This window comes from Microvirga aerophila (assembly GCF_003332305.1).
Lineage (GTDB): Bacteria > Pseudomonadota > Alphaproteobacteria > Rhizobiales > Beijerinckiaceae > Microvirga > Microvirga aerophila.
This window is the reverse complement of sequence record NZ_QOIO01000011.1, coordinates 1-56,026: the sequence shown is the minus strand read 5'-3', so window position 1 is coordinate 56,026 and position 56,026 is coordinate 1. Positions and strand designations below refer to the sequence as shown.

The following is a 56,026-nucleotide window of genomic DNA, read 5'->3' as shown; positions in this document are numbered from 1 at the left end:
TTGAGCTGCGAGCGGCGCTCGTGTCCGTCTCGGAAATCCGGTCGCAGGGGCACGATGTTCGCGTGGCGCGGTTCGCACCCTCGCCGGATGTCGCCTATGCGATGTTCTCGGGCGGCGGATTGGCCCATGCTGAGCGGCAGATGAAAGCGGGCGCCTATGGTGTCCCGCCGGCGGCGCCGGGAACCATTCCCAACCTGCTGGGGCTGTCCTGCCGCTTCGACGAGATCAAATCGCAGCGGGGCGTCATCCTATCGCTGATCGTTCTTCCCGCTGCGAAAGCCGATGCCTCAGCCTTCGATGCACTCATCGCCAGGGTCCTGGCTGCTGCGGAAGGCCAATCGGAGCGCCCCGTCCCGGCCGGAGGACCGGTCCTGAGCTCGCCTTTCAGAGGTGTGGTGCTTGAGGCCAAAGGGTTCGGACGCCCCCGCCTGCGCTCCTCTCTGAAGCTTGTCGCCCAGCGCCTGGGAGCCTTCCTGCTCTTCCGGCTGGGGCGACCCGTCGGAGGGTTCGACCCTGCACGGTATCTGGATCAGCTTGTCCGCAACACCGATTTTCGCAAGTTCGATGATGGCCTGCGGATGACACTCGACTGTACGCCGGCTTTGGTAGACAGCCTTGGCCATATGCTGGCTCAGGCCGAGATGGAGGGCATCGCCCGATACGGCATGCACCGGCAGGATTCGGCCCTCATGACCTGCTTCGTCCCCTCACCCACCCGCAGCGACCACATCCACTTCGTGGACGGGGCCATGGGCGGCTACGCCATGGCCGCAAGAGCGTTGAAGCTGACGGCCTTGATGCACCTTGTCGGCTACCCGATCATCGACCGCGTCTGATCCGTGGCAAGCATCGATCGGGCCTCGTCGGAATCCCGATCCATCCGCTCGATCAGCGCCTCGATCCCATCGAAGCGCTCCTCTCCGCGGATCCAACCGACGAATTCCACGTCAAGAACCTGCCCATAGAGGTCGCCTGTGAAATCGAAGAGGTGGACCTCCAGGAGCGGCGCGCCGTTGTCGAAGGTCGGCCGGCGACCGAAACTGGCGACCCCGTCCACGGGCTTCCCCTGGACTGAAGCACGGACCGCGTAGACCCCATGACGAAGGCGGGAATCCTCCGGAAGGCGGATATTGGCCGTGGGGTAGCCGAGCACGCGTCCCCGCTTGTCACCATGCAGCACCTCGCCGCGCCCAAACCAGCGATAGCCGAGGAGGCGATTGGCGAGCGCGATGTCGCCCGCCTCCAGCGCAGCCCGGATGGCGCTGGAGGAGACCGGTTCGGACGCCTCCGTGACGGCGGGCGCCACGAGACAGTGGAGCCCCCGCGCGGCGCAGAGTTCCTTCATTCTGGCCGGATTTCCCTCGCGGCCGCGCCCGAAATGGAAATCATAGCCGATCACCACGCCGGAGATCTGGAGGTCGCGCTCGAGGATGTCCACGAATTCCTCGGCGGTTTGGGCGGCGAGTTCCCGACCGAAGCGCCTCACGAACACGCCGGCGAGGCCGAGGCGAGCCAGTACGGCGAGCTTGACCGGCTCCGGCGTGAGACGGAACAGGGGTCGATCTGGCTGGAAGAAAGCCCGGGGATGGGGCTCGAAGGTGATCACCGCGCCCGGCCTGCCCGAATCCGCCGCCAGCCGGATGAGATGCTGGTGACCGCGATGCACGCCATCGAAGTTGCCTATAGCCGCCATGGCGCCCTTCAGGCTGTCCGGAACGGGATCGCCGTCGCGGCAGACCACGAAGGAAGGCGAGGCTGACTGAGGAGCTTTATCGGAGGGCATCTGATCAGGGTGGGCTGGCACAAGGCCCGCGACCGTGTCGAAATCCGGTCCTGGGGTCAAGGCGAGAGCATGGCCCCGATGGGCGCACGCCAAAGAAGATGGACGATATCAGGCCGCCCAGGACAGGACGTCCGCGATGGCCTGCGGCCGAACCGGCTGGAGATCGATCCAGTCCTGGACATGCTGCGACACCAGAGGACCCCGATGGACCCCCAGCTCCTCCGCGTGGATGCCGCGGGCGATCAAAAGGGAATCGATGCCGAACCCGGCCGCGCCCGCGATATCGGTGCGGATCGCATCGCCGATGGCGAGCACCCGATCCTTGGGGATCTCGCGCCCATTCAACCCCGCCGCGACGGCAATCGCCTTCTCGTAGATCGGCTCATGGGGCTTTCCGGCGTAATAGACGTCGCCGCCCATCTCCTCATAGGCGAGCGCAATGGCGCCCGCGCAGGGCACGATCACGTTGCCGCGCTCCACCACCAGGTCGGGATTGGCGCAAACCATCAGCAGGCCGCGCTTGAGCATCGCCTCGAGCCGCAGCCGGTAATCCTCCGCCGTCTCCCGCTCGTCGTCCTCGAAACCGGAGCAGACCACATAATCCGCCTCTTCGATCGAGCCGAAACGGACGTCGAGTCCTTCATAGACGGGCATGTCGCGGGGCGGGCCGATATGGTGCACGACCTTGTCGAGGCGCTCCTCGATGGCGAGGCGCGTCAGGTCCCCAGAGGTCACGATGGCGTCGTAGGCCGAGCGCAGAACCCTGAAGCCGTCGAGTTGAACTCCCACCGCAGATCCCGGACGCGGCGCGTTAGATACGAGAACGACGCGGCCTCCCCGGTTGCGGAACTCCGTCAGCGCCTCGCCGGCGGCGTCATAGGCTTTCACCCCATTGTGCAGGACGCCCCAGACGTCGCACAAAACAAGGTCGTACCGGTCGGCGAGAGGTTGAAGGCCCTCGACGAGAGCGGGGCGGGACGAAAGGGTCATGAGGGCTCGCTGGCTGTGGACGTCGGGCGGGTAGGCCCTCGTGTCGCGTAAGTCAACCAGCCCGCCGCAGGTCGGATCCATCGTCTCTCTGGGAGAACGCCGTGTTCCGGGCCGGCGAGACCAGCACCTCGGATCTCACCGCGCGTGGGGCCGCGAAGACGAAGCCCTGGGCCAACGGCATGCCGAGATTGATCAGGGCAGGCACCATTTCCTCGCGCTCGACCCGGTCGGCTACGAGCTTGATGCCCTCGCGCCGCAGCACCGAGGCGAAATCCCGCACTCCCGTGTCGTGGATGTATGTCGGGCCCTCGGCCCGATCGGCGGCGATCATCAGCTCGGCCGGGAGCTTGAGGAAGCGTACGCCGAGATCGGCGAGGGTGCGGGCATTAAAGTCAAGATCGACGGCGCGGTCGAGGGACAGAGGCACGCCCTTGTCCCGCAGCAGGGCAAGCGCCTCCTTCTGCTCCGCGTCGAGGCTGCGCCAAGCCGCCTGGGGCAATTCCAGCACGACCTTGCCCAAGACCTCGGGGGCGGAATCCATCAGACCCACGAGGGAAAACAGGAAGTCGGGCTCCCGGATCGAGCGCGGCGACAGGTTAACGCCGACGATCGCCTCCCTGCCGCGGGCCAGCAGGTGACGCGCGACCGAGAGTGCCCTGATGACGATGCGCCGGTCGAATTCGGGTGCGCGGCCGAGGCGCTCTAGCGCGGGCAGGAACTCGGCCGGTCCGAGAAGGGTGCCGTCCAACAGCCGCAGGCGTGCCAACGCCTCGTAGAACCGGACCTTGCGCTGGGGAAGCGCGACCACGGGCTGGAGGTGGAGCTCGACCTGATCGGTCTCGAAGGCTTGCGTGACCAGCCGCATGCGGCGGATCTCGTCCTCGGTTTCCCTGCGCGGCAGGAGCGACGGCTCGGGCTGCGGGCTCGGCTGCGAAGCACCTGCGTCGCGGGACTGGCCAAGCTCCGGCACGACCCTGAGGGTGGACTTGTCGTCTCCCCTGACGGCCTCGCTCAGTGTGTCCTTCAGCTGGGCGACGTCCCGGTTCTGGGCCGCCACGTTCCGGGCGAGTTCCCGCACCACGCCGCCCAGCATGCCGCCGTGCCGGTGACCTCGGCCATGGTCGAGCGTAAGGCCGGAGTTGAGGCGGCCGGAGCACGCTGCTGATCGAGCCTGATCCGGTGCGCAAGATGAAGGAGATCGGCAGAGGCCCGCTCGGCGGCGTTCGTAGCCGCATCGGCCCGGAGCCACGCCCCCGCAAAGGCCATCACGTGAAGCGCCGCGAACGTCGCCACCACGATCCCGGCCTCCAGCGCGACCGCAACGGCGACCGCCGCGGCCGTCAGCACCAGACCGGAAGCGACGAGCGTCGCTTCCTTCCGTTTGAGGAAAAACAGCCTTTTGGCCGTTATGACCATGGGTGCCCCCGCTCCCCGTGGTTTCACGTCAAAACCAGCGAATCAAATGATGTAACGATCTTGTCCTAGAGGCACCACAACAGCAAGTGCACCAATATTTCAAGCATCGAGTTCTCGATAGGGAAATTATCGTCTGGACCTTGCCTGGACCTGTCGTGAGGCCGAGATCGCACCATTGAACGCGAAAGGATGTACCGATGGAAGAACCCCGCAAGGACCTGCTAATGCAGGTGGAGGGAATGACCTGTGAGGGTTGCGTCAAGGCCGTGACGAAGGCCGTGCAGCGCCTCGACCCAAGCGCCACGGTCGACGTGGATCTCGACCACGGGCGGGCGCACATCGTCACCAACGCCCAAGCCCTCGAGGTCGCGCAGGCGCTGAACGCGGCCGGCTACGAGGCCCGGGCCATGACCTTGTGACGGCGCTAGCCTGAAGGGCTTTTGCGGATCTCCCATGCAAAAGTCCTTTTGCCGCCCCCGAAAACGGCTGCTAGGTTGCCCGGAAGAATTCACGTCCGGGGATTGCCATGACCGCCCAAAGCTCCAGAGCCGACAACGACCTGTCCGCGCCCAACGACCTCGAGGCCTGGTGGCTTCCGTTCACGGCCAATCGTTCCTTCAAGGCGCGGCCCCGCATGATCGCCCGCGCCAAGGACATGCACTACTACACGCCGGAAGGCCGGGCCGTGCTCGATGGCGCGGCGGGCCTCTGGTGCTGCAACGCCGGCCACAACCGGGACGAGATCACGGCGGCGATCCAGGCCCAAGCGGCGGAACTCGATTATTCTCCCGCTTTCCAGTTCGGCCATGCGGCCGGCTTCGCAATCGCCTCACGCATCGCTCAGCTCGCGCCGGGCGACCTCGACCATGTGTTCTTCTGCAATTCCGGTTCCGAGGCGGTGGACACGGCGCTCAAGATCGCCCTGGCCTACTGGAACGTCCAGGGTCAGGGCAGCCGCACGCGTCTGATTGGCCGCGAACGCGGCTATCACGGCGTCGGCTTCGGGGGCATCTCGGTCGGCGGCATCGTCAAGAACCGCCAGTTTTTCGGCTCCCTGCTCGCCGGCGTCGATCATCTGCCGCATACCTATAACCGGGCCGAGCAGGCCTTCTCGCGCGGCGAGCCGGAATGGGGCGCGCATCTGGCGGACGAACTGGAGCGCATCGTGGCGCTGCACGACGCCTCCACCATCGCGGCCGTGATCGTCGAGCCCATGGCGGGCTCCACCGGCGTGATCCCGGCCCCGAAGGGCTACCTGCAGCGTCTGCGCCAGATCTGCGACAAGTACGGCATCCTGCTCATCTTCGACGAGGTCATCACAGGGTTCGGTCGCCTCGGCACGGCGTTCGCGGCCGAGCGCTACGGCGTCATCCCAGACATGATCACCTTCGCCAAGGGGGTGAATTCCGGCACCGTTCCCATGGGAGGCGTCCTGGTCCGCAAGGGCATCCACGATGCCTTCATGAAGGGGCCGGACAACATGATCGAGCTGTTCCACGGCTACACCTATTCGGGCCACCCTCTCGCCTGCGCGTCCGCGCTCGCCGCCCAGGACATCTACCGGGACGAGAAGCTGTTCGAGCGGGCGAAGGCCCTGGAGCCGGTCTGGGCTGACGCGATCCACGGCCTCAAGGACCTGCCGAACGTGCTCGACATCCGCACGGTCGGGCTTGTAGGCGCCATTGACCTCGCATCCCGCCCCGACGCCTTCGGCGCCCGCGCCTTCGAGGCCATGGACCGCGGCTTCCACGATCACGACCTGATGATCCGCATCACCGGCGACACCATCGCAATCTCGCCTCCGCTCATCATCACCGAGGTCCAGATCGGAGAACTCGCCGACAAGCTCGGCAAGGTGATCCGCGCGGTGGCGTAGGCCCCGAACATCCAAATACTGCGTCATGGCCGGGACAAGCCCGGCCATCCACGTCTTGGAGCCTCATCGCCGCAAAGGCCGGGCATGACGGTGAGGTGAGGCCTGAACCCTTGCCCCTTATGGCTGCACAGGTTACGACGCAGCACTTCTTTCAAGAAACGGCTGTCCCAAAACCATGTCCAAGGCCGACAAACTCAAGGCTCGCGCGCCGCGCGGCTTTGCCGATCGCGGGCCCGCCGATCTCTCGGCGACCGAACGCATGCTCGCGGCGATCCGCGAAACCTACGAACTCTATGGGTTCGAGGGTGTGGAGACGCCCTTCGTCGAATACACCGACGCGCTCGGCAAGTTCCTGCCCGACCAGGATCGGCCCAACGAGGGCGTGTTCTCGTTCCAGGACGACGACGAGCAGTGGCTGTCGCTCCGTTATGACCTGACGGCGCCCCTCGCCCGCTATGTGGCCGAGAACTTCGACGCTCTGCCCAAGCCCTATCGCAGCTACCGGGCCGGATGGGTGTTTCGCAACGAGAAGCCGGGACCAGGCCGCTTCCGCCAGTTCATGCAGTTCGACGCTGATACGGTGGGCGCAGCCTCCGTGGCAGCCGATGCGGAAATCTGCATGATGGCCGCCGACACCCTTGAGAAGGTCGGCATTCAGCGCGGCGACTTCATCGTCAAAGTCAACAACCGTAAGGTTCTCGATGGCGTGCTCGAGGCCATCGGCCTCGGTGGTGACGACAAGGCAGGCCAGCGGCTCACGGTTCTTCGCGCCATCGACAAGCTCGACCGTTTGGGGCGCGACGGCGTGCAGCAGCTTCTCGGCAAGGGACGGAAGGACGAAAGCGGCGACTTCACGAAAGGCGCAGAGCTTGCTGATGCGCAGATCACTAAGCTTTTGCTATTTTTGTTCAGCCCTTTCGGCCATACCGCCAGCCCCCAACCAACCCCAACCGATCATAGTGCCGAGACGATTGAAGGCACCACGATCTTCAAATCGACCAAGAACGCTTTGGCGATCCAGCAGCTGCGTAAGTTGGACTTCGAGAGCGCGACCTACCGTGCTGGCGTCGATGAGTTAGCTCAGATTGCAGAACTCGTTGATGCTGCCGGCTATGAGGATCGGGTCATCATCGACCCGTCCGTGGTGCGCGGCCTCGAATACTATACCGGGCCTGTTTATGAGGCCGAACTGACCTTCCAGGTGCAGGACGAGGACGGACGCCCCGTGCGCTTCGGCTCAGTCGGCGGCGGCGGGCGCTATGACGGGCTCGTGGGCCGCTTCCGGCCCGAGCCGGTTCCGGCGACGGGCTTCTCCATCGGCGTGTCGCGCCTGTTCTCGGCGCTGCGGATGGTCAATAGCCCCATCGTGTCGGGGCAGGACAAGCCGGGCCCCGTGGTGGTTCTCGTGATGGACCGGGACCAGGTGGCCGCCTACCAGCGCATGGTCTCGAGCCTGCGCCAGGCTGGCATCCGGGCTGAGCTCTATCTTGGATCGTCCGGCATGAAGGCGCAGATGAAATATGCCGACAAGCGCCAGAGCCCCTGCGTGATCATCCAGGGTTCCAACGAGCGCGAGCGCGGCGAGGTCGAGATCAAGGACCTGATCGAGGGGGCAAAGGCCGCCGAGGCGATTGCGTCCAACGAGGAGTGGAAGGCCGCCCGGCCGGCCCAGTTCTCCATCCCGGAAGACAGGCTCGTCGAGGCAGTCCGCGAAGTGCTGGGGCGTCATTTCAGTTAGCGCCCCTGCGCCTTCCGGGCGCGGCCGTCTCTTCGCGATACGTCGTATCAAGTGCTCTGGAACTCCCAAGCTGAGAAGCGGGTTGTTCCCCAAGCTTGACCATCAGGAGGCAACAATGGCGAAGGCGAAAGACAAGGCTAAGGACAAGAAGAACACCGGCAAGAGCAAGAAGGCGACCGGCGCGAAGCTGCCGAAAGCTGTCCGCAAGTCCGGTCTCATGGAACTCGTCAATTCCAATCTCGGCCGCGAGATCCTGGCCGATGCGCTGATTGCGGCAGCAGGTGCTGCTGCGGCCGCTCTCACCAGAACCCGCACGGCCAAGAAGGCAGGCTCCGCGGCGGTGGATGCCGGTTCCGATGCCGCCGATATCACGAAAGACGCCATGCAGACGGCCGCCGGAGCCGTGGCCGGCGTCGTCACCGAGGCGGCCCGCCAGTTTCTCCCTGCCTCTCTCGTGGGCGATCAGGGGAACGAGGGCGACGAGGGCGGCAAGCCCGCCCGCAAGCGCGTGCAATACGCCCACCTTTCCAGCGACCACACCAGACGCAAGACGTCGCCGAAGGCCAAGGACGACAAGGCCGGAAAGCACTGAGCATCGTTGCTCACTGTCATCCCGGGGCCGCGAAGCGGAACCCGGGATCGCCGGCAAAACAAGACGCAACTCTCGTCTGCCGATCCCGGATCGCCTTCGACGTCCCGGATGACTGCCTGACGTTGATCAGCCCATTCACCCTTTCGGTCAAAAACGGTCGCCATCCCGGCCAAGCATTGCTAGAGAGCATGCGGATCAAGGGATTGCGGGACCGTGACGGAGACGGAAGCCATTTTTGCGCTGATCGCGCTCTTCGAGCGCGAGGGCTATGCGCGCACTGAGCCGCCGGTGCTTCAGCCGGCGGACGTGTTCATCGACCTGTCGGGCGAGGACATCCGCAGGCGGATGTTCGTCACGCAAGACGCGGCCGGCGCAGAGCTGTGTCTCAGGCCCGAATACACGATCCCCGTCTGCCTTCAGCATCTCGGCGACCGCGGCCATGAGCCCTCTGGCTACAGCTATGGCGGGCCCGTGTTCCGCATGCGGCCCAACGAGAGCGGGGAGTTCCTGCAGGCCGGCCTCGAATCCATCGGCCGGACCGATATTCCGGCCGCCGATGCGGAGATCCTGGGCCTTGCCCTGGAAGGCCTTGAGAGCCTTGGGGGCCTATCGTACCGTGTGAAGCTCGGGGACATGGGCCTTCTCAACGGGTTGATCGATGCCCTCGGGATCGCACCTGCCGCGAAGCGCCGCGTGATCCGGGCCATCGTGTCGGGCCAGGGGATCGCCGGTCTGAGCGAGCCGGACGGGGCTTCCCAGCAGGAACATGCGGGATTGCTGGCCGCCATCGAAGGTCAGGCTCCCCAGGCCGCCAAGGCTTTCGTGGAGGACATCCTGTCGATTGCGGGCATCGCCCGGGTCGGAGGACGCAGCGCCGGTGAGATCGCAGAGCGCTTCCTCGCGCGCGCCGCCAACCGGACCGGATTGCCCGACAGGGCCCGAGACGTCCTGGAGCGCTATCTCGCCATTTCGGGAAATCCCGATCAGGCCGCCGAGGCGGTCAAGGCGCTTGCGCGGGATGCGGGGCTCGACCTCACGGCAGCCGTCACCGTCTTCGAGGAGCGCACCGGCTTCATGGCGGCGCGGGGCCTCGATGTGAGCGCCTTCTCATTCGCCGCCACCTTCGCGCGCAATCTCGACTACTACACGGGCTTCATCTTCGAGGTGCAGAATTCAAGCCGCGACGACGGCAAGCCCATCGTAGGCGGCGGGCGCTATGACGGGCTGCTCGAACACCTTGGAGCCAGGGCTCCGATTCCAGCAGTCGGCTGCTCGTTCTGGCTCGACCGCATCCTGGGGAGGCCCTGATGACCGATTCTCCCCTCATCCTGGCGGTGCCATCCAAGGGTCGGCTTCAGGAGAACGCAGCCGCGTTCTTCGCCCGTGCCGGGCTCGTCTTCACCCAGTCCCGCGGCGCGCGGGACTATCGCGGAACGCTGGCCGGGGTGCCGAACGTGGAGGTGGCGTTCCTGTCCGCCTCCGAGATCGTGAACCAACTCGCCACCGGCGCGGCGCATCTCGGCATTACCGGCGAAGACTTGGTGCGCGAGCAGGTGCCGGATGCGGATGACGCCATGGAATTGCTGACGCCCCTGGGCTTCGGCCATGCCAATGTGGTGGTCGCGGTGCCCCAGGCCTGGATCGACGTGCGCACCATGGCGGACCTCGACGAGGTGGCGGCGGACCTTCGCGCCCGCCACGGCTACAAGATGCGGGTCGCGACCAAATACCTGAACCTCACCCGCCGCTTCTTCGCGGAGAAGGGCGTCGCCGATTACCGGATCGTCGAGAGCCTGGGAGCCACCGAGGGTGCGCCGGGAGCAGGCTCTGCGGAGCTGATCGTCGACATCACCACGACTGGCGCGACACTCGCGGCCAATGCTCTCAAGATCCTCGAGGACGGCGTTATGCTGCGCTCGGAGGCCAATCTTGTGGCCTCCACCCGCGCGCCCTGGACCGCCAGGGCCAAGGAGGCCGCAAACGTCGTTCTCACCCGCATCGCGGCGGAAGAGGAAGCGCGCATGAGCCGGGAGGTGAGAGCAGCCCTCGATCCATCCGTTGCGTCTGCCCTCGCGCCCCTCGTCCAGGCTTTCGACGCATCCCTGCCCTATGGGCCGCCGCAAGGCCGCGAGCTTGTTCTCCATTGCCGGGCCGCGATCGTGTTCGAAATCGTGGCGGCGCTCCAGAACATTGGGGCGCATGACGTTACGGTACGGACATTCGACTATCTGTTCCGACCCACCAACGCCCTCACCGAGCGGTTGCGGAGGCGGCTCGGCTGAACCGCCGCCTTCACGAAAGCTTCAGATTTGGCGTGTTGAATCACGAGTTGCTTGGACAAGATCATCGAGGGCGTTGCCTCCCAGGCCAAGGCCCCCTATGGTCCGGCGTTTTTCGATCAAGAGGTTACCGATGAACGCGCTTCGATTGGCGGTGCTGTTTGCAACCCTCGCCACTGTGTCGGCAGCCCATGCACAGTCCGCGGCAACGACCCTGGGTCGCCCGGTGGGACCGACCCGTCAGGTCGACACCAAGGTTCCGCAGCCTGGCCAGGGTGGCAAGGTCTTCCCCTTGGGTTCGTCCTGGGTAGCGGTGAGCCTGAACGGTAAGCCTTTCGGCGGCGAACGTCCAAGCTTCAGGCTCGACGACCAGCTCCGCGCGAGCGGCTTCGGCGGCTGCAATACCTACACGGCAACCGCCTATCCCCTGCGCGAGCAAGGCATGGCGGTCGGCCCCTTCGCTCTCACCAAGCGCTCCTGCGACAAGTCCGCCATGGCGATCGAGCAGGCCTTCCTGGTGGCTTTGCGCACCTCGGCCAAATGGGACATTCAGGGCCCGACCCTGATCATCCGCACGCAGAACGGCGAGTTGCGGTTCGAGCGCTCGCTCTAAGCGAACAGCATTCGACTTCGTGTCATGGCCGGGCTTGTCCCGGCCATCTCTTTTGGAAGAGGCCCTATGGAAGCGGGATCACCGGCACAAGGCCGATGATGACAACGACCTGTCGATCAGGCCGCAGGCTCCGGCTGGCGCTTCTCGACCGGGGCATAGAGCCCGTCGTCCATCTTCTTCATGTCGATGCGTCGGTCGTGGAACGCCGCAAGCGTGGACCGGTGGCCGATGGACACGACGGTGGCTTCCGGCAGCTTGTCCCTGATCACCTCGTAGATCTCTGCCTCCGTCGGCTCGTCCAGGGCCGCCGTGGCTTCGTCCAGGAAGAGCCAATCGGGCTTCGCCAGCAGGGCGCGGGCGATGGCGAGGCGCTGCTGCTCGCCGAGCGACAGGGTCTGCGACCAAGCGCGCTCCTCGTCCAGCCTGTCGGCCAAGGCGGGCAGCTTGGCGGCCCGCAGCGCCTCCGCGATCTTGACGTCGTCGTATTCCCCATGGGTGCCCGGGTAGGTCACAGCCTCGCGCAGGCTCCCTTGCGGGATGTAGGGCCGTTGCGGCAGCAGCATCATGGTCTGGCTCTCAGGCACCTGGATCTGACCTGCGCCGAATGGCCAGATGCCCGAGATCGCCCGGAACAGGGTGGATTTGCCTGAGCCCGAGGGACCGGTGAGCAGGGTCGTCTCGCCTTGGCGGAATGCGACGCCATCCGCCCGCATGAGGACGCGTCCGTCCGGCAGCGCCACCTGAAGGCCCGAGACGTTGAGATCCGCATTGGACGAGGGAGCAAGCTGGACCCGGTTTGCCGCATCGCTGCGATGCACGGTCTCGACCGCCGCCTCGAAGGTCGTGAGGCGGTCCACCACCGCCTTGTAATTGGCGATGGTCGAATAGGACGTGATGAAGAAATCCAGGGCTCCCTGCACGCTCGAGAAGGCGCCGACCGTCTGCTGCATCTGCCCGAGAGTGATCTTGCCGATGAAGTAGTAAGGCGCGGTGAGGATGTAGGGCACCACCACGTTGGCCTGGAAATAGGTGGACTGGAAGATCTGCAGGCGCATGACCCGGCGTACGATCTGCATGAAGTTCTGCACGATTCGGGCAAACCGGTTGTTGAGGGCCTCCTCCTCGGCGGCCTCGCCGCCCAGGAGCGCCACCTGCTCGGTATATTCGCGCAGTCGCGCCAGGGAAAAGCGGTAATCGGCCTCCACCCTTTCCTGCTGGAAGTAGAGGGCGATCAGCGGCCGGCCGATCACATGGGTCAGCCAGGTGCCCAACAGCGCGTAGGCGATACAGACCCAGACCAGGAGGCCCGGAACCGGGACATCGGAGCCCGGCAGCGTGAATCCGGCCGACAGGGACCACAGGATCGCGATGAACGACACCAGGGTGGCGGACTGGTTCATGAGACCCATGGACAGGGTATAGGTCTGGTCGATGTAGCTGCGCAGGTCCTCGGCGATACGCTGGTCCGGGTTGTCCGCCTCGCGGCCGATGAGCTGCATGCGGTAATGGGTGCCGTCGCTCAGCCATTCATGGACATAGAGCCGGTTGAGGAATTCGCGCCAGCGGATGCGCAGCACGTATTGCGATACGATCTCCACCATGGCCACGGTGACGAACACGGCGGCCAGCGGCACGAAGACGCCGAAGAGCTGATACCAGAACGCGCCCGCATCCTTGTCCTGCAAGGCATTGAACATATCGCGCCCGAAGAAGTTGAGACGCACGTTGAGGGCGACCTGCCCGAGGTTGATCAGGATCAGGAAGACGAGCAGCGCCGTGCCGATCGCGCCCTCCGAGGCGCGCACGGTTCCGATCAGCGGGATTTTGATCTCGGCCGGCGCGTTCGAGGTGAAGTACCGGTCGGCAATCCGCATGATGGTGCGGATCACGGGAATCCGGGACACGCAGTAGATCACGAAGGCGAAGATCGTCGCCCCGACCGGCATGGAGGCGGGCGGCACGTAAGCCGTCAGGAATTCCGGTACCGTTCCGGCGGCGTCGGCCAAGCTCAAGGCGACCAGGATCGCCTCGACGGCGGTCAGGACCCCGATGAACACCTTGAGGAATTTCGGGATGTCCCGGGACAGGTACAAAGCCAGGCTTAAGCCCAGCACTGCGAGAGGCAACAGGAGCGACAGGTTGCCCTCAACGAAGTGCAGCGCGAGAAGAGCAAGACCAATCAGTCCCGCCCCGATGCTGGCCTTGACCATGAACATATCCTCAAAAACTCGACTCTGCCTGTTTAGTCAGGCGCGCAGGGGGCGATCAACCGCGCTCATGGCAAAAGAAAGGAGAAAGTTCCAACATAACGAGCCTGTGACCAGATATCCCAGGCATCGACATCACGACTGAGCGCCCCTATAGAGCGTTCTTCACAACGTACAGTCCGTTATAAAGAACGAAAAGGTTGACTTGGAGAACAAAGGCATCATATGTCACCCGTATCACCCATCAAGACCGAGCCTGATCGACCCATGAACGCCCCTCTCGGATATCTCGGCGACCAGCCGCTCCAACGCCTTGTCCCGGCGGAGCCGATCGTGCGCCTGGAGAAGATCACGAAGGTGTTCGCCGGCCGCGACGGCTTGCCGGTGAGTGCGCTTGAGGGCGTCGACCTCGCGGTGCCGCAGGGCTCGGTTCTCGGGATCATTGGCCGCTCGGGCGCGGGTAAATCGACTCTGATCCGCCTCGTCAACGGACTGGAGAAGCCCTCCTCCGGCCGGGTGATCGTCGACGGGGCCGACATTTCGGCCCTGCCCGAGGCGGCGCTCCGTCATGCGCGGCGCTCGATCGGCATGATTTTCCAGCACTTCAATCTCCTGTCCTCCCGCACGGCGGCCCAGAACGTGGCCCTGCCGCTCGAAGTGGCCGGCTACGACAAGGCGGCAATCAGAACCCGGGTCGAGGAACTGCTTGCCCTGGTCGGGCTTTCGGACAAGCGCAACCGCTATCCGTCCGAGTTGTCAGGCGGCCAGAAGCAGCGCGTCGGCATTGCCCGTGCGCTCGCCACCAACCCGAAGGTGCTCCTGTCCGACGAGGCAACCTCCGCCCTCGACCCGGAAACCACCCGCTCGATCCTCGACCTTCTGGCCCGCATCAACGCCGAACTCGGGCTGACCATCGTGCTCATCACCCACGAGATGGCCGTGATCCGCTCCATCGCCCGCGACGTGGCGGTGATCGAGGGCGGCCGCATCGTCGAACAGGGCGACGTGTTCGATGTCTTCACCCGCCCGCAGCATGAGGTGACGCGCTCCTTCCTGGGAGACGAGACCGGCCGCGCCCTTCCGCCTTACGTGGCAAACCGCCTGCAGCCCGAGCCGAAGCCTGGCAGCCAGGCCGTGATCCGCATCGGCTTCCGCGGCCCGCACGCCACCGACCCGGTGCTGGCGCGTCTCGCCCGCGACCTTGGCATCGAGGCCAATATTCTGGCCGGCTCCGTGGACGAGATCGCAGGCCGCCCCTGCGGCACCCTGGTCATCGGCGTGCCGGAACAATCCCTCAAGACGACCATCGATTTCCTGAAGCAATACGGTCTCGACACGGAGGTTCTCGGCCATGTCGCCTGAGATGATCCGCCTGATCGCCAGCGCCACCGGCGAAACTCTCTACATGGTGGCGGTCTCCGCCGGCATCGCCACGCTGCTCGGCCTGCCGCTCGGCATCTTTCTCGCCACCAGCGGCAAGGGCGAGCTTTATGCAGCCCCGTGGGTCAATCGGGGTCTTGGCGTGATCGTCAACGCGGCCCGCTCCACGCCCTTCATCATCCTGGTGGTGGCGATCATTCCGTTCACCCGCCTGATCGCCGGCACCTCCATCGGCACCAGCGCCGCCATCGTTCCGCTGACCGTCGCCGCGACGCCGTTCATCGCGCGGCTCATCGAAGGCGCGATCCGAGAGGTCGACCAAGGCCTCATCGAAGCGGCCCGCGCTTTTGGGGCAAGCCCCTTGCAGATCGTCCTGAAGGTTCTGATCCCCGAAGCCCTGCCGGGGATCGCGCTGGGCCTGACCCTCGCGGTGGTGTCGCTCATCGGCTACTCGGCCATGGTTGGGGCGGTGGGCGGCGGAGGCTTGGGCGACCTCGGCATCCGCTACGGCTATCAGCGCTTCATGCCGGAGACGATGCTCGCCGTCGTGGTCGTTCTCATCGTGCTGGTCCAAGTTGTCCAGAGCATCGGCGACCGCCTGTCACGCCATCTCAACAAACGTGTTCGTCACAGCTGATCTTTTCCAACGAGTAACAAGGAGTCTTCCATGTCGTTCAAGAAACTGGGCCTGGCCGCCCTCCTGTCCCTGGCCGCCCTGCCGGCCCTGGCGCAGACGCAAACCATTCGCATCGCCGCGACCCCGGGCCCCCACGCCCAGATCCTCGAAGCCGTGAAGCCGATCGCCGCCAAGAAGGGCCTCGATCTCAAGATCGTGGAATTCTCCGACTACGTGGTGCCGAACGCCGCGCTCGCTTCCGGCGAGATCGAGGCCAACTCGTTCCAGCACCAGCCCTATCTCGACAACCAGAAGACCGATCGCGGCTACAAGATCGAAACCGTCGCCCAGACCGTGAATTTCCCGATCGGCATCTATTCGAAGAAGCACAAGGCCTTCGACGCCGTGCCGAGCGGCGCGACCATCGCGATCCCGAACGATCCCACGAATGGTGGCCGCGCGCTCCTGCTCCTGCAGGACAAGGGGCTTCTGAAGCTTAAAGAGGGCGTTGGCTTCAAGCCGACCATCCTCGATATCACGGCCAACACCAAGAACTTCAAGTTCGTCGAAATCGACGCTGCTCAGGCGCCCCGTGTGCTGGACGACGTGGATGCCGCCGTGATCAACACCAACTACGCCACCCAGGCTGGACTCGATCCGGTGAAGGATGCGCTCACGCGCGAGAACCCGAAGGGTCCGTACGTCAACATCATTGCCGTGCGCGCCGAGGACAAGGACAAGCCCTGGGTCAAGGCGCTGGTCGAATCGTACCGCACCCCGGAAGTGAAGCAGTTCGTCGAGGAGAAGTTCAAAGGCGCGGTTCTCACGAGCTGGTAAGGCTCCTGTCGAACCTCGCTACCGAAGGCCGGACATCGAATCCGGCCTTTTTCTTATCGCACCCTGTCATGCGCCATTGAAAGAATGGCCCTGTTCCGACGGGCCTATTGCTATGTGGTCAGCATGTCGATCACCCGCATGATCGCAACCGTGCTGCCGGTATTTTTGCTGCGCTCGGGCATGCCTTTGGCGCACGACCACACGTCGCCCTTTTTGTACAAGGTGTCACCAGAGCCCGTGTCGACCGTCAGTTCGCCCTCCAGGATGTGACAGACCATATCATTGGCCATGGTTGAGCCGCTGGTGCTGGCGCCCGGCTGGTAGATGTTGTCCCGCATGGACACCGTTTTGTAATTCGGGATCATCGTTTCCCGCTTCGTATAATCCACGCGACGAACGCCAGGAGCGATTTCCCGACCCTCTGTCGGACCAGACCCTTGAGCGGCGGCTTGTTCGGCTGAAAGAAGCGTGGGCGCGATCGCAAGACTGATCAGCGCATGGCGACGGTTAAGGCGTTCCATGGTTTCCTCCCGTCCAAGAGGCCACCCCAGCGCACCAGATTCCACGCCTGACCGACAGGCATGTCAACATACAGTTATGCGTCTCCCCGGCCTGTAGACATGCCCATAGGGCTGTCCTGCCTGGGGCCCCGCTACAGGGGCAGGATGGCGGCGATCCGACTCTGGGGGACGAAAGCGCCGGCGTGCGGCGCGCCTACGGTGACCTTACCGCCCCTCGCCTGCGTAAGAGACGCGATCATGCGCATGCCCAGGCCCTTGCCGTCCTTTGCCGGGTCGAAGCCGTACGGAAAGCCCTGGCCCTCATCCTCGATGGTGAGGGTCAGGCTGCCGTCGTTCTTGGTCAGGCAGATCCGGATCTCGCCCTCGCCGTGCTTGATGGAGTTCGTGACCGCCTCGGCGGCGATCAACCCCAAGGCGACAAGGAGATCCGCCTTGAGCGTCAATGGAGGCTCTTCCGCTGCATCCAGGATGATGGGCCGCTTGTAGCTCTCACCCAACGACATGCGAAGATCCGCGATCACGCCCTCGAGATAGGCGGTCACCTCCCCTTCCACGGCGGAGTTGTCCTTCTGCAAGCGGCTGTGCAGGATGCCGATCGTACTGATCCGCGCCGAGGCTGCGCGGAGCTGGATCTGCACCTCCTCGCATGTGGCGCCGCGGGCCTGCAGATTGAGAAGTCCCCGCACCACCTGCAGACTGTTGGCGACCCGGTGATGAACCTCCCGCATGAGAAGCTCCTTCTCGGCCAGCAAGGTTTCGCGTTCGGCCTCCAGCCGGCGGCGCTCCGTCACGTCGCGGACGATGACCATTGCGGCTGTCGGCCCAACCCAAGGCATCGGCGCGACCGCGACTTCGACTTCAACCTCGGTTCCATCGACTCGGCTCCACGTCTCGTTGATGAGGCGCGCCGGATCGGCGCGATGCATGTGCTGGATGCGCTCCGCTACAACGGCCTGCGAAGAAGGAGCCACGAAATCCAGAATGGCGCGCCCGACAATCCCGACGGCGGACGGCACCGCGACCAGGCGCGCCATGGCCGGATTGGCCAGAAGGATGGTCCGGCCGTCGTGAACGATCAGAGCGTCAGGGCAAAGCTCGATCAGCGTCCGGTAGTTCTGCTCGCTGAGCTTCGGCATGGTATATCCGGCCTCTTGCTGGACGGATTCCCAGCTCCCCCATCCCGGCATGTGCCCCCCAAATCGACACGTCAGTCTTTCAGGCACTCAAAAACGGAAAGGCACCGAGCTGACGTGTTTACTATATTATAATATATTGCATGAAGAGCCGCCAGCCCCCGATCCGGGACCCCGCCTCCTTTCGTCTGGACTCGGGCGGGCCTTCGCCAGCCACGACGTAGGCTTCCGACCACCCTGCGACGACCTCCGCCCCTGCAAAACGCAAGGCGGCTCTGCGTTCCGCGGCTTTGTCCTGGGGGGAACCCGCCCTAGCTGTTCCGGCTCATGCTTCCAACCCAGAGACGAGGAATGCCGATGTCCCATCCCAGTGTCACGCTCAACGACGGCAGGATCATGCCTCAGCTCGGCTTCGGCGTCTGGCAAGTCCCAAACGACGAGGCCGCGGCGGCCGTCCGGGAGGCCATCGACGCCGGGTACCGCTCCATCGATACGGCTGCGATCTACCGCAACGAAGAAGGCGTCGGGGCGGCGATCGGCGCGACGGATGTGGGGCGGGAGGATCTCTTCATCACCACCAAGCTCTGGAACGACGACCAGGGCTACGACACCACGCTGAAAGCTTTCGACGCGAGCCTGAAGCGCCTGGGGCTGGATTATGTCGACCTCTACCTCATCCACTGGCCGGTCTGGAAGCGCGAGGCCTATGCGGATACCTGGCGGGCCTTCATCAAGCTGAAGCAGGAAGGACGCGCGAAATCCATCGGCGTGTCCAACTTCAAGATCGCACATCTGCAGCGGCTGTTCGACGAGACCGGCGTCGTGCCGGTTCTCAACCAGATCGAGCTTCACCCTGGCTTCCAGCAGAGGGAACTGCGCGCCTTCCACGCGAAGCATGGGATCGCGACAGAAGCCTGGAGTCCCCTCGGACAGGGCACACTGATCCAAGACGAGCGCATTGCCGCCATCGGGCGAAAGCACGGCAAGAGTCCGGCCCAGGTCATCCTGCGCTGGCATCTCGACAACGGCCTGATCGTGATACCGAAATCAGTGACGCCGTCGCGCATCCATCAAAACATCGACGTGTTCGACTTCCATCTGGACGCGGACGATATGAGCGTGATCGACCAGCTTGATAATCCGGGCGGCCGCATCGGCCCCGACCCGGAGCTTTTCACCTAAAAGGCCTCGCCTCACCGGCCTACGGAATTGAAGCTGACGTCGCCGCTCAGGGGCTCGCGCAGCTCGATCCTGTGGCGGCCGTTGTCGCGGATCTGAGCGGTGCGGTACTCGCCTTCCAGATCGTCTCCGGGCTCTTCGAGGATTTCGACGCCCTCCTGGCGTAGACGTCGGATCTCACGGTCCACATCCGGCACAAGAAGATAGACCAAGGGAGCGCGGGTGGCCGCCGTCGTCTGAGGATCGGATGACGAGCCGGGCGGCATCGGATGGTCAACCTCGTGAATCTCAAGCAGGAAGCCGCTGCGTTCCAGAGTAGCCATCCGCTCCTGGACGAAGTTGCGCGTTGCCAGGAGGCGGAAGCCAAGCTTGTCCTGATACCAGCGGACGGATTCGTCGAGATCCGGCGTCCGGATCGCGGTCGAACCAGGCCGCGCCGCCGGGGCGCTCATCGTCGGTGCGGCGGCAATCATCGGAACGATGAGGACCAGTGATCGAAGAATCGCAAGCGCCCAAGAGCCCCGACGCCACCTGCTCAACATATGCTGTTGTCCCGCACTCACGTCCCGATCCTCGTTAGCCGTATAAGGGTATGAACGCGGTGACGGGGTGATCGTTCTTCGATCCTGGTTTTCCGATCGGTTTGCGGATCATTCATCCGGGCCCATGAGCTTCTGGAGAAGGCTGGCGAGCTGCCTGGCCTCCCCTTCGCCGAACCGGCAGCCCAGATAGCGGCTGATCGCCGGACCGTAGACCGACCACATGTGCCGCTGCAGGGCCCGCCCCTCCCCGGTGATCTCGATGAGCTGACGGCGTTTGTCTCCCGGAAACGGAATGCGCTTCACAAGGCCCTCCGCCTCCATGCGGTCGAGGAGCCGGGAGAGGTTGTATTGCTCGAACAGCAACTCGTGCTCGATCTCCCGGGGCGTGCGCCGCCCGTCCGGCGCCTTCTTGAGGGACAGGAGGACGTCGTACCAGGCAAGGGACGGGAAGCCTGCCCCTTTCAGGTCGGCCTCGATCTTCCCCGCCACCTCGCGCCCGGCCCGGATCAGGCGAACCCAGGCGTCGGTGACAGCTTCGGGTGGTTCTTGCATAACGGCAAAGCTCCCCTGTTTTCTATGCAATTGCATCATGTTTGACATTTCGATGCAAGTGCATTCATATATCTATGCATCTGCATGGAGGTTCCAATGACCCGCACCACTCCTACTCCCGAAGCCTATGGCGCTCTTCTGCTCCGCGTCTCCCTCGGCATCATGTTCATCGCCCACAGCGTCGTCCTGAAGTGGATGACCTTCACCCTGGCTGGCACGGCCCAGTACTTCGAGTCCCTCGGCCTGCCCGCATTCCTCGCCTACGCGACCTTCTGGGCTGAATTTATCGGCGGCGCGCTTCTCGTCCTCGGCGTTCAGAGCCGCTGGGTGTCACTTGCCCTCCTGCCGGTCCTGTTCGGCGCGGCCTGGGTCCATCTCGGCAACGGCTGGGTCTTCTCGAGCACGGGCGGCGGCTGGGAATACCCGCTATACCTGATCGTGCTGTCGGTTGCGCAGGCCTTTCTCGGCGACGGCGCCCATGCCCTCAGCCCCTCGCGCTCCCTGCCCTTCGGCCGTCCGGCCCCGACCCTCGGACGCGCTGCCGCCTGAGCCACCTCAACCGCCAAACAAGGAAAACCTGACATGAAGCTCTATTATGCTCCCGGTGCCTGCTCCCTGGCCATTCACATCGCCGCCCGCGAGGCTGGCCTGCCCCTCAGCTTGGAGAAGGTTGATCTGGCGGCCCGCAAGACCGAAACCGGCGCGGATTTTCTTAGCATCAACCCGAAGGGCTACGTGCCGGCCCTTGCCTTGGCCGAAGGCGATGTCCTGACCGAAGCGGCGGCCCTCCTGCAATTCGTGGCCGACCGCCAGCCGCAAGCTGGTCTTGCGCCCGCCCACGGCACCATGGAGCGCCACCGCCTGAACGAGTGGCTCGCCTTTATCGCGTCGGAGATCCACAAGGGCTTCGGCCCCCTGTGGAACCCCACCACGCCGGACGCCGTGAAACAGGCCACGAAGGACAAGCTCGCCCAACGCTTCGCCTATCTGGACCAGGCGCTGGCCACCCGGCCATACCTGACTGGCCAACACTTCACCATTGCCGACGCCTACCTGTTCACGGTGACGAGCTGGGCGAACTACCACGCCGTGGACCTGACTCCATATGGCCACCTGCGCGCCTTCCTCGACCGGGTGGCCGCGCGCCCGAAGGTCCGGGAGGCCCTTGCGGCGGAAGGGTTGCTGAAGCAGGCGGCGTGACACGCACGACAAACAGGAAAAGCCCCGGAGCGATCCGGGGCTTTTTACTATGGGCAGGGTTGATGAGGGCGGAGGATACTTACCCGAAGCCACCCTGACGACCACGGCTCAGGACTGATTGGGGATTGTCGCCATCTTTGCCGACACGTCATTCGCAGACCTGCTTGATTGGCTTTATTATCGACGCCGTCTTCCTCTTGCCTTGCCTGCGCAATGGGCTTTACCTGTTCGTGTTACCATATGTCGGCAAGTCGCTCGATGTACCGCAGCGCACCAGCAAGGGCCCGCGCGATGGATGAGGCGAACTCACGCAAGCCTAGGCTTCTGGCTGGTGGCAACCCACAGATTCCGAAGGGGTCCGGCCATACGCCCGTGCGGGCCTATATCGAAGCCATGCCCGGCTGGAAAAGAGCCGTCGGACACCGCCTCAATGAGCTCATCACCGAGGCCGTCCCTAACCTGAAGAAGTCCGTTAAATGGAACTCGCCCCTCTATGGCATCGAGGATCAAGGCTGGTTCCTCGGAATTCACTGTTTCACCAAATATGTGAAAGTCGCTTTCTTTCGCGGAGCTGCTCTTTGTCCGCTTCCTCCCGGCAAGTCGAAACAGCAGGACGTGCGCTACCTCGACATCCATGAGGATCACCCCTTCGATGAGGCGCAGTTCACCGACTGGGTGAAACAGGCGAGCCGTCTGCCTGGCAAGAGCATGTAAATCAAATGCGTGTGGCGTTGAGGGAAAGCCGCGATCCTCCATCCGGACACTGCGGCGGCTTTGGGCCCGAAGCGGCCGTGCTGCCTCGCCGGATCAACGGATCCTGAACCTCGTGTAAGCGGTCCGCTCAACTTCGATGCTCTGCGAATACAAAAGCCCCGGAGTTTCCTCCGGGGCTTCTTTTGTTCAGCGCAGTGCGTATGGACTTAGAAGTCCATGCCGCCCATGCCGCCGCCGCCTGGCATCGCCGGAGCGGATTCCTTGCGGGGCAGCTCGGCAACCATGGCTTCGGTGGTCACCAGCAGGCCGGCGACCGAGGCCGCGTCCTGCAGAGCGGTGCGCACGACCTTGGCCGGGTCGACGATGCCGGCCTGGAGCATGTCCACGTATTCTTCGGTCTGGGCGTTGAAGCCGAAGGTCTCGGACTTGTTCTCGATGATCTTGCCGACCACGATCGAGCCTTCGACACCGGCGTTCTCGACGATCTGACGGATCGGAGCCTCGAGAGCGCGCAGCACGATGTTGATGCCAGCCTTCACGTCCGGGTTGTCGGTCTTCAGCTTGGCAACCGCAGCCTTGGCGCGGAGCAGAGCCGTGCCGCCGCCGGGAACGATGCCTTCCTCGACCGCCGCGCGGGTGGCGTTCAGAGCATCATCCACGCGATCCTTCTTCTCCTTCACCTCGACCTCGGTCGCGCCGCCGACGCGGATCACCGCGACACCGCCTGCGAGCTTGGCCAGACGCTCCTGGAGCTTCTCACGGTCGTAGTCCGAGGTGGTCTCCTCGATCTGCGCCTTGATCTGACCCACGCGAGCCTCGATGTCGGCCTTCTGGCCGGCGCCGTCGATGATCGTGGTGTTTTCCTTCTCGATGCGGACGCGCTTGGCGCGGCCCAGCATGTTGAGGGTCACGTTCTCGAGCTTGATGCCGAGGTCTTCCGAGATCGTCTGACCAGCCGTGAGGACGGCGATGTCCTCGAGCATGGCCTTGCGGCGGTCGCCGAAGCCAGGAGCCTTGACGGCGGCGATCTTCAGACCGCCACGCAGCTTGTTGACCACGAGAGTGGCCAGAGCCTCGCCTTCCACGTCCTCGGCGATGATGAGGAGCGGCTTGCCGGTCTGAACGACGGCCTCGAGGATCGGCAGCATGGTCTGGAGCGACGAGAGCTTCTTCTCGTGGATGAGGATGTAGGGGTCCTCGAGCTCGGCCACCATCTTCTCGGCATTGGTGATGAAGTAAGGCGAGAGGTAGCCGCGGTCGAACTGCATGCCTTCGACGACATCGAGCTCGGTCTCGGCGGTCTTGGCTTCCTCGACGGTGATCACGCCCTCGTTGCCGACCTTCTGCATCGCATGGGCGATCATCTCGCCGATGTCGGTGTCGCCGTTGGCCGAAATCGTGCCGACCTGAGCAACCTCTTCGGACGAAGCGACCTTCTTGGCGCGGGCCTGGATGTCCTTGACAGCCTCGGCAGCAGCCATGTCGATGCCACGCTTGAGGTCCATGGGGTTCATGCCGGCAGCCACCGACTTGGCGCCTTCGCGCACGATGGCCTGGGCCAGAACCGTCGCCGTGGTGGTACCGTCACCGGCGATGTCGTTGGTCTTCGAAGCGACCTCGCGGACCATCTGAGCGCCCATGTTCTCGAACTTGTCGGAGAGCTCGATTTCCTTGGCGACGGTCACGCCGTCCTTGGTGATGCGCGGAGCGCCGAAGCTCTTCTCGATCACCACGTTGCGGCCCTTGGGACCCAGCGTCACCTTCACGGCGTCGGCCAGAATATCGACGCCCTTGAGCATCTTGTCGCGAGCGTCGGAGGAGAATTTTACGTCTTTGGCAGCCATGGGCTATGCCTCCAGTTGACTTGTAAAATGGGTTTCGAAGCGGGACGCCAGGTGTTACGCGATCACGCCCATGATGTCGGACTCCTTCATGATGAGGAGATCTTCGCCATCGATGCGGACTTCAGTGCCGGACCACTTGCCGAACAGCACGCGATCGCCAGCCTTCACGTCGAGAGCAGCGACCTTGCCGTTCTCGTCACGGGCGCCAGGGCCGACGGCGACGATCTCGCCCTCTTGCGGCTTCTCCTTGGCGGTGTCTGGGATGATGATGCCGCCCTTCGTCTTCTCTTCCGCATCAATACGGCGGACGACGACGCGGTCGTGCAGCGGACGGAACTTCATGGAACTTCCTCTTATGCCTGTTGGCGCAGCCCCCAATGGCCGCGTCTTGATCTGCTGTTAGCACTGTCTTTGAATGAGTGCCAACGCTAGTCGCGACATAATCGCGGCGCTGGGGCGAGTCAAGACGCCCGGGGGTGGATCGACCCGAAACCTTTTCGGATTTTGGTTACGACCGGGACGGCTCCGCTGTGTAAAGCCTTACCTTTTTGACGCTAGCATGGCGGCCCCGACAATAAGGAGTCCTCCCCCGAGGGTCGCCCAAGTGGGAATCTCGCTGAAGACGCCGTAGCCGATGGCCGCCGCCCAGATCAGGGCCGTGTATTCCAGGGGTGCGAGCCGGGCCGCCGGAGCCTTGGCGTAGGCCGTCGCCATGAAGACATGGCCGGCGACCCCGAGGACACCCATGACCATGAACCAAGCGAGATGGGACAGGTCGAGGGGCTGCCAGTAATAGACGCCGAACGGCATGACCAGAATGGCCGGCCCGATGTTCTGGAAGAACACGATGTGCATGAACTTGTCGCGCTGAGCTCTCTGGCGCAGCAGGACGAGGCTTAAGGCATAGGTGACAGCCGACAAAAGCGCCGCCGCGACGCCCGAGAGGGAACGCACCGCCCCAGCCTCCTCGGTCTGGCCCAATACCACCACGAGGGTGCCGGAAAAGCCCACGGCGATCGCCCCGATGACTCGCAGATCGACGCGCTCCTTGAGCAGGAGAAGCCCAAACAGAGCTACGAACATGGGGGACAGGAAGGACAGAACGAGGGTTTCGGCCAGAGGCAGCTGGCCCAGGGCATAGAAAAAGCTGACCGCCGTCGTGACGGCCACCACGGACCGAAGCAGGTTGGCCTGGATCGTTTCCCGGCTCGGCCATCCGGGCCGCATCGCCAGAACCACGCCAGTCGCGATGATCGTCCCGCAGACGAACCGCAGCAAGGCGACCTGGAAAATCGGGTAATGCGCGGCCATACCCTTGATGACCGCATCCATGATGGACAAAACCGCGATGCCCGCGGCAGCCCGCAGGGCGGGTCCGAAATGCATGATGACTCGACGATGAAGGCGGCTCTCGAGACGAAAGGCCGGCATGGGCTGAGGTGGTGACGCCTCTTACAGCACTTTGCCTAATCGATCACCACCCGTTTCAGGGCTGTGGAAGGACCGGAGGGATTTTTTCCCTGAAACGCCCAATTTCAGTCACCTTGGCGGAAACAATCGCCACGCTTGTCGTTAACCAGAATATTCACATCACAGGATGCGGTTCGATGCGTGCATGGCTTCCTTGCTCTGTCTTTCTCCTGGCAGCCTCGCTCCCGGCCACGGGCTTTGCCCAAGGTTATCCGTACGGGGCTCCCCGGGATGCCTATGGCAACGTGCTGGTGGTTCCCGGACATGATTATCCCTATGCCCAGACCCGGGATGGATATGACCCGGGCTACCCGCTCGTCACGCGGCCCTCGTCTAGAGCCTATTACCGGGCCGAGCCCGTCGATCCCATGACGGGCTATCGTTACGAGGCGCGTCCCAGCCGTCGCTCCGGCACAGCGGTCGCGGCGCTTCCGGGCGGGTACGAGAGCGATAACGGCTACGACAACAGTATTGACTATGCGATCGCGCCCCAATTCCAGCGGCAGATCGTGGCCTATCGGGGCAACGAGAGGCCCGGCACGGTCATCGTCGATACGCCCAACAAGTACCTCTATCTCGTCCAGGCTGGCGGGCGGGCCATCCGCTACGGCATCGGCGTCGGGCGTCCAGGGTTCGAATGGGCCGGGCGCAAGACGGTGAGCATGAAGAAGGAGTGGCCCAGCTGGCGTCCGCCGGCCGAGATGCTGCGTCGCCGCCCGGACCTGCCGAAGTTCATGGAAGGCGGGCCCGACAATCCGCTCGGGGCGCGTGCCCTTTATCTCGGCTCGTCGCTCTACCGCATCCACGGCACCAACGAACCGCACACCATCGGGCAGGCCGTATCGTCGGGCTGCATCCGCATGCTCAACAAGGACGTGATCGATCTCTATGCCCGCGTTCCGGTCGGCGCGCCGGTGATCGTGATCTAGCATAAACCGGAGGGGCAGCACCGTTTCATGGGCTGCCCCTTTCGCTCGTCAGCCGGGAGCCGCTCCCTGCGTGTTGACATAGACCGCATAGAGCGACTGGCTCGCGGCCATGAACAGGCGATTGCGCTTGGGGCCGCCAAAGCAGATATTGCCGCAGACTTCGGGCAGGCGGATGCGCCCGATGAGCTTGGCGTCCGGCGTCCACACCGTGACGCCGCTATAGCCCACAGCCCTTCCGGCATTGCTTGAGCACCACAGGTTCCCGTCCACGTCGCAGCGCAAACCGTCCGGAGCGCATTTCACGCCGTCGACCATGCAGTCGGTGAATAGCCTGCCGTTCGACAGCTTGTTGTCCGTGCCCACATCGAACACATGTACGTCGCCCTTGCCGCCGGGGCCCGTATCGCCGGGGCCTTTTCCAGTGCTGGCCACGTAGAGCCGCCTATAGTCGGGCGAGAAGCACAGGCCGTTGGGATCCGGAACCTGATTTTCGGTCACGACGAGATCGACGCGGCGGCTCGGGTCGATACGGTAGCAATTGGTCGGCAATTCCCGCCTCGCGTTGCCAATCCCGACGGCCTGACCGAGTCGGGGATTGAGACGCCCGCCCGCATTGCTGGGGCCGCCCTGCACGTCGGGCGCGCCCTCGTATAGCTGGCCGCCATAGGGTGGGTCGGTGAACCAGTAACTGCCGTCCGGATGGGGCACGACATCGTTGGGGGAATTGAGCCGCTTGCCGTCGAACGAATCGGCCAGCACCGTGACCGCCCCGTCGTTCTCGTAGCGAACGACGCGCCGGGTGAGGTGCTCGCAGGAGAGTTGGCGTCCCTGAAAATCGAAGCTGTTGCCGTTGCTGTTGTTGGACGGCATGCGGAACGTGCTCACGTGGCCGTCGTCCTCGATCCAGCGCATCTGGCGGTTGTTGGGAATGTCGCTCCAAACGAGGTAGCGTCCCTGCCCGTTCCAGGCAGGGCCTTCCGCCCACAACGCTCCGGTCCACAGCCGCACGATCGCGCTGTTGGGCTGGGCGTATTGGTTGAAAAGCGGATCGACCGAGAGAATGTCCGGATCGGTGAAATAGGTGGTGGGCGCGCCGCCGGGTCCGAAATCCCGCGGCGGATTCGTCACCGTGCTGGGCGGCCCGGCCGGGGAAGGAGCCTGCGCCCAAGCGGCACCCGATCCGGCAGCCACCGCGCCCGCCCCCATGGCAGTGATGAACAGTCGCCGCGATAGCGTGTTGTCGTCCTCGCCTTCGCGGGCTTCTTGCTTCGTCATGGGCGTCTCTCCGAGTGTGGGGCTGGAGAGCATCGATTGCGGGTCAATGGAGGCTGATCAGCCCTGTGCAGCCTCGGCGCTGGTCGCGCGTCTCAGGGCGGGACTACAATCCCATACTCGGAGCGAGGCGAAATAACTCTTCGGCTCAGTCGGGCGTGCTCTTTGGAAGAGCCTCGGCACATTCGGTGGCAACTCCTTGGAATCCAGCGAAAGCAGGACCGGCTCGCACTGCGCTCGTCCTTGGCCGCGCGATCGAGCGTCTCCTAAGGACCGACTAAGGGAGTCCTCGATGTAACTTTGTTCTGGATAAGTTCTCGATAAGCTAGAATTTTCGAATATTATAACAAAATCGCCAGATCGAAATCAGAACAAATCAGCAATAAAGCAACAACTCAGACAAAACTTAATAAAATTTTGGCGGACAATACTATTGTTTAAAGCAGCTATACATTCGAAGGGGCATGCATTCATTGCGCTCAGATCCCTATATGTACATACAGGCTATCTTCTCTACAGGAAGCGAACCTTTCTGGAGAAAAGGATCTTGAACGGACACGGCGCGCCATGAACTACGCTTATTTGCTTGCCGCCATTGTGTGCGAGGTCGTCGCGACATCGGCTCTGAAGGCCGCGGAAGGGTTTACGCGCTTCTGGCCTTCGGTCGTTGTCATCGTCGGCTATGCCCTTGCGTTCTACTGCCTGTCCTTGACCCTGCGAACGATCCCGGTCGGGATCGCCTACACGGTCTGGTCCGGCATCGGCATCGTTCTCATCGCCGTGGTCGGCTGGCTCGCCTACCGCCAGCCGCTGGACTGGCCGGCGATCATCGGCATGGGGTTCATCCTGGCTGGCGTCGTCATCATCAACCTGTTCTCGAAGACGGCCGGCCACTGAATGAAAACGCCCGCCGACAGGCGGGCGCTTGCAGCCTGCGGGGCGGGAATCCGATCAGGTCCAATCACCCCCGTCGCCGCCATCGCCGCCGAAATCCGAAAAGTCGTCGTGGCCGCCCTGGTCGTTTCCATAGAGCGCATCGGTGATGCCCGCGTTGCCCGCATCGGCGCCCTGATCGCCGCCGGCATTGTTGGCGGTATCGGCCAGGGCCGTCTTTTCACCGCCAGCCTCAGCCTCTCCGCCGCCGAACGCGTGGGACAGGGCATTGGCAATCATCACGCCGCCCGCGACACCGGCTGCCGTCGACAAGGCCCCTTGAAGGAAGCCGCCGCCACCGCGCGGCTGCATCATGCCGCCACCGCCCCAGGGACCGCCCCCCATCATGCCGCCCTGCGGCTGGCCGTAGGGCTGCTGATAAGGCGACTGGCCGCCACCCCATGGGGAGGCCTGCCGAGGAGGCTGCCTGTAATCGTGCTGCTGCGGACGCGAACCGCCGCCGAAGATGCTCGACAGGAAGCCACCGCCCTGCTGCGGCTGGCGCTGAGCCTGCTCCAACTCGGCCCGCAACTGCTCGTTCTCCGCCTGAAGGTTTCCGAGCGCCTGCTCTTGGATGAAGATCGTCTGCGCCATGGCGTAAGGCGCATAGGGTTGCTGGCGCAGCTTGTCGGCGATCAATCGCTCGGCCTCCGGATCGCGCGGCTGGTTCGCCACCTGCTCGAGACGTCGAAAGATGTCGCTGATGACCTGGCGTTCCTGATCGTTCATGGCGTGCCTCCTTCGGACACATGGACGTTGCCAACTCCATGTAGGCATGGCGCAGCCTTTTGTTAGAGGCGACGGCCAAGCTCGCGGCCCGCCAAATCCCTACTGGGGCTCTGCCGCCATGAACCGCGCGAAGGCATCCTTATGGTCCGGGTGCCAGCGGGAGAGCGGCGGACGGTTTTGAACGATGTCCTCGGCAGCCCAGCGGATGCGCTTCTGGTCCATGTCCCGCGTCGTTTCGTTGTCCGGGCAGAGGACGTAAAATTCGCCGCGCTCCAGGGCCGGCAACAGGAAGTCGATGACCTGCTCCGGCGCCCATGCGCCCGCGGGCTTCTCGGTGACGCCCCGGGCTTTCGTGAACCCCGTATAGACGAAGCCCGGGATGAGCAGGTGCGCCGTCACCTTGCACTCGGGCCTGTTGCGCAGTTCATGGGCCAGCGCCTCCGTGACGACCTTCACGCCAGCCTTGGACACATTGTACGCCGTATCGCCCGGAGGCGTGGTGATGCCCTGCTTCGATCCCGTATTGATAATGGCGCAAGCCGTTCCCTGGTCGATCATGGCCGGAGCAAAGATTTGCACGCCGTTGATCACGCCCCAGAGATTGGTGTCGAGGATGGCGCGCCAGCGTTCCGGATCGCCGAGGATCTGCCCTCCGCCCTCAGTTCCGGCGTTGTTCATCAGCACGGCCACTTCACCGAAGGTGGCATAAACCTTGTCCTTGAGCTGCTCGACGTCCTCGCGCCGGCTGACATCCGTCGCCACCGCCAGTACGTTCTCGGGATGACCGGAAACTGCCGCGACCTCCGCCGCGCTGCGCTGGAGAGCATCGCCCGCGAGATCCGCAAGACACACCTTCATGCCGAGTTCGGCAAAACGCTTGGCGGCCGCAAGCCCGATGCCGCTTGCGGCTCCCGTGACGACGGCAACGCGGTTCCGGGCAATCGCAGGATGATGGGCCATCACTCGTATCCTTCTCATGGGTGGGCTGACGCTCGATTTGTGTAACCCGAGACCGTCACTCTGGCTCCAAGGGAATGATGCGGGCGAAAAATTGCAAGCCAAGACCGGGCTCCTAGCAGAAGAGCCGTGCCGCTCGCTCTAAGCAAAAGCCCCGCAGCGGGTGCGGGGCTTTTGGTCATTCGGCGTCGGTGGATTTCAGAGGCCGGACATTGGTCTCGATCTCTTCCTCGTCGAAGAGGGTCGGATCGTCCTCCGGCACGTCGAGGCGGGTCTTCTTGCGCAGCGAGATGTACTTCTTCTGGATCTTGATGCGGCTCTCGCGGGCGATCTCCAGGGCGCCCTGCACGAGAGAGCGCTCGGCCTTCTCGTTCTGCAGCTCCTCGGTGAGGCGGCGATTGGCCGATTCCAGGGTGTTCCGCTCCTGCTCGAACCGCTTGGTGAGCTGGTCGATGCGCTCGGACAGGCTTGCGACCTTGTTATCGGAGCTTTCAATCTGGAAGTCCTTGGCGGCGATGGCCTTGTTGAGCATCTCCACCCGCTCTTGCAGCTCGATCCGCGAGCGCTGCAGCTCGTTGACCATGGCCACCTGGCGCTCGACCTCCTGCTGGGTCGCCTCCAGGCGACGGTCGAGGGTGTTCTTCTCGATCAGGGTTTCCTTGAGGTTGCGCTCGACGCCGCGAAGCGCCTCGTTCTTGTCGCGCAGCTGGTCTCGGGTATGCGCCAGGATCTTGTCGGTTGCACCCAGGCGCGAGTTCAGGCCCTCGATCTTCATGTCGAGCGCCGACAGGTCGGTCTGGTGGGCCGACCGCTCGGAGTCGATCTGCGTCTCGAGGCGCTGGCGCAGCACCTGCTCGGACATGAGCTTGGTCTCAAGCTCCGAGGCGCGCTGGCGGGTGGCCTCGAGCTGCGTCTCCAGCTCGCCATAGCGGTTCGTGAGGCTTGAAAGACGGTAGTTCTGCTCCTCGGCCACCTTCTGAAGGCGCTTTGTCTCGTGATCGAGGAGGCCGTTCCTTTCGCGGGTCTCGATCAGCTCGCGCTCGGCGCGGGCGACCGTCTGGTCCGCTTCCTGGGCCTCAAGGCGCAGGGCCTGGTTTTCTTCAGTAATGTTTCGGGCGCGCTCGGTCTCGATGGAGAGCTGGTTCTCCAGGTCAGCGACGATCGCTTCCTTGTCCTTCACGTTCAGGCGCAGGTCCTCAATGAAGGATTCCTGCTCGCGGACCTTGCTCTCCGCCTTGCGCAGCTGGGAGACGGCAGCAGACAGGTCGTCCGTCATGCGGGCCTGGCTGCCGGTGAGGTCGGCCAACTCCCGGCGCAGAGCCACCGTGGTCTCCGTCTCCTGCTTGAGCACGGCTTCCGTCTCGAGCAGCCGCGACTGGAGCTGCGGGTAGCCGCGGATGAGGTCGTAGACCGGCTCGCTGAGCAGGGTGAAATCGTCCTTGAGGCTGCGGATTTCCTCAAGCCGGTCGATCAGGTTCGCGAAGCGGACGCGGATCAGCTCGTTCTTCTGCCCTACTGAGTCGAGGGCCCCGTCGGGCCGGACCAGGACCGGCTCCGGCCTCGGCTGTGGAGCCGGCACGGCATTGGAGGACATGGCCTGTTCAATCTGCTCGGGCAGGAAATCCTGCGCCTCGTCCTGAGGCTTCTTGCCAAAGCGGTTCCTGAAAGGCGACCAACCCGTTGCCATGACGCCATTCCCTTACGGTACGAAATACACACGTAAGGTTCTTTTACCTGACAGCATGCCCTCTGGTAAACAAAATTTCGTTGCGCATCACTGTGACATTCTTTACTCGGCCGCTTCGGGCAGGGGCTGCTCAAGGCGCTTCTGGAACCCGGCCTGCTCCAGGGTCTCGGGCATGGGGCCTCCAGTCGCCCAATCGAGAAGCTCGACCGTATGGACGATGGGAACGGGTGTTCCTTTCCCGATCTGGGTCATGCAGCCGATATTTCCGGTCGCGATGAGGTCAGGCTTCGTGCGCTCGATGTTGGCCACCTTTCGGGCTCTGAGCTGGGCCGCGATCTCCGGCTGGAGCAGGTTGTAGGTTCCGGCCGAACCGCAGCAGATATGGCCTTCCGGCACGTCTTTCACGGTAAAGCCCGCCTGCTTGAGGAGCGTCTTCGGTTCCGTACGGATCTGCTGGCCATGCTGCATGGAGCAGGCGGAGTGATACGCGACCACGAAATCGAGGTCCCGCACCGGGTCCATCAGCTTGAGGCTCGACACGTACTCCGTGATGTCCTTGGCAATCTCGGACACCCGAGCGGCCTTCCCGGCGTATGCCGGGTCCTCGCGGAACATGAAGCCGTAATCCTTGATGGTGGTGCCGCAGCCCGATGCGGTGATGACGATGGCGTCCAGGCCCTCGCCGTCCATCTCGGCGATCCAGGCGTCGATGTTGCGCTTGGCGAAGCCGTGGCTTTCCTCGTCCCGGCCCATATGGTGGACGAGCGCACCGCAGCATCCCTCGCCTTTCGGCTGCACCACGTCGATGCCATGGCGGTTGAGAAGACGGATGGCCGCCTCGTTGAAGCCGGGCTTCAGAACCGGCTGGGCGCAACCGGACAGGATCGCGACCCGCCCCCGCCGCACGCCCTCGGTCTTGAAAACGCCCGGGCTGTCGAAGGGCGACCGGGCCGGAATGCGGACCGGCGCCAGCTCGATCATGGCCTGCAGCCGCCGGCCGAGCAGCGGCATCGCGCCGATCAGACCCCCGAGAGGTCTTGCCAGCATGGCGGCTCCGATCGCCAGCCTGAAGCGTTTCGGATAGGGCAATACCCGGGCGAGCAGCGATCGCAGGAGCCTGTCGTGCCAAGGCCTCGTATAGGTCTCCTCGATATAGGCGCGCGCATGATCGACCAGATGCATGTAGTGCACCCCTGACGGACAGGTGGTCATGCAGGACAGGCAGGAGAGACAGCGGTCGATGTGCTTCACCACCTCCGGCGTGGCGGGCTTTCCGCCCTCCAGCATGTCCTTCATGAGATAGATGCGCCCGCGCGGGGAATCGAGCTCGTCCCCGAGAAGCAGGTAGGTTGGGCAGGTGGCGGTGCAGAAGCCGCAATGGACGCAGGTTCGGAGGATCTGCTCCGAGCTGGCCATGGCCGGGTCCTTCAGCTGATCGGGAGTGAAGTTGGTTTGCATGGCTTTGACTTTAGCTCCCCGTTTGCCACTGATTGATGGCCTCGAAGGGATGGATCAGCATGATGATGTTGAGGATGAGGTTGTCGCGGATCCAGAAGCCCACGATGGCTTCCATCAGCACGGCGACGAGGACCGTCAACCAGACGGGCCAGACCTTAGCGAGCCAGAAACCCGCGGCCATGGCGAGTATGTCCGAGACGGAGTTGACGACACTGTCGCCATAATAGTCCAGAGCGATATTCGTCGCACGGTACCGCTCGATCACCGTATCGGTGTTTTCCAGGAACTCCCAGGCGCATTCGATTCCGAGCGCCAGAAGGAATGCGGCGCCGACAGGCAACGGCTTTCCCCTCATGCAGCCGATGAGCCAGGCCGCTCCATAGAACAGGAAGCCATGGATGATGTGCGAGGGAGTGTACCAATCCGTCAGGTGCTGGGAATTGCCGGAGTCCCGGACGGTTCCGTGCCAGAATTCGACCACGCCGCATTCGCAGATAGGCGTCCGCCCCATGGCCAGCAGGATCGCGGCCGTGATCGCCACGAGAAAGACCGAAAGGCTCATGTAAAACGGGAAGCTCGTGCTCCCTGACTTGCCGGCTTTGCCTGAGAAGGCTGCGGTTCCAGTCATCCTAGATTCCCGCATACATCCGGCCCGGGTTGAGGATGCCGGACGGATCGAAGGACGCCTTGATGCCGCGTGTGAGAGCCATCACGGGGTCGGCTTGGGGCTCGAACACGTCCAAGCTCGATCGAAGCGCCTCGGGCGCGCGCACCAGGGTCGCGTGGCCGCCCAGGGCCCTGGTGGCCTCTCGAATAGCGGCGGCTCCGGCGTCTCCCTCGGCGGGCGTTGAGATCCACACAAGACCGCCGCCCCAATCATAGAACCATTGGGCTTCGACCCCCTGCGCGATGCGGGCGACCAGATCGGGCCCCTTCATGGGCGCGGTCGAGATGCGCCAGATCGCCCGGTCGCTCAGACCCGAGAACACCGTTGCGTCGCGCACCGACTGCCAGAGGGCGTCTGCTCCCCGTCCCTCGAGAATATCCGTCGATCCCAGCTTCTTCACGAGACGTCGCACCTCGGCGAGGCGGTAATCCACCGAGACTGAAAAACCCTCCAGCCGAATGATAGTGTGGGCGCCCTGCCGATCCGGGCCCGGAAGATGCGCTGCGCCCGTTATGTCGTAGGGAGACCCAAGGGCCTGGGACAGCGCCTCGATGGCGCGCTTGTCGTCGAGGCCCCGGATCAGGAGGGTCGACCTCCGCTCCTGCTTTGGGAGCACCTTGAAAGTCACCTCGGTAAGAAAGCCGAGCGTGCCCCAGGACCCGGCCATGAGCTTCACGAGGTCGAGCCCGGTGACGTTCTTCATCACCCGGCCGCCCGACTTCACAACCTCGCCCCTGCCGTTGACGAAGCGAACCCCGATGAGACTGTCCCGCGCGGCTCCGGCCATGATCCGGCGGGGGCCTGAGATGTTCATGGCAGCAACGGCTCCAATGGTCGGCTCGCCCTGGGAGCCGAGGACAGAACGGTAGTCCATCGGCTCGAAGGGCAGTTCCTGCCCCTTGTCGGCAAGCGTTCGAACCACCTCGGACACGGGCGTGCCGCTGCGGGCCGCAATGACAAGCTCCGCAGGCTCATAGAGCGTTACGCCCTTCAACTCGGCCGAGGACAGCCCCGCGTCCGCCGAGGCCGGCCGTCCGAGGGCAGCCTTGGTGTTGTGTCCGAAGATTTGGAGCTTGGTTCCTTTTTGGGCTGCTTCACCGATGATCCGGGATGCTTCCTGCTCGTCGCCGGGAGTATAGACAGTCACGCGGCGAGCCTCCCTTCCAGGGGGAACACCTTGGCGGGGTTGAGGAGCCAGAGGGGGTCGAACACGCTTCGGACCCGCATCTGCTGGGCCAGGTCTGTGGCGGAGAATTGATGGGTCATGAGATCTCGCTTCTCGATGCCGACACCGTGCTCTCCCGTGAGGCAGCCGCCCACCTCCACGCAGAGCTTGAGAATTTCCTCGCCCACCGCCTCGGCCTTTTCCATCTCGCCGGGCTTGTTGATGTTGAACATGACCAGCGGGTGGAGATTGCCGTCGCCCGCATGAAAGACGTTCGCGACGCCAAGCCCGTAGGATTTCGTGATCTCGTCGATGCGCCGGAGCACGTAGGGCAGCTGCCCGGTTGGGATCGTGCCGTCCATGCAGATGTAGTCGGCCACGCGCCCTGTCGCTCCGAAGGCGGATTTGCGTCCTTTCCAGATCGCCGCGCTCTCGGCCTCCGATTGCGAGACCTTGATGGTCTTTGGCCGGAACGGCTCGGCGATGGCGACGATCCTCCGGAGCATGTCGTCGATCTCCTGGTCCGAGCCCTCCACCTCGACGATCAGCATGGCCTCTACGTCGAGCGGGTAGCCCGCATGGGCGAAGGCCTCGCAGATTTGGATCGCGGGTTTGTCCATGTATTCGAGAGCGACCGGGATGATGCCCGCCGCGATGATGGCCGCCGTGCAGGCGCCCGCATCCTCCACCCGCTCGAACCCGAAGAGCGCCGGCCGCGCCCCTTCGGCGGCGCGCAGGATCCGCACGACGGCCTCCGTGACCACGCCGAGCTGGCCTTCCGAGCCGGTGATCAGGCCCAGGAGATCATAGCCTGCGCTGTCCAAGTGCTCGCCCCCGATCTGCACCACGGTGCCGTCAATCTGCACCAGGGTAACGCCGAGCAGATTGTTGGTGGTCACCCCGTATTTCAGGCAATGGGCGCCGCCGGAATTCATCGCGATGTTGCCGGCGATCGTGCAGGCGAGCTGGCTCGATGGATCGGGAGCATAGAAGAACCCTTCATGGGCGACCGCCTGGCTGATGCCGAGATTGGTAATGCCGGTCTCGACGCGGGCGATGCGGTTCTGGAAGTCCACATCCAGGACCCGATTCATCTTTGAGACGCCCAGCACGATGGCGTCGGCCTGCGGAATCGCGCCGCCGCAGAGTGAAGTGCCGGCCCCGCGGGGCACCACCTTGACGCCGTTCTCCTGGCAGAAGCGCATGATCGCCGAGATCTCCTCGGTGGAGGACGGCAGCACCACCGCGAGCGGCATCTGGCGATAAGCCGTCAGGCCATCGGTCTCGAAAGCCCGGCGCTCATCCTCGGACACGATCAGGGCCTCCGGCGCAACGATTCGCCCCAATCCTCCGATAATGTCCTTCCGGCGCGACAGAATGGCCTCGTCGGGCTTCGGAAATGCGATCGACATGACGTCTCTCCCTGGCGGATCATGGGCTTCTTAGCCGCAACCCGTCTTAACAGAGAAGGTAGCTGCTCTTCGGGGATTTTTCCAATAATGTGGAATCCCTCTAAGTTGACGTGTGCACCCACAGGAGATTCTTTGATGCGTATGCTCGTTCTCTCTGCCGCTCTGCTGCTTTCCGGGCTCGGCTCCGCCCAGGCTCAGGACGCGGCCGCCGGCGAGAAGGTATTTACCCAATGCAGGGCCTGCCATCAGGTCGGCGAGAACGCGAAGAACGCCGTGGGTCCGGTGCTCAATGGGCTATTCGGCCGCCATTCCGGTTCGGTAGAGGGCTACAACTACTCGCCCGCCAACAAGAATTCCGGAATCACCTGGGACGAGGCAGTCTTCCGGGAATACATCCAGAACCCCCGCGCCAAGATCCCCGGCACCAAGATGGTGTATGCAGGCTTGAAGGACGAGCAGCGCATCAACGACCTCATCGCGTATCTCAAGCAGTTCGACGCCACCGGCAAGAAGGCGACCCCATGAGCGTTCTCGCCTCCCCGGGCGACGAGCGGCGAACGAAACCCCGTATCGGCCTGTTCGTCACCTGCCTCGTGGACCTGATGCGCCCTTCCGTGGGCTTTGCGGCCGTGAAGCTCCTGGAGGATGCCGGCTGCGCCGTCCACGCGCCGGTGCAGACCTGCTGCGGCCAGCCAGGCTTCAATTCCGGCGACCGGGGTACTGCACGCGATCTGGCTGAGAGGACGATCGCAGCCTTTGAGGAGTTCGACTACGTGGTCGCGCCCTCGGGTTCATGCGCCGGGATGATCCGGGCGCATTACCCGGAGCTCTTCGACGACGATCCGAATTGGCTGCCCAGGGCGAACGCCCTGGCGGCGAAGACCTACGAACTGACGAGCTTCCTGGTCGACGTGATGGGCGTCACGCGGGTCGACGCGGCCTTCAGCGGTACCGTCACCTATCACGACTCATGCTCCGGCCTCCGCGAACTCGGCGTGAGGACGCAGCCGCGCAGCCTTTTGGCCAGCATGGAAGGGGTGACCCTGGTGGAGCTGAACGAAAGCGACGTCTGTTGCGGCTTCGGCGGCACCTTCGCGGTGAAATACAGTGACATCTCGGGCGCGATCGTCAATGCCAAGGCCAAGCACGTGACCGAGACCGGCGCTCCGGTCCTGCTGGCGGGCGATCTCGGATGTCTCATGAACATGGCCGGCAAGCTGTCCCGCGACGGCAGAACCATCGAGGTTCGTCACGTAGCCGAAGTCCTGGCCGGCATGACCGATGAGCCAGCCATCGGAGCCGCGAAGGATCCTCGCTCCGCATGAGAGATTACGGACACATGGCCGAGCGGCTGTTCCACATGGACGAACGCACTTGGGAGCGTCACGCCAGCCCCTGGAGCGTGTGGACGAGGATAGCCTCCCTGCCGTTGCTCCTCGGGGCGATCTGGAGCCACACATGGCTTAGGGTGTGGGCGCTGGTGCCCATCGGCCTCGTGATCCTGTGGCTCTGGCTCAACCCCCGTGTGTTTCGCGCGCCGGCCAGGACGGATACATGGAGCGCCAAGGCCACTTTCGGCGAGCGCGTCTGGCTCAACCGAGCGCAGGTGCCGATCCCGGCGCATCATGTGCGAGTGGCCAACATCCTCACGAGCGTCTCGGCGGCGGGCTTTGCTCTGGCCCTCGCAGGCGCAATTCTGAACGATCTTCTCATGGCTATCTCCGGAGGCTTGACCGCATGGTTTGCTAAAATGTGGTTCTGCGACCGGATGGTCTGGCTGTACGACGACATGAAGGACAAGCACCCGCCCTATGCCGCATGGCTTCGCGGCGGACAGAAAGAGGTCCAATGACCGTTCATACCACCTCTCCCCAGTTCAAGAAGAACGCCGCACGCGCGCTCGGAGATGCGCAGCTCCAGAAGGCGCTGAGCAATGTGAAGCAGGGCTTCATCGACAAGCGCCAGAAGGCTGCCGACAAGCTGCCGGAGTTCGAGGCCCTGAGGGACTCGGCGCGCGACATCAAGAACCACACCCTGCGGCACCTGGACCTTTATCTCGAAGCCTACGAGAGCAAGGTGAAGGCCTCCGGCGGACACGTGCACTTCGCCCGCAACGCGGAAGAGGCGCGCGACATCATCCTGGGGATCTGCCGCGACGCCGGCGCGCGCACGGTCACCAAAGGCAAGTCGATGATCTCCGAGGAAATCGGGATCAATCACCACCTCGAGGCGAACGGCATCAGACCCGTCGAGACCGATCTGGGCGAATACATCATCCAGCTCCGCAACGAGATGCCGAGCCACATCATCGCGCCTGCGGTGCACCTGAACGCCACGCAGGTGGAGCAGGATTTCCGACGCGTTCACAAGCACCTCGACGCCAAGCGCGATCTATCCGAGCCGGTGCAGCTCCTGACCGAGGCGCGCGCCGTTCTGCGCGAACGCTTTCTCGCCGCAGACGTCGGCATCACCGGCGCGAACTTCCTCGTGGCCGAGACCGGCACCTCGATCATCGTCACCAACGAGGGCAACGGCGACCTCACGCAGATCCTGCCCAAGACCCATATCGTGCTGGCTTCCATCGAGAAGCTCGTTCCGACCCTCGAGGATGTGAGCCAGCTCCTGCGCGTCCTCGCGCGCTCGGCGACCGGCCAGGAGCTCTCGGCCTACACTACCTTCTCGACGGGTCCGCGCCGCCCAACAGACGCGGACGGTCCCGACAATTACCACGTGGTTATCCTCGACAACGGCCGCTCGGCGATGCTGGGTACCAACTTCGAGGAGATGCTGCGCTGCATCCGCTGCGGCGCCTGCATGAACCACTGCCCGGTCTATCACGCGGTCGGGGGCCACGCTTACGGCTGGGTCTACCCGGGTCCCATGGGGGCGGTGCTGACCCCAAGCCTGATCGGCGTCGACAAGGCCGGCCACCTGCCCAACGCATCCACCTTCTGCGGGCGCTGCGAGAGCGTATGTCCTGTTCGCATTCCGTTGCCCAAGCTCATGCGTCACTGGCGCGAGCGGGAGTTCGAGCGGCACCTGATGCCCGCCACGGTGCGCTCCAGTGTGAAACTCTGGGGCTACTTCGCCAAGCGTCCCGCCCTCTACCGCTTCGCGACACGCATTGCCATGGGGACACTCGGCTTCGTGGGACGCAGCAAAGGCCGGTTCAAATGGCTGCCCATGGCCAAGGGTTGGACGAAGTACCGTGACTTTCCGGCTCCGCAGGGCGAGACCTTCCAGGCCCGTTGGCAGCGCGAACGCAAAGGACGAACCGCATGAGCGCCCGCGACGAGATCTTCTCGAACATCCGTCGATCTCTCGGCGTCAAAGGTTCGGACACCATCCGGCAGCAGATCGTAACCGACCGGCTGGAGCGCGCCCCGAGGGGCGTGATGCCAGCCCGCGGTCAGGTCTCGGGTGAGGAGCGCCTTGCGCTGTTCCGGCTTCAGGCGGAGTCATCGCTCGCCACCGTGACGGAGGTCGCCTCACCGGCTGAAGTGCCGCAATCCATCGCCCTGTTTCTGCGTAACCACAACCTTCCGGCATCACTCCGGATGGGCGACGATCCGCGCCTCGCGGCCATGCCCTGGTCCGAGACCACCCTGGATATCTCGCACGGAGTCAGCGAAGGCAGTGATCTCAATGCGGTGAGTCATGCCTTTGGCGGCGTGGCCGAGACGGGCACCCTGGTGATGGTGTCTGGCGCCGAGAATCCCTCGACCCTCAACTTCCTGCCCGACAACCACATCGTCGTGGTGTCGGCGAAGGACATTGCCGGTGACTACGAGTCCGTCTGGAACCGGGTGCGTTTCGCATTCGGCAAGGGCGGTATGCCCCGCACGGTGAACTGGATTACGGGCCCGTCCCGTTCCGGCGACATCGAGCAGACCATGCTCCTCGGCGCGCACGGCCCCCGGCGGCTGCACGTGGTTGTGGTCAGGGACTGACATGACCTTCCGCACCCCCAAGACCAGAACCGTCCGGTGGATGGCCTGGGACGGGTGCGAAGAAGGCGTGGAGCATCTGGACATCCGGTCTGACGGAGGGGTCCTGGTCGCTACCGGCGTGGTGGTGGCTGCGGGCGAACGGTCCTTCGGGCTGACATACCGCCTTGTGATCGATGATACCTGGTATGTTCGGGAGGCTCATCTCCAGACAACCTCCGGGCACAATCTGCATCTGGAAAGCGACGGACGTGGCGCATGGCGCGAGAGCGGCGAGGCGCGGGCGGATCTTCGCGACTGCACCGATATCGACATCGAGGCCACGCCTTTCACCAATACCCTGCCCATCCGGCGTCTGGGCCTCAGGCAGGACGAGCGGGCCGCCATCAGGCCGGTCTATGTCCGGGTTCCGGCTTTGACCGCGGAACCGGGCCGTCAGCGCTACACGGCCCTTACTCCGGGTGCGCTCTACCGCTTCGAGAGTCTCGACAGCCTCTTCAGGGCGGATCTGCCGGTCGACCCGGAAGGGCTCGTGCTGGATTATCCCGGATTGTTCAGGCGGATCATTTAGGACGGCCTTCGGCCGGGCGTGACAACTCGGCGCGGCCATTGGACTTGGCAAGTAGGTCGAATCTGCGTTAAGTCATTGAGAGAGTTGTAGTTTTTAATAATTCCAAACTGGCCCCATGATTGTTTGTTCCTGCAACGTCTTCTCCGATGGTGACGTGAAGTCCTGCCTCAAGCCGGGGCCGGACTGCCCGCGCACCCCTGCTCAGGTTTATCGCTGTCTCGGATGCAGCCCGAATTGCGGGCGCTGCGTACGGACTATTCGGGCCATCATGGACAAGGCCCTGGCCGATGCCGGTGTTCCGGCGTGCAATCGCGGGTGCTGCCCGACCGCGCTCGAAAAAGCAGCCGCAGAACCGACCCTTTGAAGATTCAGTCTTCCTCCCTAGTTCATAAATCCTCTAAGGGATAAGACACGCTGCCTCCCGGCGGCGCGTTTCGACGAGAGGTAGGAATGAAGGGCGACCCGAAGGTTATCGAGTATCTCAATCGCGGCCTGCGCAGCGAGTTGACGGCGGTCAACCAGTACTGGCTCCATTATCGTATCCTGGACGACTGGGGCTACAAGGAGCTGGCGAAGACTTGGCGCAAGGAATCCATCGAGGAGATGCATCATGCGGATCGCTTCATCGAGCGCATCATCTTCCTCGACGGTTTCGCCAACCTGCAGGTTCTCGATCCCCTGAGGATCGGTCAGAACATCCAGGAGATCCTGGAATGCGACCTCGCGGCAGAGTATGACGCCCGCAATCTCTACGGCGAGGCGGCCGCCTACTGCGACAGCATCGGCGACCGGGTCTCAAAGAACATGTTCGAAGAGCTGATGGCAGACGAGGAAGGCCATATCGACTTCCTTGAGACCCAGCTTACCCTCATCGAGCAGATCGGCGTCGAACTGTATGCGCAGAAGCATATCGGCGGGCTCGAAAGCGATCACTAAGGAAGCCTCTGACCTTGTCATCACCAGCCTTTGCCGGTGATGACAAAGCTTCTACGCGGCAGGACGCGAACCTGTGACCCTCGCCGTCATCCCCAGGCCGCAGAGCGGAGCCCGGGATCCAGAACCGCCAGCTGTCCTGATAGCGCGGTACCGGTTTCGCTCCGTCCTGCACCGTCAGCGTTTATGAGTCCCGGGTTCGGCTGCGCCGCCCCGGGATGACGATGGTAGGCTCTGAAGAACGCCAGCCTTCTATGCGCTCTTGGCTAGGTTTTCGGGCTCATTGATCGCAGCGATCGGCAGGGTGACGATCCGCAGTTCCAGATCGTCCGGATCGGTCCGGATGGAGAAGCCAAGGCTGCGGCACATATCCAGCATGGTGGTGTTCTCGCGCAGCACCTGGCCTTCGACCTCCTGCAGGCCCTCCACTTTCGCCCACTCGATCATCAGCTTCATCAGCTCCCAGCCCAGCCCAAGGCCCTTCAGGTCCGAGCGCAGGAGAATGCCGTATTCTCCCGTCTCGTGGTTGGCGTCCGCATGGACTCGAACCGCGCCCATCATATCGCCGGTGTCGCGGTCGAAGGCCACGAACGCAATGGCGCGGGCATAGTCGAGCTGGGTCAAGCGGGCCAGGAACGTATGGCTGAAATCGCGCACGGGCGCGAAGAAGCGCAGCCGCAGGTCCTCCGGCGTGATGTGCTCGAAGAAGCGCCGGAACTCCTCCTCGTCCTCGGGCCGGACCGGACGCACGAAGGCCTGACGGCCGTTTCGCAATTGGATCTCCCGCTCCCATTCCTTCGGGTACGGCCGCACGGCGAACCGCGGATGTCCCCTGCCCTTGCGGGCCTCCGCCGGAACCGGAGCCACGACCACCCGCGCGTCGACGGCGATCACCCCTGTGTGGTCGGCGAGCAGCGGATTGATGTCGAGTTCGCGCACCTCGGGCAGATCGGCGGCAAGCTGCGCCAGCTTCACGAGCGTGAGAGCTACAGCGTCCTCGTCGGCAGCCGGAACATCGCGATATGCTTTCAGGATGCGGGAAACCCGGGTGCGGCGGATGAGATCGTCCGCGAGTGTCAGATCGAGGGGCGGCAGCGCCAGCGCCTTATCGTTGATGACCTCCACAGCCGTGCCGCCGCGTCCGAACAGGACCACCGGTCCGAAAGAGGGATCATCGGCGATGCCCATGATCAGCTCCCGCGCCTTCGCGCGCCTGATCATCGGCTGGATCGTGACGCCCGTGACCGAGGCCTCAGGCTTGAGCCGCGCGGCGCGCTCGAAGATGTCCGAGGCAGCCTTGCGGACAGCCTCCTCAGTCGTGAGGTCGAGCTTCACGCCGCCGATATCGGATTTATGCACGATGTCCGGCGAGAGGATTTTCACCGCCACGGTTCCGCCTTCGGCCAGAACAGGCCGCGCCGCCTGGGCGGCCTCCTCCGGCGTCCGGGCTAAGGTCACCGGCGCTGTGGGAATGTCGTAAGCCTTCAACAAGGCATTCACCTCGAGAGGGTCGAGCCAGGTTCGCCCATCCGCTAGAACGCGCTCGATGGTCCGCTGGGCCGCAGCCGTGTCCGGGGCGAAGTCGTGCGGAAGGCTGTCAGGCGTTTCCATGAGTTCGCTCTGGGCCTCACGATACCGCACGAGCTGGAGGAAGCCGCGCACTGCATCGGCCTCAGTCGAGAAATGCGGGATCCGCACCTCCTCGAAGACGCGCGCGGAATCCGTATCCTCGCCGATCCAGGCAGCGAAGACAGGCTTCGGGCGCATTCCGGTGGACCGGCTTCGCTTGACCACATCGGCGACGGCCCTGGCGGCCTCTGCGGCTCCCGTCACGGCGGTCGGAACGTTGAGGATCAGGACCGCGTCGTTCTCGCGATCCGCGAGCAGCGCCTCCAAGGCTCCGGAATAGCGCGCCGGATCCGCGTCTCCGATGATATCGACGGGATTGCCGTGGGACCATGTGGGCGGCAGGATGACGTCGAGACGCTCACGGGTTTCCGGCGAGACGGCCGCGAGGGTTCCGCCCAGATCGATGAGCCTGTCGACGGCCAAAACTCCAACGCCTCCGCCATTGGTCAGGATGGCGAGACGATTGCCCGGAAACGGCTTCTGCCGACCGAGGGTTTCGGCCGCGGCGAACAGCTGATCGAGGTCGAGCACCCGCAACAGACCCGCCCGCCGGAACGCCGCGTCATAGACCGCATCCGATCCGGCGAGCGCGCCCGTATGGGTGGCGGCGGCTCTCGCGCCTTGCGCGTGCCGCCCTGCCTTGATGACGACGACCGGCTTGGTGCGAGCCGCCGCCCGCGCGGCCGACATGAACTTGCGGGCGTTATCGATGGACTCGATGTAGAGAAGGATGGCTCGGGTCGAGAAATCGGCCGAGAAGAAGTCGAGACAATCGCTGAAGTCCACATCCATCTTGTCGCCGAGGGACACGATGGCCGAGAAGCCCACCTGGCGCTGGGCGGCCCACTCCACGAGGCCCGCCGCCACGGCGCCCGATTGGGACACCAGAGCCAGATCCCCCGGTTTTGCACCAGAGACCGCGAAGCTGGCATTCATCCGCGCCCGAGGTGCGATCACGACGATGCAGTTCGGGCCGACGATACGAAGCCCGTGCTGACGGGCCACAAGCCTTGTCTGATCGGCGATGGAGCCCGGCCCATGGCCAAGGCCGGCTGTCGAGATGATAGCCGCCGCAATGCCCCTCTGACCGGCCTCCTCGATGACCTGGAGCACATTGCGCGGAGGAACCGCCACGACGATGAGATCCGGCGTCTCGGGCAGGCTGCCGAGGGACGGATAACATGTGCTTCCTTCGATCTCCCGATGATGCGGGTTGACCGGATAGAGCGCCCCCTCGAAACCGCCTAGGATGAGGTTCCTGAAAAAGGTCAGCCCCAGGCTCCCGAGGCGCGGGCTTGCGCCGACGACCGCGACGGAACGTGGCGCGAAAAGCTTGTCGAGGCGATAGGTGGACATGCGGATCCTTCGTCTCGCGAGGGCTCGGGCGACCGCATCAACGTAACGCCGAACCACCAGGGATCAATTGTCCGTCCGTCGCCGGACGCACAGGAACGCACGGGGCGCCCCCAAGGCCTTGTAGGGAAATCGACTGAGGGAGGGCAGATTTACATTACTCTGCCAGGACCCGCGTGGGCGGGAAGATGACCTCGACCAGGGTGCCCTCGTTCGGGTGGCTCGAGATCTGCAGCGAGCCCCGGTTGGCCTCGACCAGCGCTTTCGTGAGCGGAAGGCCAAGTCCCGTGCCGCCGCGCTTGCGCGACGTGGCCAGTTGGCGGAATGGCTCGAGAGCGGCCTCGACTTCCGTTTCGGTCATGCCGATGCCCGTATCACGCACGCGGAACGCAACCTCGCCCCGGTCGGTGAGAGCTGTGGACACGATGACCTGCCCGCCCGCATCCGTGAACTTGATGGCGTTCGACACCAGGTTCAGCACGATCTGCCTCACCGAGCGTTCGTCGGCCACCACCGGCGGCAGCTTCGCGGCGAAGCTCGTGCGCATGACGATGCGGTCGCGGGTCGCCTGCGGCTGCAGCAGCGTGAAGCACGCGGACACGAGATCGTTGAGGCTGACGCTCGTGAACGACAGCTCCAGCCGCCCGGCCTCGACCTTGGCGAGATCGAGCAGGTCGTTCACCAGGCTGATCACATGCGCGCCGGAGGCGTGTACGTCCTTGAGATATTCCTTGTAGCGTTCGTTGCCGATGGGGCCGAAACGCTCCTCCAGCATCACCTCGGCAAAGCCGAGGATCGCATTGAGGGGCGTGCGGATCTCGTGGCTGATCTTGGCAAGCAGGTCCGACTTCTGGGCGCTGGCCTCCTCGGCCGCGCGCTTGGCGCCGACGAGCTCCCCTTCGGCTTTCTTGAACGCCGTGATGTCGCGCAGCACGGCGCAGAACTTACGATCGGGACCGTCGTTGACCCGGCCCATCGTCATGAAGAGCGGGATCGTTCCGCCTTGGCGCACGCGGCCCAAAACCTCGCGGCCATCGTTGAGCAGGCTTGCGACTCCCGGCGAGCGCAGGCCCTCGAGGTAATCGAGCGCCACGATATGGCTCTCCGGCGCAAACAGCACGGTGATCGCGTCACCCACCACCTCGCGCTGATCGTAGCCGAAAAGCGCCTCCGCAGACCGGTTGAGGGACAGGATGCGGCCAGTCTCGTCGAGCACGATCACCCCATCCGTGGCCGTGTCCAGGATCGATTCCAGTTCGTGCATGCGGCTTTCGCGCTGGCGCAGGCCTATCTCGGCTACCTGCAGGCGCTCCGCCGCGCCCGCATCCGGAACCGCACGGACGAGCATGAGCGTTGCCAGCGCGCCGTCCCATTCCGCGTCGGACAAACGAACGTCGACAGCGATGTTGTCGCCCGTCTGATGGGTGAGCGCGAGGGGTGAAGTGGTCACCTCGCCATCGAGGAGAGAGGGCGAGCCGCCGAACAGACGGGCAAGACCGCCCTCCTGTCCGATTTGTTGGATATCGCCATAGCCGGACATCTGAAGCATGAACCTGTTGGCGAACAGGATGTCTTCATCCCGGGTGACCAGAATGCCGATCGGCAGCCGGTCGAGCACCCGGTCCCCGTTGAAAGCGGGCGCAGGCAGCACTGCGCTCCGCTCGACGACTGGCTCCTCTGCGGGGGACATGTCCTGCTCGAACCGGGCCCCCAAGGCACGGGCGATCTCCCGGAAGGCTATGCGCTCCGCATGGGTGAGCCCTGGCGGCGGATTGGCTTGCTTACCGGGCGCAGAAGCGGCCGTTTCAGTCTCATTGGCTGCCTCCGGATCGGGTTGCGGCTTTGAGCCGGACAGGGCCTCGCTCACCCGGTCGCGAAGATGCGCGAACCATCCGTCTTCCACACTCGGATCAGTTTGCTCCCGGGTGTCGGGGGAGCCCTCCTCCGGCGCAACCTCCGCCACGGGAGAGGTTGGTGTCTCGGTGTTGGCTTGAGCTGCCTCCTCCGGCTGCTCGGATAGGGCATCCATGCGCAGCAATCCGAAGCCGCGAAATCCGACGAGCTCGCGATCAGAACCGAAGACGGGCATTCCTGCCCAGTCGACCGGAACCCGCAGGGGTGAATCATCCATGCGCCACGTGACATGGTGCCCGCTCCAGGTCTCGCGGCGTGCGAACGAGGCGCCGACCGCTCCTTTCAGATCGTCGACGACCGACCTGGAGAGTTCGTCCCAGCTCCGTCCAATGATGTCCCCCGCCACCGGGCCGACAGCTTCGGCAAGGCCAGGCGACACATGGGTGAAGCGCGTGTTCGCATCCGTCTGCCAGACGAACCGGATAGTGCCCTGACGCCTTGCCGGCGGAGCCGAGCCCTCGATGGGGACGTCGGGAATATCCAGATCCGCTGCTTCCATGGCTGTCGTCTGGCCAGTGTCGAGATCCGGGCGGGCCCGTGGCGACGTCTTGGGGACTGGGCCCACGATAGCCGTTACGAGAACAGCCCTGCCTGGCTCGATGTCGGCCAGCCGGCAAATGCACGGGATAGGGAGCCATGGACGGGTTGGGTCGAGACGCAGGCGCTCCAGCCTTGAGCCCTCGCGAGGTGCAAGGCCCTGCGCGAGAGCCTTGAGGCGGTCCCGCGCTCTCAGGCCGGCAGACACTTGGCCACTCGGGTCGGCGAATACATCGTGAAGCCCGCTGGCAGCAGGCGAGGCCCACAGAAGCCGGTCGATGGCCAAATCCCACACAAGCACGGCCGCGCCAGGCTCGGACAGATTCGCCAGAGCCTGCTCGGCGGAGAGCCGCGCGATCATCGCTTCATATTGGTGCGGAGCATCCGTCATGAACGGTCTCGACCTGATCTTTCCTGAAACTCGCCTCTTGCCCGAGGTTCTAGACCATTATCGCCACATAACTCCACGTGGCAGAACTCCTAAACTCTTTTACTTCGTGATAACCTTAATAGGTAGCGATCGAGGTTGATTTTGCAGTGCACAATGTGATATTGCACTGCACAACAATCTCACAACAGGAGCGATCAATGGCCAATAACCAACCCCCGGGCTACGAGATTCCGGCCGAAATGCGTGATTTTGCCGAAAAGAGCGTTGAGCAGGCCCGGAAGGCCATCGACGGCTTCATGGGCGCGGCCCAGAAGACGGTCGATACGTTCGAAGGCTCGGCGAATACGGTCCAGACCAGCGCCAAGGATGCCACGCGCAAGACCTTCAGCTATGCCGAGCAGAACATCGCGGCGGCTTTCGACCTCGCCCAGAAGATGGTGCGTGCGAAGGACGTGCAGGAAGCCATGCAGTACCAGGCCGAGTATGTGCGCTCGCAGTTCGAAGCTATGCAGAGCCAGATGAAAGAGTTCGGCTCGATGGCCCAGACGGCCATGAAGCAGACCGGCTCGAAGAAGTAAGTTCAACTCCGAAACCTTCGCGAGGAGGCCAGCATGGCCGAAGCTAAGAAGCCACGCGCGAAGGGCACTAGAACCAGTGCCAAGGGCGCAAAGCAGGCCGCTCCGGCCGAAGCGGCCAACGTGACGGCCGAGATGACCCTCGACCTGAAGCCGGTCGTGCTTTCAGTCGTTCCCTCGAGCGTTCAGGCGGTCGAGGTCGTGCAGCCTGCGCCGATCCCGCAAGCCCGAGGCGATGTTCTTCGCCAAGCGGTAAGCGAGACGGTTGCCGTCACCGCGCGGGGCGCTCTCGAGGTGAACGAGAAGATCCTCGAGGCCCTACAGGCGCAGAGCGAGGCGGCGCTCGAAATCTGGCGCACGGCCCTCAGCGCCCCCCGCCTGTCCGACGTCATCCGGGTTCAGGCGAGCGGCACACGCCAAGCCTACGAGGCGGCAACCGCCCAATGGACGGATATCGCCACGACCACGGCGCAGTGGCTCAACAAAAGCCTCGAACCCCTTCAATCGGCGCTTCATCGCCGCTGAAGAGACTGTCAAAGCAAGACGCGTTGCGATAGGGCTTGGCCATGAACGGCCAAGCCCTATCGCCCTCCCCCATCCCTGCCGTCATCGCCGTGGTGGTTCACGAGGGCCAAGCGCTTCTCGTGCGACGCGCCAATCCGCCGGATGTGGGCCTGTGGGGCTTTCCAGGTGGCAAGATCGACTACGGCGAGACCGTTTCCGACGCCGCCTTGCGCGAACTTTTCGAAGAAACCTCCATCATTGCCCGAGCACGGGACGTCATCACGACCCTCGACATCTTCGAGCGCGCAGGTGATCAGAGCCTGAAGCGGCATTTCATCCTGATCGCAGTCCGGTGCGAGTGGATTTGCGGCCTGCCTGAGGCCGGCGACGACGCCCTTGAGGCGCGTTGGTTTCCGGTCACGGAACTTCACTCCGGCAGAACCGACATGAGCGCCAACGTCGATATTGTTGCGCGCCGCGCCGAAGAGTTGGCTTCACGGGAGATGACTGGTCTCAAAAGCCACTAGGCCAGTTTCATCGAGACAGGATTTTTCCGCGCTTACCCTGCCCGCCATTCCTGGAGCTGATGACCGGCGCAAGGGCCCTCGCACCTGGGTGAGAATGCGCTCGAGAAAGGACCCTGCCGGCGAGGCAGGGTCAAGTCGCACAATCGGTCTCTCGCGTTGGTTGGAGGCCAACAGCCATTTCTCATTTCCACACCAGGCAAAGATGATCGTCAATCCGACTGCAGGCCCTTTGGTTTATGAAAAGTAAACGTTCATAATTCATCAATCATACCGACAATCCACAGAAGCAACTCTATTGCATATACCTTCCACTTGTCGTTAATAATCGTCGTATAGGCGCTTCAAGCCTCAGGTATAAGACCTCAATTACGGAAAAAAGTCATGCGTACCTCGCTTTTCGGATTGCTTGCCGGAACCGCAGCCATCGCCCTCGTGGCCACGACGGCTCAGGCAGCGGACCTTCCCTCCCGCTACAGCCCCGCGCCCGCCTACAACCCGATGCCGGTTTTCACCTGGACGGGCTTCTATGCCGGCTTGAACGTGGGCTACGGCTGGAGCACGGGCACGAGCCGCTATTACGACCCGGCCTTCGGTTACGTGGGCAGCAGCAAGAAGGGCGGTTTCGTCGGTGGAGCGCAGGCCGGCTATAATTACCAGTTCGGCATGTTCGTTCTCGGCGCTGAGACCGACATTCAATATGCGGCTGTCGGCAACAAGGGCGCGTCCTACGGCAACACCTATTACCGCGGCGACTCGGACGGCTATTTCGGTACGATCCGCGCTCGCATGGGCGTGGCCTTTGATCGCGCTTTGGCCTACGGCACCGGCGGCTCGCCTACGGCGACGTCGGCGGCAACCGCGGCGTCGACCCGGTGCTCGGCTATCACCGCGACAACAGCACCAATGGCGGTTGGACCCTCGGCGGCGGTGCCGAATATGCCGTAACCGAGAACATCACGGCGAAGCTCGAAGGGCTCTACGTCAATCTCGACACGAGGGACAATTACGCCCTTGGCGAAACCTTCGGCGAGCGTCGCGACACGGAATTCGGCGTGATCCGCGCCGGTGTCAACTACAAATTCAACTAAGCAGAACCAACCTATTCGGCTCATTGGCCTGGTGGAAACACCGGGCCTTTTTCTTACTATGACTCAGGACTGTTCTTGCGCGGCTGCAATATAAGGCAGTTTCTACAACGCAAACGGGTGTAAGTTTATTATCTTATTTGATCGTGTTATATAAATGCATTTTAATATGCCTAAGCTTTTCGGCAAATGACGTCGGCTCGATATGGTCAAGGTCAACCTTATCCTTTTGCGCCAGTTGGGAATTGGAACTTAGTCGACTGAAAATCATTCCTTCAGTTTTGTACCGACCTAAAATCCCAAAAGAAATCAGCAGCTAAGAACTCGCTGAGATCTAGCTTAACCGTAATTTATGAGATAACGTTGCTATCTGCATCTAAATTACGTAACGTCACGATTAGTTCCACTTTAGATAAGCTTTGCCGTTAAAACATTTCTTGGTGGTGTTCCGAATTTTTGCCGGAACCAATCTTCATTCGTAAGACTTTTTGCCTCACGCAGCCGACGTCGTGTCGGATCTTGGATCTGCATTTCTGCAATGAGGCACACTATGAAATACTCCTGCACCGCCGCCCTTGCTATTCTGGCAAGTGTCGCACTTCCCTCTTTCGCAACGGCCCAAACCTACAAGGCCGGCCAGCAATGCCAGCCGGCTGTTGCTGATGCGTCCCGCTTTCATCGCTGCCGGATTGCTGTGGTGAACGGCAACGAAGTCTGTCGTTGCGCTGTTAGCCCGCAGGCTCTTCGCAGGGCACCCGACGTCACGGCGACCGGCTCGCTCGCACGCACCCCTCGCGATCCGCTTGGCCCTGTCGCCATCCAGAATCCAGCCGAGAGGCTCTCGGGCTCGCACTACATGTACAATGACGGCTGGATCAATCCGGCAACCGGTCTCCCAAGTCGGACCACCAATGACCGGCAAGGCGGCAACCCGGTGACGACCGGAAGCATCGGTGGGGGCTCCGTGATCGGCGGACCATCGAGCGGCGGCTCCGTGGGTGGTGGATCAGCTGGTGGCGTTGTCGGCGGCGGATCGTCGGGCGGCACGATCGGGAATGGCGGCACTGTCGCGGACAATTCTGGAGGCACCACCGGTGGAAGCACCGGCGGTGGAGCGCCGAGCGGCGGGAACTCCAGCACTGGCGGAACTGGCTCTGGTAGCACCGGCTCTGGTGGCGGCACTGGCGGAACCCCAGGGGATGGCACGTCCAATCCAGGTAGCGGTTCCAACAACGGCGGAACCGGGCAGGATGGCTCTCCGGGTAACGGCGGAGGCCATGGCGGACACGGCGGAGGCCATGGCGGACATGGCGGAGGCCATGGCGGACATGGCGGTGGCAATGGCGGTCACGGCAACGGTAATGGCAACGGCCACGGAAACGGCAATAACGGCCATGGCAATGATCCAGACGGCAACGATTCCTCCAATCCAGGCGGCTCCAATAACGGTGATGGGACCGATAACGATGGCGCACCCGGCAACGGCGGAGGCCATGGCGGACACGGTGGCGGTCATGGCGGCGGCGGTCATGGGGAAGGTAAAGGCGGAGACGGCGGCAAGAGTGGCGGACACTCGAAGTAACGAGGCCTTGGCATTGCTGCCAACCTAAGACCGACGCATCTTACAAGTCGTCTTATCGAAAGCCCCCGGCGCTACAGGTCGCTGGGGGCTTTTTTTTATTGAGATGCAGAAGTGCCTGCGTGAGTGCGCAACGCAAGATTCATTGAGGTCGACGCTGACGGGCCACTGCTTGAACCCTGCATTGCCTGTCCGATCATTGTCGCGAGAATCTAGCTGCGGCATGATGGCTTACCAGCATCAAGACTACTTCCGGCACGAATTTTTTATCTTTATTCACCGATGAGCGGCATCCGTTAACAGGTAAGTCTCACCTCGGGCCGAACGCAGTGGGGCCCTATCATGTGCATGTCCGGCATCGGTCGCTGTCTTCGTGACCAAGGACATCGCTTTCGGGGCTTTAGAGCGCCACCGCTCGGGCTACATCGGACCAGCAAGCCTCAGCCTCGGATGCCCTTCTGGGTAAGGACTCCAGCGTTAATCAAAGCAAGAAAATAATCTGATGTGAGCAATAAATACATAGATTGTTTACATGTCGCTGCGGAATAATAGCAAACAAGAAATCTATACTAGCAGATCTGAAATATAATAACCGCTATAGACACAATTAAGAATCCGCTGGCGCGCGCCTGGTCACAAGACGCGAAGGCAGTGGATTGACGCCTTCGCCCGTTCTCATGACCGGACTTGATCCATGCCTGCCATCGTAACCTACAGCCCCACCACTAACCCCTATATCAACGGTGTCCTGGGGGACATCAAATGGGCGGGCAACTCGTTTACGTACAGTTTCCCCACGAGCGCATCCTTCTATGGCGCGTCCTATGGAGAGGGGGAACAGAACAGTGCGTTCGAGGCGCTGAACACAGCGCAGCAGGTCATGACGCGCTCCGCACTGAAGATGTACGCGTCGGTTGCAAACCTCACCTTCGTGGAGATCGGCGAAAGCGCAGCCCAGCATGGGGATCTCCGTTTCGCCATGTCGGATCTTCCAAAGACCGCTTGGGCCTACTTTCCGTCCACCCGCGCGACGGGCGGCGACGCCTGGTTCAACAATTCCAGCCGCTACTATGACAATCCGCTCAAAGGGAATTACGCATCCCTGACCTTCATCCATGAGATCGGGCATGCGCTGGGCCTCGAGCACGCTCACGAGCACTTCGTCATGCCCCAGGATCGTGACTCGGTGGAGTACACGGTCATGAGCTATCGCTCCTATGTAGGAGCGTCGACGACGACGGGCTACACCAACGAAACCTGGGGCTACGCGCAGTCGCTGATGATGTACGACATCGCGGCTCTGCAGCACATGTATGGGGCGAACTACGCCACGAACGGCGGTGGAACCACATATTCCTGGAGCCCGACCACGGGCGAAATGTTCATCAACGGCGTCGGACAAGGGGCAGCGGACGCAAACCGGATTCTCATGACCGTGTGGGATGGGGGCGGCGACGACACCTATGACTTCTCGCAGTACACGACGGCCCTCAAGGTGGACCTTCGCCCCGGCGAATGGACCATAACCTCAGCGACCCAGCTGGCCAGGCTCCACTATAACGGCTCCAAGACAGCTGTCGGCAACATCGCCAATGCGCTTCTGTACAACAATCAGACGCAATCGCTCATCGAGAACGCGGTCGGCGGATCAGGCGATGACATTCTGACCGGCAACCAGACGGCGAACACTCTCAAGGGTGGCGCAGGCGCCGACCGCCTTGATGGCGGAGCGGGCAGCGACAGGCTCGATGGCGGACTGGGGAGCGATACCGCTGTATTCAGCGGCCAACGCTCGCAATATAGCGTGACTTACCTGGGGGACGGATCGCTTCAAATCGTCGACCTGCGCGTCGGCGCGCCGGATGGCAGGGACATCGTCTTAAACACGGAGTGGTTCCAGTTCTTTGACGCAACGTTGTCTTTCGATGAAGTCAGGCCGGGCAACTCCAATCCTTCAGTCGTTGCGACGCCCACCGTCGTCTCCGAACCCACCGCGGGTGAACCGAGTGCCGTGAATCTCGTCGGCACGACAGGTAACGATACTCTTAATGGCGAAGTCGGAAATGACGTCCTATCAGGCCTCAGCGGTAACGATGTCCTGCATGGCGGCGCAGGAGGCGATCAGCTGAATGGAGGCAAAGGAACCGACAGCATCAGCTATGCGGCTTCGGCAAGCAGTGTATTGGCCGATCTGCTCTCCGGCAAGGGTAGCGGAGGCGACGCATCGGGTGACATCTATGTCAATGTCGAGAACATCACGGGCAGCGCTCAGAACGACGCCTTGCGCGGCAACAACGCGGCCAATGTGATCAAGGGCGGCGATGGAGCCGATACGATCATGGGACGCGGCGGGAACGACACGATTGCCGGTGGTCTTGGCGACGACAAGCTCCACGGCCAAACCGGGCGCGATGTTCTGACAGGCGGCGGTGGGCGGGATACGTTCCTCTTCAAGGCTATCAGCGAGTCGCGCGGCTCCCTGCGGGACACCATCAAGGACTTCGTCCGAGGCACGGACCATATCGATTTGCGCGGCATCGACGCCAATACCAAGGTGAGTGGCAACCAAGCCTTCACCTTCATAGGCAAATCGGCATTCACCGGGAAGGCCGGACAATTGACGTTCGCGAACGGAGTTCTGTCCGGCGACGTCAACGGCGACGCAATCGCAGATTTCCAGGTTGCCGTATCCCGCTTGAAGACCCTGTCCAAGGGCGATCTTTACCTATAGCGGCCTTGACCCAGGGCCGGGCCGGCTTTTGACCAGAAGTCGACGCGGCTCAGCCGGATGCAGCCATGGACTGGGCGAACTTCGCTCGTGCGCTGCCGTCGAGGGTCAATCCGCGCTCGGCGCACCATTGTGCAAATGCGTCGGGCCGGATCGGCACACGCACCACCCGAAGCCCCGCCTGCTGCGCGACGCTTTCGTTGTTCTGTGCCGCCATCAGCCAGAGATCGTATGTGGGCGCCAGGCTCTGCGGGTCGGCCATGAGAGACCTGATAGCCGGATAATCGGCACGATCGTACCAGGGAAGACCAATGGTACGAACCGAAGCTTCAGCCATCCTGCACATCGCCTATATTGTTGAATGCAGTAATGATTAATCGCGACAGACCAGTCCGCCAAGCGGCTTTCTCGGAAGTCTTGCGACCCGATTGCCCCAACGCGTGAGTGACGACCACCATCTTGCCTTCATCTGCCGTGAGCAGAATAAAGCATCGATCCTCAACGATCGGACAGCATTCTTGAAGCAGGCCCCCGACTTGGGATCGGGGGCCGTATCATCAGAGGACGAAGTCTGCGTTTGCGAAGGTGTGGGCGCCGAGCGCCTTGATGGTGAAGTCGGCATAGCCGTCGCCGTTGACATCTCCGGCAAGATACGTGTTGCCGCTCAACTGATACGCCTTCAACTCGCCCGCAACCTTGTGGAAGCCCTGTGTGCCGATAAATGTGAAGGCCTGATCGCCGTAGGCACGGGTGTTCGCGTCGATGCCCGCTAGGTTGATCTTGTCGGCGCCGTGGACGAAGTCCCTGACGGTGTCGCCATTGGCTTCAGACGCCGTATCGAACAGGAACATATCATTGCCGGAGCCGCCCCAGAGGGTGTCCTTGCCGCCATTGCCGTTGATGACGTCATTGCCGGACGTGCCGGACAGCGTGTTGTTGCTGCTGTCACCGGTGATGGTCTGGCCCGTGGTCGTCGGGGTCGGAAAGGTTGTCGGAGGGGTCGTGACCGTGGGGACGCCGGCATCGTCGGCCTCGGCGCGCTCGGCAGCGTTGGGGGTGCCG

56 protein-coding genes (1 of these 56 cut by a window edge) are annotated in these 56,026 nt (G+C 63.4%); 32 read left to right on the top strand and 24 right to left on the bottom strand.

Features of this window, described 5'->3' with window-relative positions:
• Positions 1-836, top strand: partial view of a DUF3095 domain-containing protein gene (locus DRB19_RS08140; protein WP_114185543.1) — the 3' portion only. 361 nt of this gene lie to the left of the window's left edge; only the last 836 of its 1,197 coding nucleotides appear in the window; the start codon falls outside the window, past its left edge; it ends in the stop codon at positions 834-836.
• On the opposite strand, the gene DRB19_RS08135 is transcribed toward DRB19_RS08140, so the two are convergent.
• The 4 genes from DRB19_RS08135 to DRB19_RS08120 all read right to left on the bottom strand — a co-directional run bounded on the left by DRB19_RS08135 (position 812) and on the right by DRB19_RS08120 (position 4,189).
• Positions 812-1,783: a bifunctional riboflavin kinase/FAD synthetase gene (locus DRB19_RS08135; RefSeq protein ID WP_114185607.1), complete on the bottom strand. Its 972-nt coding sequence runs from the start codon at positions 1,781-1,783 to the stop codon at positions 812-814. The genes DRB19_RS08140 and DRB19_RS08135 overlap by 25 nt on opposite strands.
• 108 nt (positions 1,784-1,891) lie before the next feature.
• Positions 1,892-2,773 carry a TIGR01459 family HAD-type hydrolase gene (locus DRB19_RS08130; RefSeq protein ID WP_114185606.1) on the bottom strand — a complete coding sequence of 294 codons (882 nt, stop codon included), beginning with the start codon at positions 2,771-2,773 and terminating at the stop codon, positions 1,892-1,894.
• 52 nt (positions 2,774-2,825) lie between these two features.
• A complete protein-coding gene (locus DRB19_RS08125; RefSeq protein WP_114185542.1) occupies positions 2,826-3,866 on the bottom strand; it encodes an EAL domain-containing protein in 1,041 nt (346 codons plus the stop codon).
• Positions 3,797-4,189 (bottom strand): hypothetical protein, encoded by a 393-nt coding sequence (locus DRB19_RS08120; RefSeq protein ID WP_114185541.1) that lies wholly within the window; start codon positions 4,187-4,189, stop codon positions 3,797-3,799. Before DRB19_RS08120 ends, DRB19_RS08125 begins: the two co-directional genes overlap by 70 nt.
• Before the next feature lie 197 nt (positions 4,190-4,386).
• On the opposite strand from DRB19_RS08120, the gene DRB19_RS08115 reads away from it, so the two are divergent.
• The 7 genes from DRB19_RS08115 (at position 4,387) to DRB19_RS08085 (ending at position 11,287) form a co-directional block, all read left to right on the top strand.
• On the top strand, positions 4,387-4,608 hold the full coding sequence (locus DRB19_RS08115) for a heavy-metal-associated domain-containing protein (protein WP_114185540.1): 222 nt from the start codon (positions 4,387-4,389) through the stop codon (positions 4,606-4,608).
• Between the two features lie 107 nt (positions 4,609-4,715).
• A complete protein-coding gene (gene aptA / locus DRB19_RS08110) occupies positions 4,716-6,065 on the top strand; it encodes an omega-aminotransferase AptA (protein ID WP_114185539.1) in 1,350 nt (449 codons plus the stop codon).
• A gap of 175 nt (positions 6,066-6,240) precedes the next feature.
• Positions 6,241-7,803, top strand: a complete 1,563-nt coding sequence (gene hisS / locus DRB19_RS08105; protein ID WP_114185538.1) for a histidine--tRNA ligase — start codon at positions 6,241-6,243, stop codon at positions 7,801-7,803.
• Between the two features lie 115 nt (positions 7,804-7,918).
• Positions 7,919-8,395, top strand: coding sequence for a hypothetical protein (locus DRB19_RS08100; RefSeq protein WP_114185537.1), 477 nt, complete (start codon positions 7,919-7,921; stop codon positions 8,393-8,395).
• Positions 8,396-8,608: 213 nt separating this feature from the next.
• Entirely contained in the window at positions 8,609-9,703 is a 1,095-nt protein-coding gene (locus tag DRB19_RS08095; protein ID WP_114185536.1) for an ATP phosphoribosyltransferase regulatory subunit, read from the top strand.
• On the top strand, positions 9,703-10,677 hold the full coding sequence (hisG, locus tag DRB19_RS08090; protein ID WP_114185535.1) for an ATP phosphoribosyltransferase: 975 nt from the start codon (positions 9,703-9,705) through the stop codon (positions 10,675-10,677). Before DRB19_RS08095 ends, hisG begins: the two co-directional genes overlap by 1 nt.
• 130 nt (positions 10,678-10,807) lie before the next feature.
• Complete coding sequence (locus DRB19_RS08085) at positions 10,808-11,287, top strand: META domain-containing protein (protein WP_114185534.1); 480 nt, start codon at positions 10,808-10,810, stop codon at positions 11,285-11,287.
• Between the two features lie 116 nt (positions 11,288-11,403).
• Here DRB19_RS08085 and DRB19_RS08080 read toward each other — a convergent pair whose 3' ends face one another.
• Positions 11,404-13,497, bottom strand: coding sequence for an ABC transporter ATP-binding protein/permease (locus DRB19_RS08080; RefSeq protein ID WP_114185605.1), 2,094 nt, complete (start codon positions 13,495-13,497; stop codon positions 11,404-11,406).
• 264 nt (positions 13,498-13,761) lie between these two features.
• Between DRB19_RS08080 and DRB19_RS08075 the strand changes: the two genes are divergently transcribed.
• The 3 genes from DRB19_RS08075 to DRB19_RS08065 are packed head-to-tail and all read left to right on the top strand — an operon-like array spanning position 13,762 to position 16,327.
• Positions 13,762-14,856 carry a methionine ABC transporter ATP-binding protein gene (locus tag DRB19_RS08075; RefSeq protein ID WP_114185533.1) on the top strand — a complete coding sequence of 365 codons (1,095 nt, stop codon included), beginning with the start codon at positions 13,762-13,764 and terminating at the stop codon, positions 14,854-14,856.
• The gene (locus DRB19_RS08070; RefSeq protein ID WP_114185532.1) at positions 14,846-15,511 is read left to right on the top strand and encodes a methionine ABC transporter permease; all 666 of its coding nucleotides are present in this window, start codon (positions 14,846-14,848) and stop codon (positions 15,509-15,511) included. Before DRB19_RS08075 ends, DRB19_RS08070 begins: the two co-directional genes overlap by 11 nt.
• Before the next feature lie 30 nt (positions 15,512-15,541).
• Entirely contained in the window at positions 15,542-16,327 is a 786-nt protein-coding gene (locus tag DRB19_RS08065) for a MetQ/NlpA family ABC transporter substrate-binding protein (RefSeq protein WP_114185531.1), read from the top strand.
• A 110-nt stretch (positions 16,328-16,437) separates the two neighbouring features.
• On the opposite strand, the gene DRB19_RS08060 is transcribed toward DRB19_RS08065, so the two are convergent.
• Complete coding sequence (locus tag DRB19_RS08060; protein WP_114185530.1) at positions 16,438-16,848, bottom strand: cupin domain-containing protein; 411 nt, start codon at positions 16,846-16,848, stop codon at positions 16,438-16,440.
• A gap of 131 nt (positions 16,849-16,979) precedes the next feature.
• Positions 16,980-17,984: a sensor histidine kinase gene (locus DRB19_RS08055; protein ID WP_162815621.1), complete on the bottom strand. Its 1,005-nt coding sequence runs from the start codon at positions 17,982-17,984 to the stop codon at positions 16,980-16,982.
• 354 nt (positions 17,985-18,338) lie between these two features.
• Between DRB19_RS08055 and DRB19_RS08050 the strand changes: the two genes are divergently transcribed.
• Complete coding sequence (locus tag DRB19_RS08050) at positions 18,339-19,163, top strand: aldo/keto reductase (RefSeq protein ID WP_114185528.1); 825 nt, start codon at positions 18,339-18,341, stop codon at positions 19,161-19,163.
• An 11-nt stretch (positions 19,164-19,174) separates the two neighbouring features.
• Here the strand turns inward: DRB19_RS08050 and DRB19_RS08045 are convergent, their stop codons facing one another.
• Positions 19,175-19,723 (bottom strand): VOC family protein, encoded by a 549-nt coding sequence (locus tag DRB19_RS08045; RefSeq protein ID WP_147021747.1) that lies wholly within the window; start codon positions 19,721-19,723, stop codon positions 19,175-19,177.
• An 87-nt stretch (positions 19,724-19,810) separates the two neighbouring features.
• A complete protein-coding gene (locus DRB19_RS08040; RefSeq protein ID WP_245439327.1) occupies positions 19,811-20,254 on the bottom strand; it encodes a MarR family winged helix-turn-helix transcriptional regulator in 444 nt (147 codons plus the stop codon).
• 96 nt (positions 20,255-20,350) lie between these two features.
• Here DRB19_RS08040 and DRB19_RS08035 point away from each other — a divergent pair, with 96 nt between their 5' ends.
• The 3 genes from DRB19_RS08035 (at position 20,351) to DRB19_RS08025 (ending at position 22,168) form a co-directional block, all read left to right on the top strand.
• A complete protein-coding gene (locus tag DRB19_RS08035; RefSeq protein ID WP_114185525.1) occupies positions 20,351-20,803 on the top strand; it encodes a DoxX family protein in 453 nt (150 codons plus the stop codon).
• 33 nt (positions 20,804-20,836) lie between these two features.
• Positions 20,837-21,454, top strand: coding sequence for a glutathione transferase GstA (gene gstA / locus DRB19_RS08030; protein WP_114185524.1), 618 nt, complete (start codon positions 20,837-20,839; stop codon positions 21,452-21,454).
• A 258-nt stretch (positions 21,455-21,712) separates the two neighbouring features.
• Positions 21,713-22,168, top strand: a complete 456-nt coding sequence (locus DRB19_RS08025) for a DUF1801 domain-containing protein (RefSeq protein ID WP_114185523.1) — start codon at positions 21,713-21,715, stop codon at positions 22,166-22,168.
• Between the two features lie 206 nt (positions 22,169-22,374).
• Here the strand turns inward: DRB19_RS08025 and groL are convergent, their stop codons facing one another.
• The 3 genes from groL to DRB19_RS08010 form a co-directional block, all read right to left on the bottom strand.
• Complete coding sequence (gene groL, locus DRB19_RS08020) at positions 22,375-24,012, bottom strand: chaperonin GroEL (protein WP_114185522.1); 1,638 nt, start codon at positions 24,010-24,012, stop codon at positions 22,375-22,377.
• Positions 24,013-24,066: 54 nt separating this feature from the next.
• Positions 24,067-24,354 (bottom strand): co-chaperone GroES, encoded by a 288-nt coding sequence (gene groES / locus DRB19_RS08015; RefSeq protein ID WP_114185521.1) that lies wholly within the window; start codon positions 24,352-24,354, stop codon positions 24,067-24,069.
• Positions 24,355-24,552: 198 nt separating this feature from the next.
• Positions 24,553-25,398, bottom strand: a complete 846-nt coding sequence (locus DRB19_RS08010) for a DMT family transporter (RefSeq protein WP_114185604.1) — start codon at positions 25,396-25,398, stop codon at positions 24,553-24,555.
• A gap of 221 nt (positions 25,399-25,619) precedes the next feature.
• Between DRB19_RS08010 and DRB19_RS08005 the strand changes: the two genes are divergently transcribed.
• On the top strand, positions 25,620-26,411 hold the full coding sequence (locus DRB19_RS08005) for a L,D-transpeptidase (protein WP_114185520.1): 792 nt from the start codon (positions 25,620-25,622) through the stop codon (positions 26,409-26,411).
• 48 nt (positions 26,412-26,459) lie between these two features.
• Here DRB19_RS08005 and DRB19_RS08000 read toward each other — a convergent pair whose 3' ends face one another.
• Complete coding sequence (locus tag DRB19_RS08000; RefSeq protein WP_114185519.1) at positions 26,460-27,686, bottom strand: SMP-30/gluconolactonase/LRE family protein; 1,227 nt, start codon at positions 27,684-27,686, stop codon at positions 26,460-26,462.
• Positions 27,687-28,250: 564 nt separating this feature from the next.
• Here DRB19_RS08000 and DRB19_RS07995 point away from each other — a divergent pair.
• On the top strand, positions 28,251-28,580 hold the full coding sequence (locus DRB19_RS07995; protein ID WP_114185518.1) for a DMT family transporter: 330 nt from the start codon (positions 28,251-28,253) through the stop codon (positions 28,578-28,580).
• A gap of 54 nt (positions 28,581-28,634) precedes the next feature.
• Here the strand turns inward: DRB19_RS07995 and DRB19_RS07990 are convergent, their stop codons facing one another.
• From DRB19_RS07990 to DRB19_RS07960, 7 genes are all read right to left on the bottom strand, one after another.
• Positions 28,635-29,345, bottom strand: a complete 711-nt coding sequence (locus DRB19_RS07990; protein WP_114185517.1) for a DUF2076 domain-containing protein — start codon at positions 29,343-29,345, stop codon at positions 28,635-28,637.
• 99 nt (positions 29,346-29,444) lie between these two features.
• Entirely contained in the window at positions 29,445-30,305 is an 861-nt protein-coding gene (locus DRB19_RS07985) for an SDR family NAD(P)-dependent oxidoreductase (protein WP_114185516.1), read from the bottom strand.
• 175 nt (positions 30,306-30,480) lie between these two features.
• Entirely contained in the window at positions 30,481-31,989 is a 1,509-nt protein-coding gene (locus DRB19_RS07980) for a hypothetical protein (protein WP_114185515.1), read from the bottom strand.
• A gap of 102 nt (positions 31,990-32,091) precedes the next feature.
• A complete protein-coding gene (gene glcF / locus DRB19_RS07975; RefSeq protein ID WP_114185514.1) occupies positions 32,092-33,447 on the bottom strand; it encodes a glycolate oxidase subunit GlcF in 1,356 nt (451 codons plus the stop codon).
• Positions 33,448-33,457: 10 nt separating this feature from the next.
• The gene (locus DRB19_RS07970; protein ID WP_245439336.1) at positions 33,458-34,009 is read right to left on the bottom strand and encodes a DUF2585 domain-containing protein; all 552 of its coding nucleotides are present in this window, start codon (positions 34,007-34,009) and stop codon (positions 33,458-33,460) included.
• 67 nt (positions 34,010-34,076) lie between these two features.
• A complete protein-coding gene (gene glcE / locus DRB19_RS07965; RefSeq protein ID WP_114185512.1) occupies positions 34,077-35,261 on the bottom strand; it encodes a glycolate oxidase subunit GlcE in 1,185 nt (394 codons plus the stop codon).
• On the bottom strand, positions 35,258-36,691 hold the full coding sequence (locus DRB19_RS07960) for an FAD-linked oxidase C-terminal domain-containing protein (protein WP_114185511.1): 1,434 nt from the start codon (positions 36,689-36,691) through the stop codon (positions 35,258-35,260). The genes glcE and DRB19_RS07960 overlap by 4 nt, the downstream gene beginning before the upstream one ends.
• A gap of 135 nt (positions 36,692-36,826) precedes the next feature.
• On the opposite strand from DRB19_RS07960, the gene DRB19_RS07955 reads away from it, so the two are divergent.
• The 8 genes from DRB19_RS07955 to bfr all read left to right on the top strand — a co-directional run bounded on the left by DRB19_RS07955 (position 36,827) and on the right by bfr (position 42,145).
• The gene (locus DRB19_RS07955; protein WP_114185510.1) at positions 36,827-37,216 is read left to right on the top strand and encodes a c-type cytochrome; all 390 of its coding nucleotides are present in this window, start codon (positions 36,827-36,829) and stop codon (positions 37,214-37,216) included.
• Positions 37,213-38,016: a (Fe-S)-binding protein gene (locus tag DRB19_RS07950; RefSeq protein ID WP_114185509.1), complete on the top strand. Its 804-nt coding sequence runs from the start codon at positions 37,213-37,215 to the stop codon at positions 38,014-38,016. The genes DRB19_RS07955 and DRB19_RS07950 overlap by 4 nt, the downstream gene beginning before the upstream one ends.
• Positions 38,013-38,543 (top strand): DUF6653 family protein, encoded by a 531-nt coding sequence (locus tag DRB19_RS07945; protein ID WP_114185508.1) that lies wholly within the window; start codon positions 38,013-38,015, stop codon positions 38,541-38,543. Before DRB19_RS07950 ends, DRB19_RS07945 begins: the two co-directional genes overlap by 4 nt.
• Positions 38,540-39,973, top strand: coding sequence for a LutB/LldF family L-lactate oxidation iron-sulfur protein (locus DRB19_RS07940; RefSeq protein ID WP_114185507.1), 1,434 nt, complete (start codon positions 38,540-38,542; stop codon positions 39,971-39,973). Before DRB19_RS07945 ends, DRB19_RS07940 begins: the two co-directional genes overlap by 4 nt.
• Positions 39,970-40,641 carry a LutC/YkgG family protein gene (locus DRB19_RS07935; protein WP_114185506.1) on the top strand — a complete coding sequence of 224 codons (672 nt, stop codon included), beginning with the start codon at positions 39,970-39,972 and terminating at the stop codon, positions 40,639-40,641. The genes DRB19_RS07940 and DRB19_RS07935 overlap by 4 nt, the downstream gene beginning before the upstream one ends.
• Before the next feature lies 1 nt (position 40,642).
• A complete protein-coding gene (locus DRB19_RS07930) occupies positions 40,643-41,209 on the top strand; it encodes a putative glycolipid-binding domain-containing protein (RefSeq protein WP_114185505.1) in 567 nt (188 codons plus the stop codon).
• Positions 41,210-41,324: 115 nt separating this feature from the next.
• Positions 41,325-41,573 carry a (2Fe-2S)-binding protein gene (locus DRB19_RS07925; protein WP_114185504.1) on the top strand — a complete coding sequence of 83 codons (249 nt, stop codon included), beginning with the start codon at positions 41,325-41,327 and terminating at the stop codon, positions 41,571-41,573.
• 86 nt (positions 41,574-41,659) lie between these two features.
• Positions 41,660-42,145 (top strand): bacterioferritin, encoded by a 486-nt coding sequence (bfr, locus tag DRB19_RS07920; protein WP_114185503.1) that lies wholly within the window; start codon positions 41,660-41,662, stop codon positions 42,143-42,145.
• A gap of 249 nt (positions 42,146-42,394) precedes the next feature.
• On the opposite strand, the gene DRB19_RS07915 is transcribed toward bfr, so the two are convergent.
• Both DRB19_RS07915 and DRB19_RS07910 read right to left on the bottom strand, forming a co-directional pair.
• On the bottom strand, positions 42,395-45,127 hold the full coding sequence (locus tag DRB19_RS07915; RefSeq protein ID WP_114185502.1) for a bifunctional acetate--CoA ligase family protein/GNAT family N-acetyltransferase: 2,733 nt from the start codon (positions 45,125-45,127) through the stop codon (positions 42,395-42,397).
• Positions 45,128-45,281: 154 nt separating this feature from the next.
• Positions 45,282-47,966 carry a PAS domain-containing sensor histidine kinase gene (locus DRB19_RS07910; protein WP_114185501.1) on the bottom strand — a complete coding sequence of 895 codons (2,685 nt, stop codon included), beginning with the start codon at positions 47,964-47,966 and terminating at the stop codon, positions 45,282-45,284.
• Positions 47,967-48,163: 197 nt separating this feature from the next.
• Between DRB19_RS07910 and DRB19_RS07905 the strand changes: the two genes are divergently transcribed.
• The 7 genes from DRB19_RS07905 (at position 48,164) to DRB19_RS07875 (ending at position 54,967) form a co-directional block, all read left to right on the top strand.
• A complete protein-coding gene (locus DRB19_RS07905; protein ID WP_114185500.1) occupies positions 48,164-48,544 on the top strand; it encodes a phasin in 381 nt (126 codons plus the stop codon).
• Between the two features lie 33 nt (positions 48,545-48,577).
• Positions 48,578-49,066 carry a phasin family protein gene (locus tag DRB19_RS07900; RefSeq protein WP_114185499.1) on the top strand — a complete coding sequence of 163 codons (489 nt, stop codon included), beginning with the start codon at positions 48,578-48,580 and terminating at the stop codon, positions 49,064-49,066.
• Positions 49,067-49,107: 41 nt separating this feature from the next.
• Positions 49,108-49,572, top strand: a complete 465-nt coding sequence (locus DRB19_RS07895) for an NUDIX hydrolase (protein ID WP_114185498.1) — start codon at positions 49,108-49,110, stop codon at positions 49,570-49,572.
• 381 nt (positions 49,573-49,953) lie between these two features.
• Positions 49,954-50,517 carry an outer membrane protein gene (locus tag DRB19_RS07890; RefSeq protein WP_308494328.1) on the top strand — a complete coding sequence of 188 codons (564 nt, stop codon included), beginning with the start codon at positions 49,954-49,956 and terminating at the stop codon, positions 50,515-50,517.
• Positions 50,445-50,660 (top strand): outer membrane protein, encoded by a 216-nt coding sequence (locus DRB19_RS31670; RefSeq protein ID WP_308494327.1) that lies wholly within the window; start codon positions 50,445-50,447, stop codon positions 50,658-50,660. The genes DRB19_RS07890 and DRB19_RS31670 overlap by 73 nt, the downstream gene beginning before the upstream one ends.
• Before the next feature lie 547 nt (positions 50,661-51,207).
• The gene (locus tag DRB19_RS29820; protein ID WP_162815620.1) at positions 51,208-52,239 is read left to right on the top strand and encodes a hypothetical protein; all 1,032 of its coding nucleotides are present in this window, start codon (positions 51,208-51,210) and stop codon (positions 52,237-52,239) included.
• Between the two features lie 691 nt (positions 52,240-52,930).
• Positions 52,931-54,967 (top strand): M10 family metallopeptidase C-terminal domain-containing protein, encoded by a 2,037-nt coding sequence (locus DRB19_RS07875; RefSeq protein ID WP_114185496.1) that lies wholly within the window; start codon positions 52,931-52,933, stop codon positions 54,965-54,967.
• Between the two features lie 49 nt (positions 54,968-55,016).
• Here DRB19_RS07875 and DRB19_RS07870 read toward each other — a convergent pair whose 3' ends face one another.
• Both DRB19_RS07870 and DRB19_RS07865 read right to left on the bottom strand, forming a co-directional pair.
• The gene (locus tag DRB19_RS07870) at positions 55,017-55,301 is read right to left on the bottom strand and encodes a hypothetical protein (protein ID WP_114185495.1); all 285 of its coding nucleotides are present in this window, start codon (positions 55,299-55,301) and stop codon (positions 55,017-55,019) included.
• A gap of 220 nt (positions 55,302-55,521) precedes the next feature.
• Positions 55,522-56,026: M10 family metallopeptidase C-terminal domain-containing protein (locus DRB19_RS07865; RefSeq protein WP_210207452.1), on the bottom strand; the 505-nt coding region annotated here is incomplete at its 5' end.

Bases quoted from the DNA above. Each gene is read 5' to 3' on its own strand.
- DRB19_RS07910 (WP_114185501.1), bottom strand. From the start codon at position 47,966: ATGACGGATGCTCCGCACCAATATGAAGCGATGATCGCGCGGCTCTCC.
- DRB19_RS08070 (WP_114185532.1), top strand. From the start codon at position 14,846: ATGTCGCCTGAGATGATCCGCCTGATCGCCAGCGCCACCGGCGAAACT.
- bfr (WP_114185503.1), top strand. From the start codon at position 41,660: ATGAAGGGCGACCCGAAGGTTATCGAGTATCTCAATCGCGGCCTGCGC.
- hisG (WP_114185535.1), top strand. From the start codon at position 9,703: ATGACCGATTCTCCCCTCATCCTGGCGGTGCCATCCAAGGGTCGGCTT.
- DRB19_RS07960 (WP_114185511.1), bottom strand. From the start codon at position 36,691: ATGTCGATCGCATTTCCGAAGCCCGACGAGGCCATTCTGTCGCGCCGG.
- groES (WP_114185521.1), bottom strand. From the start codon at position 24,354: ATGAAGTTCCGTCCGCTGCACGACCGCGTCGTCGTCCGCCGTATTGAT.
- DRB19_RS07890 (WP_308494328.1), top strand. From the start codon at position 49,954: ATGCGTACCTCGCTTTTCGGATTGCTTGCCGGAACCGCAGCCATCGCC.
- DRB19_RS08135 (WP_114185607.1), bottom strand. From the start codon at position 1,783: ATGCCCTCCGATAAAGCTCCTCAGTCAGCCTCGCCTTCCTTCGTGGTC.
- DRB19_RS07995 (WP_114185518.1), top strand. From the start codon at position 28,251: ATGAACTACGCTTATTTGCTTGCCGCCATTGTGTGCGAGGTCGTCGCG.
- DRB19_RS07940 (WP_114185507.1), top strand. From the start codon at position 38,540: ATGACCGTTCATACCACCTCTCCCCAGTTCAAGAAGAACGCCGCACGC.
- DRB19_RS07870 (WP_114185495.1), bottom strand. From the start codon at position 55,301: ATGGCTGAAGCTTCGGTTCGTACCATTGGTCTTCCCTGGTACGATCGT.
- DRB19_RS07895 (WP_114185498.1), top strand. From the start codon at position 49,108: ATGAACGGCCAAGCCCTATCGCCCTCCCCCATCCCTGCCGTCATCGCC.
- DRB19_RS07930 (WP_114185505.1), top strand. From the start codon at position 40,643: ATGACCTTCCGCACCCCCAAGACCAGAACCGTCCGGTGGATGGCCTGG.
- DRB19_RS08115 (WP_114185540.1), top strand. From the start codon at position 4,387: ATGGAAGAACCCCGCAAGGACCTGCTAATGCAGGTGGAGGGAATGACC.
- DRB19_RS07905 (WP_114185500.1), top strand. From the start codon at position 48,164: ATGGCCAATAACCAACCCCCGGGCTACGAGATTCCGGCCGAAATGCGT.
- DRB19_RS08080 (WP_114185605.1), bottom strand. From the start codon at position 13,497: ATGGTCAAGGCCAGCATCGGGGCGGGACTGATTGGTCTTGCTCTTCTC.
- DRB19_RS07950 (WP_114185509.1), top strand. From the start codon at position 37,213: ATGAGCGTTCTCGCCTCCCCGGGCGACGAGCGGCGAACGAAACCCCGT.
- DRB19_RS08065 (WP_114185531.1), top strand. From the start codon at position 15,542: ATGTCGTTCAAGAAACTGGGCCTGGCCGCCCTCCTGTCCCTGGCCGCC.
- DRB19_RS08125 (WP_114185542.1), bottom strand. From the start codon at position 3,866: ATGCTGGGCGGCGTGGTGCGGGAACTCGCCCGGAACGTGGCGGCCCAG.
- DRB19_RS08035 (WP_114185525.1), top strand. From the start codon at position 20,351: ATGACCCGCACCACTCCTACTCCCGAAGCCTATGGCGCTCTTCTGCTC.
- DRB19_RS07985 (WP_114185516.1), bottom strand. From the start codon at position 30,305: ATGGCCCATCATCCTGCGATTGCCCGGAACCGCGTTGCCGTCGTCACG.
- DRB19_RS08075 (WP_114185533.1), top strand. From the start codon at position 13,762: ATGAACGCCCCTCTCGGATATCTCGGCGACCAGCCGCTCCAACGCCTT.
- DRB19_RS07945 (WP_114185508.1), top strand. From the start codon at position 38,013: ATGAGAGATTACGGACACATGGCCGAGCGGCTGTTCCACATGGACGAA.
- DRB19_RS07925 (WP_114185504.1), top strand. From the start codon at position 41,325: ATGATTGTTTGTTCCTGCAACGTCTTCTCCGATGGTGACGTGAAGTCC.
- DRB19_RS08055 (WP_162815621.1), bottom strand. From the start codon at position 17,984: ATGCCGAAGCTCAGCGAGCAGAACTACCGGACGCTGATCGAGCTTTGC.
- DRB19_RS07875 (WP_114185496.1), top strand. From the start codon at position 52,931: ATGCCTGCCATCGTAACCTACAGCCCCACCACTAACCCCTATATCAAC.
- DRB19_RS07955 (WP_114185510.1), top strand. From the start codon at position 36,827: ATGCGTATGCTCGTTCTCTCTGCCGCTCTGCTGCTTTCCGGGCTCGGC.
- DRB19_RS07990 (WP_114185517.1), bottom strand. From the start codon at position 29,345: ATGAACGATCAGGAACGCCAGGTCATCAGCGACATCTTTCGACGTCTC.
- DRB19_RS07935 (WP_114185506.1), top strand. From the start codon at position 39,970: ATGAGCGCCCGCGACGAGATCTTCTCGAACATCCGTCGATCTCTCGGC.
- aptA (WP_114185539.1), top strand. From the start codon at position 4,716: ATGACCGCCCAAAGCTCCAGAGCCGACAACGACCTGTCCGCGCCCAAC.
- DRB19_RS07980 (WP_114185515.1), bottom strand. From the start codon at position 31,989: ATGGCAACGGGTTGGTCGCCTTTCAGGAACCGCTTTGGCAAGAAGCCT.
- DRB19_RS07970 (WP_245439336.1), bottom strand. From the start codon at position 34,009: ATGAGCCTTTCGGTCTTTCTCGTGGCGATCACGGCCGCGATCCTGCTG.
- DRB19_RS08120 (WP_114185541.1), bottom strand. From the start codon at position 4,189: ATGGTCATAACGGCCAAAAGGCTGTTTTTCCTCAAACGGAAGGAAGCG.
- DRB19_RS08060 (WP_114185530.1), bottom strand. From the start codon at position 16,848: ATGGAACGCCTTAACCGTCGCCATGCGCTGATCAGTCTTGCGATCGCG.
- DRB19_RS08005 (WP_114185520.1), top strand. From the start codon at position 25,620: ATGCGTGCATGGCTTCCTTGCTCTGTCTTTCTCCTGGCAGCCTCGCTC.
- DRB19_RS07915 (WP_114185502.1), bottom strand. From the start codon at position 45,127: ATGTCCACCTATCGCCTCGACAAGCTTTTCGCGCCACGTTCCGTCGCG.
- DRB19_RS08000 (WP_114185519.1), bottom strand. From the start codon at position 27,686: ATGACGAAGCAAGAAGCCCGCGAAGGCGAGGACGACAACACGCTATCG.
- DRB19_RS29820 (WP_162815620.1), top strand. From the start codon at position 51,208: ATGAAATACTCCTGCACCGCCGCCCTTGCTATTCTGGCAAGTGTCGCA.
- DRB19_RS08040 (WP_245439327.1), bottom strand. From the start codon at position 20,254: ATGCAAGAACCACCCGAAGCTGTCACCGACGCCTGGGTTCGCCTGATC.
- gstA (WP_114185524.1), top strand. From the start codon at position 20,837: ATGAAGCTCTATTATGCTCCCGGTGCCTGCTCCCTGGCCATTCACATC.
- DRB19_RS07900 (WP_114185499.1), top strand. From the start codon at position 48,578: ATGGCCGAAGCTAAGAAGCCACGCGCGAAGGGCACTAGAACCAGTGCC.
- groL (WP_114185522.1), bottom strand. From the start codon at position 24,012: ATGGCTGCCAAAGACGTAAAATTCTCCTCCGACGCTCGCGACAAGATG.
- DRB19_RS08100 (WP_114185537.1), top strand. From the start codon at position 7,919: ATGGCGAAGGCGAAAGACAAGGCTAAGGACAAGAAGAACACCGGCAAG.
- DRB19_RS08010 (WP_114185604.1), bottom strand. From the start codon at position 25,398: ATGCATTTCGGACCCGCCCTGCGGGCTGCCGCGGGCATCGCGGTTTTG.
- DRB19_RS08130 (WP_114185606.1), bottom strand. From the start codon at position 2,773: ATGACCCTTTCGTCCCGCCCCGCTCTCGTCGAGGGCCTTCAACCTCTC.
- DRB19_RS08050 (WP_114185528.1), top strand. From the start codon at position 18,339: ATGTCCCATCCCAGTGTCACGCTCAACGACGGCAGGATCATGCCTCAG.
- DRB19_RS08025 (WP_114185523.1), top strand. From the start codon at position 21,713: ATGTACCGCAGCGCACCAGCAAGGGCCCGCGCGATGGATGAGGCGAAC.
- DRB19_RS08085 (WP_114185534.1), top strand. From the start codon at position 10,808: ATGAACGCGCTTCGATTGGCGGTGCTGTTTGCAACCCTCGCCACTGTG.
- hisS (WP_114185538.1), top strand. From the start codon at position 6,241: ATGTCCAAGGCCGACAAACTCAAGGCTCGCGCGCCGCGCGGCTTTGCC.
- glcF (WP_114185514.1), bottom strand. From the start codon at position 33,447: ATGCAAACCAACTTCACTCCCGATCAGCTGAAGGACCCGGCCATGGCC.